The sequence below is a fragment of the Citricoccus sp. NPDC079358 genome (assembly GCF_040702545.1).
In the GTDB taxonomy this organism is placed as follows: domain Bacteria; phylum Actinomycetota; class Actinomycetes; order Actinomycetales; family Micrococcaceae; genus Citricoccus.
The window spans coordinates 1-57,671 of record NZ_JBFBLI010000006.1; the positions used below are offsets into that span (position 1 = coordinate 1).

Genomic DNA, 57,671 nt, shown 5'->3' on the forward strand with positions numbered 1-57,671 from the left:
CCGCTGCCGCCCCGGGTCAGTACTACCCCGTCCTCGCCGACCCTGACCCTTCACACTCCGCGGGTCATCAAATCACTACCGACCCACGCACCTAGGGAGCCGAGCACGTGTTCGATTTCGGTGCCGGCCAGCGGCGGATCCCACGGGGGCGGCACCCACGGCTGATCGTTGGTGGTCCCGTCCGAGGAGTCATCGCTGGAGGTCATGGAGCCAGGCTAGGAACTCCCGACGTCGGCCGGTAGCCTTCAGTGCTCCGGCAGGTCTTGAGGGGAGTCAGGGAGTCAGGACCGAGTCCGCAGTGCCGGCCCAGCGGTTGATGTCCAGGGGCGCCTGGCGGCATGTCTCGTACATCGCCGAGAAGGCCGGGTGGAAGACGGCATTGAGCTCATCAGTCCGGTCCTGCCAGGCCTGGATCTCCGGCAGGTAGCCGTTGAACTCGTCGACGATCTCCTGCTCGTCCAGGGTGGTGAGGGCACCATGGTCCACCACGATCCGGCCGTCCACCATGACGTATTCGAGGGAACTGCCGTTCTCGGAGTAGACCAGCTGGTGATCCAGCTTCTGGCGTGGCGTGAAGTTCAGGGTGTTGAGGTCCCACACCAGGAGGTCGGCACGCTTGCCGACCTCGAGGGATCCGACGGTGCGGTCCAGCATGGCCGACTTTGCGCCATCGAGGGTGCCGGCCCGCAGGGTCTCGTCGACGGAGGGCCACGCCGCCGGATCGGAGTCGCCGATCTTGTGCAGCAGAGACGCCATCTTGATGACCTCGAGCAGCCGCGGGGTGTCCGAGGAGGAGCAGCCGTCCGTGCCCAGCCCCAGGTTCACCCCGGCGTCCCGGTATTTGCGCCAGGGGAGGATCCCGGAGCCGAGCTTCAGGTTGGAGATCGGGTTGTGGGAGACGGATGCGGAGTGGTTGGCCAAGATCTCGATGTCCTGGTCAGTCACCCAGATGCCATGGGCGAAGGTGGTGTTCCGGGAGAGCGCCTGGATGCTCTCGAGGTACTGCGGCAGGGTCATGCCGTAGAACTCCTGGCCGGTGATCGCCTGCGTCTTGGTCTCCAGCATGTGGATGTGGCACTCGATCCCGTGGCGGCCGGCCAGGGCCACGGCACCGGATAGGAGGTCCGGGGTGCAGCGCTGTGGCGCGGACGGGGCGAGCATGTAGTGGAGGCGCCCCTCCCCCCGGCCGTGGTAGCGCCGGATGGCCTGCTCGCTGTAGTCCAGGTACTCCCCGGCGCTGAGCAGGGACTCGTTCCGGACCGCGTGGAGCACTTCGGCCGGCAGGTGGTCTGCGGCGAAGGGGACGGTGTCCACGAAGGGCACATTGATGACGTGACCGGACACATTGGCCCGGATCCCGATCCGCTCGTAGGCATCCACCACGGCCTCGAGCTGGCCGAAGTCCTGTGAGGGGGTCTCCAGGACGTCGTCCACGATGGTCGTGACGCCGGACTTCAGGCTCTCCAGCGCGAACAGCTGGGATCGGACGCGGACGAAGTCAGGCGACCGCGGCGGAGCACCGAGCAGCGGGTAGGTGTAGAGCATCCACAATTCCAGCGGCATGTTGTCATATCGACCCTTGTACACGGTCTCCCACGAGTGGGTGTGGGCGTTGACAAAGCCGGGCGTGACGAGCCGGTCTCGGCCGTCCAGGATCTCGTCACGGGGCTCGGGCTGCAGGTCCGAGCCGATGGCCACGATGTCCTGACCCTCGATCCGCAGGTCGAGGACCTGCGGGCTGCTACTGGTGCCCTCCGCCATGGTGATGACGTGGGCGCTGCGGATGAACAGGGACATTCGGGATCGCTCCTGAGGAAGTGGGAAGTGGGAAGTGGGATGTGGGTTGGGCGCTGGGGGATGAACCCGAGGCGCCTCAGGCGTGTGAGGCGAGGTCCCGGGTCCGGCCGGTCCAGCCCAGGGCGGCGGCGCAGGCCGTGGCGACGATGATGCCCACGATGGCGGGGCTGCCCCAGGACAGCAGGTTGCAGAGTACGGCGACGGCCGCTCCGGCCAGGTAGGACGCCACGCCGGGGACCTTCAGGCGCGGCTGATCCTCCAGGTCGAGGCCTGGGTCGCGCCCCCGCCATGCGGTGAGGAAGGTGCCGATGAGGACTCCGCCCAGTGGCGGGATGACCACTCCGACGAGCACGAGGAAGCCCGTCATGGCGTCTGCCACACCGGTCAGGGCCAGGACGATGCCGATGGCCACGCCGGCGATGATGAACGGGCTCTTGGACTTGCGCTCGAACAGCTCGGCCCCGGCGACGCCGAAGGCATAGGCGGCGTTGTCATTGGTGGTCCAGAGATTGGCCACCAGGAGAAGGACGGCGGCGCCGGCCAGGCCCATGGACATCAGCAGGTTCACGAAGTCCGGCTCGCCGTAGGCGGCCGCGCCGACGCCGCCGAAGAACAGCATGCCGAACTGGACCACGATCACGGCCAGGGCGGTCAGGGTGAACACGCGGGCCGGGGTGCCGCGGTCGAAGCGGCTCCAGTTGCCGATCTGGGTGCCTCCGGAGACGAACGTGCCCACCATGAGCGTGATGGCCAGTCCGGCGCTCATCTCCCCGCTGCCCTCGACGGCCAGGAGCCCGTCCCAGCCTCCGATGTGGTCCAGGGACTGGGCCAGCACGATGCCGCAGAGGAGGAGCATCAGCGGAATGGAGATCCAGGAGATGACCTCGATTCCCTTGAAGCCCAAGTACGCCGTGGTGGCCATCAGGATGCCGCCGACGATGACGACCGGCCAGGCCACCGACCAGCCGAAGGCAGCGGAGACCAGATTGCCGAGGATGCCGACGGTGATGGCGTACCAGCCGATCTCTGGGTCCCGCCCAGGATGATGGACGCCCATTTGCCGCCCCAGCGGCCCAGGACCAAGCGGGAGAGCAGGACAGTGGTCAACCCGGTTCGGGAGCTCGCGACGGCCAGCAACCCGATATAGACGGCCAGGATCGCGGCGGCGGTGACGGCCAGGCCGAGGTAGGGACCGAAGGCGAAGCTCGCGGCCACGCCGCCGCCGGTCACCATGGTCGGGGTGTAGAAGAAGAATCCGGCGATGACGATGACCAGGGAGAGGGTCGGCCGGCGGGCCGACCGTGGAACGCGCGTGGCCGGATAGTCCCGGTCGACTGGTGGGGACCCGTCCGCCCGGGACGCGCCCGTTTCCTGGGCCTGCCGAACGGGCTGGGATGGGGGTGGTGCAAGCGTGGTCATGGCTGCTCCTGAGGGGCGGGTGATGGCGGAGGGGACACCGCCAGACAGTACGGAGCAGGAGGTGGCCCGGGGCGCTGCGGAAACAATCCGGGTGGAAGCCCACACGGTGTGGGGCGAAGAGTGTGCGGATCTACACGTCCCGGCAACGGGAGCGAAATATCGCGGTCCTAGGGTCGAAACATGTCCTCAGGAACCACCGGAAGCCGTTTCGAGCAGGAGGAGGCCTTCTGGCCGACCGTTCATCAGGTGCTCTCCTGGGGTGAACTGAAGCTGAGGTTGCGGGTGGGTGAGGGCCGCCTGGACCGGCCGGTGCGGGTGGCGATGACCACGGAACTGGTGGACAACACCCCGTTCCTGCGCGGCGGCGAACTGCTGTTGACCACCGGCACGGCCTGGCGGCGGACCGAGGATGCTGCCGCCTTTGTCCGCGGGGCATCCAGGACCGGTGCCGCCGCCATCGGGTTCGGGACCGGGCCCTGGAGCGAGGCTGTGCCGGATGCGCTGCTGGCCGCCGCGCGTCGGGCCTCGATGCCGGTGTTGGAGGTGCCGCGGTCCACGCCGTTCGTGGCAGTGACCGAGCGGGTGGGGACCGAGCAGGCCGAGCGGCGAGCCCACCACACGGAAAGGGCGATGGTCGGTGCGCTCATGGACCACGTCCGGCGGGGGCAGGCCGACCCGGTCGTCCTGGAGGATCATGCGCCGTTCCTGTACTCCCGCCATGACTCCGGCACCACGCTGCTGGCGGCCGTCTGTCATGCCGACGGCGGTGTGTTCCCCGAGCCGGCCCGGGGGCGGATCCTGATCGGCCACCGGGAACGCCGGGTTCTGGTGGTGGGGGAGGAGCCGGCGGTGCGCTGGTATGTCCAATCACGGGCGATTCCCCTCTACGGCTGGGGCGAGGCGGCCACGGGGCGTGACCTGCGCCGAATCCTCGGCGAGTCCTGGAGCGCCTTCGATGTGGCGCTCCAGCGCGGCCGGCCGGCCTCGACCCGGGACCTGGCCAGCATCGGCGGGCTGGTGGCCCGGCTGACCTCGGAGCAGCTGGCACCCTTCGCCGATCACGTCCTCGAGCCGATCCGGCGCTACGACGCCATCCACGGGACGGACCTGCTGACCACCGTCGAGGCCTTCGTCCGCGTGCGCGGATCCCTGGCCGAGACGAGTCGGGAGCTGTACCTGCACGTCAACACGGTGCGCAAGCGGATGGCCCGGCTGGCGGCCGTGCTGGGGTTGGACCCGCTGGACCCGGAGGGGTACCTGGTGCTTCACCTGGCCATCCATTCCGCCGGTAGTGACGTGGGCCACGACTAGGGATACCGTGGATGCACCGCCACAGCCAGGAGGTTGCGCCATGACGTCCCCGTCCACGGAATCCACCCGCACTGCAGTAGATGCCACGGATCGTTCCACCGGCACGGTCGATTTCAGCTCGGTGCTGGACGCCCGCCCTGAGATCGACGGGGAGGCCGTGTCCCGCGTCGGCATGACCCAGGCCGCACTGGACCTGATCGGCTCACTCCAGCAGGTCCACGGCCCGCTGATGTTCCACCAGTCCGGCGGCTGCTGTGATGGATCCTCGCCGATGTGCTTCCCCGCCGGTGACTTCAAGACCGGGGGAGCGGACATCCTGCTGGGGACGTTCGTCCTGCCCGAAGGTACGGAGCTGCCGTTCTGGATGAGCCGCGAGCAGTTCGACTACTGGAAGCACACCCACCTGACCCTGGACGTGGTCGACGGCCGTGGCTCGGGCTTCTCGGTGGAGGCGCCAGAAGGCAAGCGCTTCCTCATCCGGTCCCGCCTGATGGACGCGCGGTGACCCTGTCCCTGTCCGGGCACTTGTCCGGTGCGGCCTATCAGCGCGTCGTCGAGCGGGCGCGGGGCGAGCTGGCGGGGCCGGATCACCGCGGGATGCTCGGTCAGATCCGTGCCGAGGTCGCCGAGTCCTGGCGTCGTTCGTTGGTGGTGCACGGTGGCCTCGGAAAGCCCCTGGAGCCTCGTCTGGTCACGGACTCGGATCTGCGGGAGGTGCGCCAGGGCCACCCGCTGGCGCCGGTGCTGCCCATCATCCGCCGGCTCCTCGTGGAGCCCGCCGCGGATGCCAGTCTGATCGTCGCGGTGGGGAACGCGGAGGGGCACCTGCTGTGGGTCGAGGGCGATGACCAGGCCCGCCGGCGCGCCGACGCCATGGGTTTCGTCCCGGGCGCTGATTGGTCTGAGGCCTCCATGGGCACCTCTGCCCCCGGGACGGCGCTCTACTCCGGCCGGCCCGTGCAGGTGAGCCGGGCCGAGCACTTCAATCCCGTGGTGCATCCCTGGAGCTGCTCGGCGGTTCCCCTGCGCGACCCGGCTGACGGCCGCATCGTCGGGGTGATCGACCTGACCGGTGGGGACGAGGCCATCTCCCCGCTGGCCCTGCCCCTGCTGAAGGCCGCCGCCGAGGCGGTGCATTCGGCCTGGCGGGAACACCTTCTCCCGTCGCCCGTGCCGGCCCCGGTCCGCGGGAGCATCCTGCACGTCACCGGTGGCCTTCCGCCGCGGTTGGCGGGCTCGGACGGTGCGTGGCGGGAGATCCCCGGCAAGCACGCCGAGATCCTGACGCTGCTCACCTGGCATGGCGCCGGACTGGACGGCGCAGAGCTGGAAGAACTCGTCTACGGTTACGACGCCGGCACCACCCTCCGTGCCGAGGTGCACCGGCTCCGGCGAGCCCTCGAGGCCGGTGTGCCCGGGGTGGCGCTCCGGGCTCGGCCCTATCGGTTGGAGGGCGCGCTGGCCACGGACGCCGTGCTGGCGCGGGAGGCCCTGCGCCGGGGTGAGGTGAGCGTCGCGTTGGGCCACGCCGCAGGGTCGGTGCTGCCCCGGTCCGAGGCGCCCGGCATCGTCGAGATCCGCCACCACTTGGGGCTCGCCCTGCGCGAGGCGGTTCTGGAGGACGCCGGAATCGAGGACCTGTGGACGTACCTCGCGCGCCCCGAGGCGGTCGGCGACCTCGAGTTGTGGATGACGGCCCTGAAGATGCTGCCGGTGGACTCCCCGCGCCGGGCACTGGCGGTCTCCACCGTGGAACGCCTCGAGGCCGAGGCACACTAGGCGCGAAAGCGCGAGGTCCTGGGGGCGGTTGCAGGGGCATTGGCTGCAGCGGGGTGCGGGTCACTGCGGGGCGATCGGGCCCGGTCACCAGCGGTGCAACGTGGATGCAACATGTCTGTGACTACGATCACAGCATCAGTCCATCCAACCCCGCATTCCAGGAGCTGACATGACCATCTACGCCAACCCGGGAACCGACGGTTCCGCGGTGACCTTCAAGCCCCGCTATGAGCACTACATCGGGGGTGAGTGGGTGGCTCCCGTCAAGGGCCAGTACTTCGAGAACCCCAGCCCGGTCACCGGGCAGGTGTTCACGGAGGTCGGGCGCGGCACGCCGGAGGACATCGAGGCGGCCCTGGATGCTGCCCACGCCGCCGCCCCGGCCTGGGGCAGGACGTCCCCGGCCGAGCGGGCGTTGATCCTCAACAAGATCGCCGACCGTATGGAGCAGAACCTCGAGATGCTCGCGGTCGCCGAGACGTGGGACAACGGCAAGGCCGTGCGGGAGACCCTGAACGCGGACATCCCGCTCGCGATCGACCACTTCCGCTACTTCGCGGGCACCATCCGGGCGCAGGAGGGCTCACTGTCCCAGCTCGACGAGGATACGGTGGCGTACCACTACCACGAGCCCCTCGGCGTGGTGGGCCAGATCATCCCGTGGAACTTCCCCATCCTCATGGCCACGTGGAAGCTCGCCCCGGCCCTGGCGGCCGGCAACGCCGTGGTGCTCAAGCCCGCGGAGCAGACCCCGGCCTCGATCCTGGTGCTGGCCGAACTGATCGGCGACCTGCTGCCGGCCGGCGTGCTGAACATCGTCAACGGCTTCGGGCTCGAGGCCGGCAAGCCGCTGGCGTCCAACAAGCGGATCCGCAAGATCGCCTTCACCGGTGAGACCACCACGGGCCGGCTGATCATGCAGTACGCCTCCGAGAACCTCATCCCGGTGACGCTCGAACTGGGCGGCAAGTCCCCGAACATCTTCTTCGAGGACGTCATGGCCGCGGATGACGCGTACTGGGACAAGGCGCAGGAGGGCTTCACCATGTTCGCCCTGAACCAGGGAGAGGTCTGCACCTGCCCGTCCCGTGCCCTGGTCCAGGAGTCCATCGCGGACCGGTTCCTGGACGCCGTGGTGGAACGCACGCGGGCCATCAAGCAGGGCAACCCGCTGGACACCGAGACCATGATGGGAGCCCAGGCCTCCAACGACCAGCTGGAGAAGATCAAGTCCTACCTGGACATCGGCCGCCAGGAGGGGGCCGAGGTGCTGCTCGGCGGAGAGCAGGCCCACCTCGAGGGCGACCTGGCCGGGGGCTACTACGTGCAGCCGACGATCTTCCGCGGCCACAACTCCATGCGGGTCTTCCAGGAGGAGATCTTCGGTCCGGTGGTCTCCGTGGCCACGTTCTCCGACTTCGATGACGCCATGACGATCGCCAATGACACGCTCTACGGTCTGGGAGCAGGGGTCTGGTCCCGCAACGGCAATACCGCCTACCGTGCCGGCCGCACCATCCAGGCGGGCCGGGTGTGGGTCAACCAGTACCACGCCTACCCGGCGCACTCGGCGTTCGGCGGCTACAAGTCCTCCGGGATCGGGCGGGAGAACCACAAGATGATGCTGGATCACTACCAGCAGACCAAGAACCTGCTGGTCTCCTACTCAGAGGACAAGCAGGGCTTCTTCTAGGCCGTCTTCCGATGCCGGCCCGGACGTGCTGCTCGCGTCCCGGGCCGGTCACAATCACCGCAACTCCGGATCCGCGCGCCCAGAAGCGTGACGGGTCACCGGAGCGGGCAAACGCGCCCTCAAGCCCTTGAGCACGTCCATTCTGATCAACACACCCATGACCAACATGACCAAGGAGTACCCATGTCAACCATGAAGGCAGCAGTCGTTGAGAGCTTCAACCAGGACCTTGCGATCAAGCAGGTCGACATCCCGGAGCCCGGGCCCGGCCAAGCCCTGGTGAAGCTGACATCCTCAGGGGTCTGCCATACGGACCTCCACGCCGCCACCGGGGACTGGCCCGTCAAGCCGTCCCCTCCGTTCGTCCCCGGCCACGAGGGCGTGGGCATCGTCGAGAAGATCGGGGAGGGTGTCACCGAGCTCTCCGAAGGACAGATGGTGGGCAACGCCTGGCTGTGGAGCGCCTGCGGGAGCTGCGAGTACTGCCGTACCGGCTGGGAGACCCTGTGTGAATCACAGCAGAATGGCGGCTACGCGGTGGACGGCTCCTTCGGCGAGTACATGATCGTGGATGCCAAGTACGCCCCGGTACTGCCCGAAGGTTCGGACCCGTACGAGATCGGCCCGGTGCTGTGTGCCGGCGTGACCGTCTACAAGGGCCTGAAGCAGACGGAGGTCCGGCCCGGGCAATGGGTCGTCATCTCCGGCATCGGCGGCCTGGGGCATATCGCCGTCCAGTACGCGGTGGCCATGGGCATGCGAGTGGTGGCTGTGGATGTGGCCGATGACAAGCTGGCCCTGGCCCAGAGGCACGGGGCCGAGATCGTGGTGAACGCCAATGTGGCGGAGCCGTCCGTGGAGATCCAGGAGAAGATCGGCGGTGCCCATGGCGTGCTGGTCACAGCAGTTCACCCGAAAGCCTTCGGTCAGGCGATCTCGATGACCCGCCGTGGAGGGACCATCGTGTTCAACGGCCTGCCCCCGGGAGACTTCCCCGCCCCCATCTTCGACATCGTGCTGAAGGGCCTGACGATCCGCGGTTCGATCGTCGGTACGCGGCAGGACATGGTGGAGGCCTTGGAGTTCTATGCCGCCGGCAAGATCCACCCGACCTACACCAAGCGTCCGATCGAGGACATCAATGCGATCTTCGACGAGATGCAGCACGGCAAGATCGACGGCCGCGTGGTCCTGGACTACTCGGCCAGCCCGGAACGCTGATCTGCCCCGTGCCCACCGCTGGTGGGAACGGGAAGGGACTGCCACAGCGGGCATGACGAGACCCCGGGTGATCCGGCTGCGTGAGGGGGACGCAATCTGCCGGGCCCGGGGCCTCTTCCTGTCATCACTCGCACCTTGATGAGGTGCTTCCCACTGTAGGGAGCCGACCTGTTCATGGACTTGGCCGCCGCTGTGAAGGCGCTGGCAATCCGGCCTCAGGGGTATCGGCCCTAGAGGTACCGGCCGGCCAGGCGTGTGAGGGAGGCACGGATGCCGTTGGCGTTGTCCTGCGGGCGCCGCGTCAGCTCGTAACCGCGGGCCACCACGTGCCGGGTCCAGGAGTAGTCGAAGGTCTCGGTGACCATGGTGCTCCCGTCCCCCTGGTCCTCGAATCGCCACCGCCACCGGTGCCCGCCCGGGTGCTTCCACTCCACGAGTTCGTTCTCGTCCGCCGCGGTGACCACGAGGGTCATGGTGTAGGGCACGCCGAACTTCCTCATCGCCACCGAGAACTCGTCCCCGACCGCCAGGCGATCCGGCCCGGTCTTGGCGTACTGGACGGTGGCGGAGCCGTCCACCTCGTGGTGCCGGTGCGGATTGGCCAGGATCGGGTACAGCTCCGAGGCGGGGGCGTTGACCAGGATCCGGTAGCTCACCTGCAGCGGACCCGTGTCCACCGGCTGGGGCCAGCCGGCCTGCGGGGCCGACGTCGGCAGGCCGGTCTCCGCGTTGACGGTGGCTTCGGCGTCTGGCCGGCTGGTGTTCGGCTGCGGGGTGTTCTGCGGCTGGTTACTCATGTACCCAGTGTAGGAACACCTCCGGGCCGGCGCCGCGGCTACTGTGGAGGCGTCACCCTCGAACACCCGGAGTCTTTGCCATGCCCGACGACGTCCCCGTGCCCCCGCTGTTGCCGCACCATCCCGAGGTGGCCCAGAACCTCGCCCTGGGTCACGGTGGAGCGACCCCCGAGCAGCGCCAATCGGTGTGGCTGACCCTGCGCCGGCCCGGGTGGCTCAAGACCGAGGTGCTCTCCGGGCTCGTGGTGGGACTGGCGCTCATCCCCGAGGCCATCGCGTTCTCGCTGATTGCCGGGGTGGACCCGGCGGTCGGGCTGTTCGCCGCCGCCATCATGGCCATCTCCATCTCCTTCCTCGGGGGCCGGCCGGCCATGATCTCCGCCGCCACCGCCGCCACGGCCCTGGTCATCGCCCCGGTGGTGGCCAGCCATGGTGTGGAGTACCTCTTCGCCACGGTCATCCTCGCCGGCATTCTGCAGGTGGCGATGGGCCTGCTCGGCATCGCCAAGCTGATGCGGTTCATCCCCCGCAGCGTGATGACCGGGTTCGTCAACGCGCTCGCAATCCTCATGTTCATGTCCCAGCTGCCGGACCTGATGGACGTGCCCTGGCTGGTCTACGTCCTGGTGGCCCTCGGCCTGGCCCTCATCTTCCTGTTCCCGCTGCTGACCAAGGCGGTGCCGGCGTCCCTGGTCTCGATCGTGGTGGTGACGGGCCTGGTGATCGTCACCCAGATGGCCGTGCCGACCGTGGGGGACAAGGGCGAGCTGCCGCAGGCCCTGCCGGTGCTGGTGCTGCCGGAGGTGCCGTTCACCCTGGAGACGCTCCAGGTGATCGCGCCCTACGCGTTCGCCATGGCCGTCGTCGGGCTGATGGAGTCCCTCATGACCGCCAAGCTCGTGGACGATGTCACGGACACCGGCTCCTCCAAGACCCGGGAGTCCCTGGGCCAGGGCGGGGCGAACATCATCTCCGGGTTCTTCGGCACCATGGGCGGTTGCGCCATGATCGGCCAGACCATGATCAACACCAAGGCCAACGGGGCCCGCACCCGGCTGTCCACCCTGACAGCCGGCGTCATGCTGCTGGTGCTCTCCGTGCTGCTGGGCGAGCTGGTCGGGATGGTCCCGATGGCCGCCCTGGTGGCCGTGATGATCTACGTCTCCTGGGCCACCTTCGACTGGCACTCGATCCGTCCCTCCACGCTGCGGGCCATGCCGCTGTCCGAGACACTCGTCATGCTGGTCACCGTGGCCGGCACCGTGGCCACCGGGAACCTCGCGGTGGGCGTGGGTCTCGGCGTGCTGGCCGCCATGGTGCTCTTCGCCCGGAGGGTGGCGCACTTCGTGACCGTCCGGCGGACCGTCGGCCCAGAGGGCAACGCGCCCGACGACGGCGGTACCGTCACGTACACCGTGGACGGTGAGCTGTTCTGGGCCTCCTCGAACGACCTCTACACGCAGTTCGACTACCTCGCGGACCCCGATCGCGTGGTCATCGACCTGACCCGGTCCCACCTGTGGGATGCCTCCACCGTGGCCAGCCTGGATGCCATCACGGAGAAGTATGAGCGCTACGGCAAGACGGTCGACGTGGTGGGGCTGAACGAGGCCAGCACGGCCATGCGCGCCCGCCTGCGGGGCAAGCTCGCGCCGGGGGAATGATCCGTCCGGGCGCGCCGGTGCCAGACTGGACGCCATGCAACCCGACGACCTCGACGCGCACCTCGTCCAGCTGCTCACGGATGAGCCGCAACTGCCCGTCCTGGAATGCGCCCGGCGACTGGGCGTGGCCCGAGGCACCGTGACCAGCCGGTTGGCCCGGCTCCATGCGCACGGTGTGGTCTCGGCGATCGTCCCGCAGGTCGACCCCGCCGGTTTCGGGTACGACTTGGTGGCCTTCTGCTTCGTGGACATCATTCAGAACGTGGGGCATGGTCCGGTGACGGAGGCGATCCTCTCTGCCATCCCGGAGGTCACCGACCTCTATACCGTCACCGGGGACCACGATCTGCACCTGCGAGTGGTCGCCCGCAACGGCCAGGACCTGCAGGACGTGCTGGACCGGATCTCCCAGCTGGCTGGCGTGGCCCGCACCTCATCCTCCCTGGCCCTGCGCACCCACATCCAGGGGCGTACGCTGCCCCTGCTCCATGCGGTGGCCGACTCGACTCCCTGAGGTCTCCTCGGCTGGTCGAGGCAGGTCATGGCTGGTCAGACTGTCCGGTTGAATGCTGGTGTAGTGGGTCAGAATGTACAGGGTGTTCAGCTGATCCGCGCTCGATTGCGCAGCGCGAAAGAGCGGGACACACTTCTCGGCAAGACCCTGAAGTCCATCTCGCCGAGGAGTTTCACCGTGACCGTTGCGCCCGCCCCCACTGTCTCGCCCGCCGCCGAGACGGCCGAGCCTGCCGATCTCCCCGTGCCGTCCACCGGTTCCGGCGACTCCGCCGTGCGCGCCACCGTTCCGCAGGCCGTGGCCGGAGTGGTCCGGGAGAGGGCCGAACTGCTCTTCGGCCTGATGGGCAACGGCAACGCCCACCTGATCAGTGAACTGACCAGCACCGGATTCCCGCTGGTGACCGTGCGGCACGAGGCCGGGGCGGTCGCCGCCGCCGATGCCTACTACCGTGCCTCGGGCCGAGTCGGCACCGCGACCGTCACCTACGGTGCCGGCTTCACCAATACCCTCACCGCCCTGGCGGAGGCCTCGCTGGCGCGGATCCCGCTGGTGCTGATCGTGGGCGATGCCCCGACCACGGGGCCGCGCTCTTTCGACATCGACCAGGCCGGCATGGCCACTGCCGCCGGCGTGGACACCATCCGGCTGGATGACCGGAATCCGGCCGCCCAGGTGCGCGACGCCTACGCCCGCGCCGCGTCCGGAAGGCGCCCCGTCGTCGTCGCGATTCCCTACGACCTCGTGGAAGTCCCGGTCTGTTCTTCGTTGGCGAACGCCGGGGGAGTCGAGGTGAGCTCGGCTTCCGCCCTGGCCGGGTCCGGATCGCGCCCGACGCCGGTCGAGCGGCTGCCCGTCGACGGCTCGCCGATCGATGGCGGGCCGGTCGATCGTGGGTCGGCGGACGACGCGCTGGTGGAGGCCGAGTTGGAGCCGCTAACCGCCGCGTTGCGCACGGCGGAGCGGCCGCTGCTCGTCGCCGGGCGGGGCGTGCTGGATTCCCCCGGCGGTCCCGAGGCGCTGCGAGCACTGGCCGACCGGTTGGGGGCCCTGTTGGCGACCTCCGTGATGGCCCGCAATGTGGCCGGTCCCGAGGGCGACCTGGGCATCGCCGGGGGATTCGGCCGGCTGGAGCGGGTGGAGATCATGCGCCAGGCCGATGTGGTGCTGGTGGTCGGTGCCAGCATGAACCCCTTCCAGATGCGCTATGGCACGGTCTTCGGTCCTGCCGCGACCGTGCTGCAGGTCGATGTGGACCCCGCGAGGCGTCATGAGCGCACCGAGCACTTCCTGAGGGCCGACGCCGGCACTGCCCTGCGGGCGCTCGCCGATCGCCTCGGTACCGGCCTGCTCGAGAACGGCGGGGCCGACGGCGGCTGGCGCGCCCGCCAGCCGATTCCGCCGGCTCCGCGCCTGGACTCGGCAGTCGAAGCGGTCGAGGTGGTCGACCAGGGTCAAGGAGACCTGGCAGGCCTGGCGGATCAGGCGGAGCAGGTGACCGGGGCGGAGAAGGTGGGGGCCGGCGTCGTTCCCCGGGGGCTGGCTGCCGACGGTCGACTGGACCCGCGCACCATGGCTCTGGCCCTGGAGGACATCCTGCCCCGAGAGCGGACGTTCGTGCAGGACGGCGGGCACTTCATCGGCTGGATCCCGCTGATGTGCTCCGTCCCGGACGCCCGCTCGCACCTGTTCGTCGGCACCGCCTTCCAGTCGATCGGCCTCGGGTTCCCGTCCGCCGTCGGTGCCGCAGTGGCCCGGCCGGAACGGACCACCGTGCTGGTGACCGGTGACGGGGGCGGCCTGATGGCCCTGGCCGATCTGGAGAGCTTCGTGAAGCAGGCCCGCTCCGGCGTCGTGGTGGTCTTCAACGACGCCGCCTACGGGGCCGAGCTGCACCAGTACGCGGCGCGCGGGCTGGACGAGCAGGCCATGCTCATCGACGAGGTGGACTTCGCCGCCGTGGGCCGGGCCTTCGGAGCGCAGGGGATCAAGGCGCGGAGCCTGCAGGACCTGGACGCCCTGCGGGACTGGGTGAACCGGGGTGCCGAGGGCGTGTTCGTGCTGGACTTGCCGATCTCCCAGTACATCGTGGCTGAGTACATGCAGGAGTCCATGGCAGGTGCCCGGCCGGCACCCCGCCCGTTGCCCGTGGACTGACTCCGACGCGCGCTGAGGGTGCCGCTGCTGGTTGCCTGACCAGGTACTGAGGACGGACTGGCCGGAGGGTGATCAGGACGTCTCGCATCGCAGAAGACAGGGCTGGGGCCGGGACAGGAAGTCCCGGCCCCAGCCCTGTCTTCTGGGACAGAACGCTCCGTCCGGAGTGGCACCCGCCACGCCCGAAAGACTCCGGGGGTGTTCAAGGTCACGTGGGATCGTATACGATCAGGGAGGAACGAGACGGGCGCCACAGTGGGCCCGGAGTCCAGAGGGCCGGTGAGACACCGACGCCACCACTGGACTCGGACGCCGACAGGAGCAGGAGATCATGACCGAGACACCCTCAGCGGATCATCAGGACAGCCAGGCCCCGAGCCCGGTAGATTTCTCCGACCGGCGTCATCGCCCCGGCAAGATCATCGCCCTGCACCTGAACTATCCCTCCCGCATCGCGCAGCGCGGCCGGTCGCCGAAGTTTCCGGGCTACTTCCTCAAGGCGGGCTCCTCCGTGTCCCGCAGCGGCGAGGCGATCGAGCGTCCCGAGGGCACCGAGCTGCTGGCCTATGAGGGCGAGATCGCCCTGGTCCTCGGCGAGACCTGCCGCCGCGTGTCCCCCGAGGAGGGCTGGTCCAAGGTCTCCGGCATCACCGCGGCCAACGACTGGGGTCTCTACGACCTGCGGCATGCGGACAAGGGCTCCAACCTCAAGAACAAGTCCGGTGACGGGTACACGCCGCTCGGTCCGAACGTCATCCCGGCCGCCGGCCTGGATCCCACGCAGCTCCGGGTGCGCACCTGGGTCAACGGCGAGCTGACGCAGGACGACACCACCGAAGGTCTTGCCTTCCCGTTCGGCCAACTGATCGCCGACCTCTCCCAGCTGATGACCCTGGAGGCAGGGGACGTCATCCTGACAGGCACCCCGGCCGGCTCCTCCGTGGCCCAGCCCGGCGACGTCGTCGAAGTCGAGGTGGACGCCCCGCAGGCGCCGGGCACTCCCAGTACCGGCCGCCTCATCACCCCCGTGCGCTCCTCTGGCCGTACCCTGGCCGATTTCGGTGCCCAGCCGCAGGTGGACGACACCCAGCGGGAGGAGGCCTGGGGCTCCCGCGAAGCCGCGGGCCTGGCACCGCAACCGGCCGCCGCCTCCGGTGAGGCGCGTGGTGCGGGCGAGGGGGCCGGCGTCGGGACCTATCGGTACGTGCCGGATGCCCCCGCCGCGGACCGCACCCTGCTCACCGCCGAGCTGCGGGCCAAGATCGAGGAGACCGCGGTCGCCACCCTCACCGCCCAGCTGCGCAAGCGCGGCATCGACAACGCCACCATCGACGGCGTGAGGCCGACCCACCCCGGCCAGCGCATCCTCGGCTACGCCAAGACCCTGCGCTACGTGCCCAACCGCGAGGACCTGTTCAAGCGTTTCGGCGGCGGGTTCAACGCCCAGAAGCGCGCCATGGACACCGTGGAACCGGACGACGTGGTCGTCATGGAGGCCCGCGGCGAGACGGGCACCGGAACCCTCGGGGACGTCCTGGCACTGCGCGCCCAGGTCCGCGGCGCCACGGCCGTGGTGACCGACGGCGGCGTGCGGGATTCCGCGGCCGTCGCCGAGGTCGGCCTGCAGGTCTACTCCAACGGTGTGCACCCGGCGGTGCTCGGCCGCCGCCACATCCCCTGGGAGGTGGGTGGGACGATCGCCTGTGGTGGCACCACCGTCCAGCCCGGGGACATCATCATCGGTGACGACGACGGTGTGGTGGTGGTTCCCCCCGCCCTGCTGGCCGAGGTGGTCGACGCCGCGTGGGAACAGGAGCAGCAGGACGCCTGGGTCTACGAGCAGGTTGAGGCGGGGCATCCGGTCGACGGGTTGTTCCCGCCGAATGCCGAGTGGAAGTCCAAGTATGAGGACTTCCGCGCGAGCCGGGCGGACCGGGGCGAGCGATGACCACGATCACCGCCGACACGGCCGGAGGGCGAGACCCGGTCAACCGCGGGACCACCGGTCAGGAGCCGGAGGCGGCCTCGTCCAAGGCAGATGTGGCCTACCAGCGGATCCTGTCCGGCATCAACGCCGGGCGCTACGCCCCCGGAGCCAGGCTGGTGCTCGCCCAGCTCGCCGCCGAACTCGAGATGTCCGTGGTCCCCGTGCGGGAGGCCATCCGGCGCCTGCAGTCGGAATCGGTCGTGGCCTACACCCGCAACGTCGGGGCGACCGTGATCGGGATCGACCCGGAGATCTACCACGACACCATGGAGACCCTGGCCCTGGTCGAGGGATACTCCACCGCGTTGTGCGCCCCCCTGATCACCGCGGAGGAGATCGAGAGGGCCCGGGCGATCAACGAGCGGATGCGCGGGCTCCTGGCGGACTTCAACGCCGTGGAGTTCACCCGGCTCAACAAGGAATTCCACTCCGTGCTGTTCGAGCACCACCAGAACAGCCACATCCTGGACCTCGTCCACCGGGGCTGGGCCCGCCTGGCGGCGTTGCGCTCCTCGACCTTCGCCTACGTCCCCCACCGTGCCGACCGTTCGGTGGCCGAACACGACCACCTGCTGGACCTGATCGCCGCCGGCGCCGAGTTCGCCGCGGTGGAACAGGCCGCGCGCCACCACCGCCTCAACACCCTGAATGCCTACCTGGACCACGTCGCCGCAAGCAACGGCGACGCCGACTCATCATCTGTCTGACGACCGAGAGGACCATCATGACTGCACAGAGCAACGACTTCGTTCCCGCGAACCTGCCTTCGACAATCCAGCACTACATCGGCGGAAAGCACGTCGACTCGATCGACGGCGATACCTTCGACGTGCTGAACCCGGTCACCAACCGGCCCTACCTGCAGGCCGCCTCCGGCAAGGTCGCGGATATCGACGCCGCCGTGGCCGCCGCGAAGGACGCCTTCGAGAACGGCCCCTGGCCGACCATGCTCCCGCGCGAGCGCTCCCGGGTGCTGCACAAGATCGCGGACATCGTGGAAACCCGCGGCCAGGAGCTGGCCGAGATGGAGTGCTATGACACCGGGCTGCCGATCTCCCAGGCCCTGGGCCAGGCCCGCCGTGCCGCCGAGAACTTCCGCTTCTTCGCCGACCTGATCGTGGCTCAGCACGATGATGCCTTCAAGGTCCCCGGCCGCCAGGCGAACTACGTCAACCGCAAGCCGATCGGGGTGGCCGGGCTCATCACCCCGTGGAACACCCCCTTCATGCTCGAGTCCTGGAAGCTGGGCCCGGCCATCGCCACCGGCAACACCGTGGTGCTCAAGCCGGCGGAGTTCACCCCGCTGTCCGCCTCCCTGTGGCCGGGCATCTTCGAGGAGGCCGGTCTGCCGGCCGGCGTGTTCAACATGGTCCACGGCTACGGCGAGGAGGGCTTCGCCGGGGACTCCCTGGTCAAGCACCCGGATGTGCCGCTGATCTCCTTCACCGGCGAATCCCGCACCGGGCAGATCATCTTCGCCAACGCGGCCCCCTACCTGAAGGGCCTGTCCATGGAACTGGGCGGCAAGTCCCCGGCCGTGGTCTTCGAGGACGCGGATCTGGACGCGGCGATCGACGCCACCGTCTTCGGCGTCTTCTCCCTCAATGGCGAACGCTGCACCGCCGGCTCCCGCATCCTGGTCCAGCGCGGCATCTACGACGAGTTCGTGGAGCGCTACTCGGCCCAGGCGAAGCGCGTGAAGGTCGGCCTGCCGCACGAGGAGTCCACCGAGGTCGGCGCCCTGGTTCACCCGGAGCACTTCGAGAAGGTCATGTCCTACGTGGAGATCGGCAAGTCCGAGGCCCGTTTGACCGCCGGCGGCGGCCGCCCGGAGGAGTTCCCCGAAGGCAACTTCATCCAGCCGACGGTGTTCGCCGACGTCTCCCCGGAGGCCCGGATCTTCCAGGAGGAGATCTTCGGCCCGGTGGTGGCCATCACCCCGTTCGACACGGACGAGGAGGCGCTCGCGCTGGCCAACAACACCAAGTACGGCCTGGCCGCCTACATCTGGACGAACGACCTGAAGCGGTCCCACAACTTCGCCCAGAGCGTCGAGGCCGGCATGGTGTGGCTGAACTCCAACAACGTCCGTGATCTGCGCACGCCCTTCGGCGGCGTGAAGGCCTCCGGCCTGGGGCACGAGGGCGGCTACCGCTCGATCGACTTCTACACCGACCAGCAGGCCGTGCACATCAACCTCGGCGAGGTCCACAACCCGGTCTTCGGCCGGCAGGAGCAGGCCGCCGAGCAGCTCCAGGCGTGACCGGCCCCGGCCGTTCCTGACTCCAGCCGTTGTCTTCCCCGTCTTCCCCCACAGTTAAGGACCATCATGACCCACCTCGATGACCGGACGATGACGTCCTCCGGCTTCTATGTCTCCCAGGAAGCCCCCATCGTCTCCGACAACCCCGTCCCGACCCCGCAGGCCCCGGCCCCGGACATCCTGCGCTGCGCCTACATGGAGCTCGTGGTCACGGACCTGCAGCGCTCCCGCGAGTTCTACGTGGACGTGCTCGGTCTGACTGTGACCGACGAGGACGAGGACACGATCTACCTGCGGTCGCTGGAGGAGTTCATCCACCACAACCTGGTCCTGCGCAAGGGACCGGTGGCCGCAGTCGCCGTCTTCTCCTACCGTGTGCGCAGCCCAGAGGACCTGGACAAGGCCGTGGCCTTCTACGAGGAGCTCGGCTGCCGGGTGGAACGCCGCCAGGACGGATTCACCCGGGGCATCGGCGACTCCGTGCGCGTGGAGGACCCGCTGGGCTTCCCCTACGAGTTCTTCCACGAGGTGGAGCACGTCGAGCGTCTGGCCTGGCGCTACGACCTGTACACCCCGGGGGCGCTGGTCCGCCTGGACCACTTCAACCAGGTCACCCCGGACGTGCCACGGGCCACGAAGTTCATGCAGGACCTGGGCTTCCGCGTCACCGAGGACATCCAGGACGACGAGGGCACGGTGTACGCCGCCTGGATGCGGCGCAAGCCGACCGTCCATGACACGGCCATGACCGGCGGCGACGGTCCGCGCATGCACCACGTCGCCTTTGCGACCCACGAGAAGCACAACATCCTGGCGATCTGCGACAAGATGGGCGCCCTGCGCATCTCGGACCGGATCGAGCGCGGTCCCGGCCGGCACGGGGTCTCCAATGCGTTCTACCTGTACATCCTGGACCCGGACGGCCACCGGATCGAGATCTACACCCAGGACTACTACACCGGCGATCCGGACAACCCCGTCGTCACCTGGGACGTGCATGACAACCAGCGCCGTGACTTCTGGGGAAACCCCGTGGTCCCCTCCTGGTACACCGAGGCCTCGCTGGTGCTGGACCTGGACGGCACGCCGCAAGAGGTCAAGGCCCGCGAGGAGAAGTCCGAGATGGACGTGACCATTGGTGCCGACGGCTTCTCCTACACCCGTGAAGGTGACCAGGACGGCACCTACCAGGGTGAAGCCGCCAAGGGCTTCAAACTCGGACACCAGCTGTAGAGGCAGGGGACACACGGACATGCTTGACCACTCAACGCACGTCGCTATCGCCGACGAGCTGCACCAGGCAGGACAGGACCGGAAGCCGGTTCCCCTGCTCACGGCGCGGTACCCGGACATGGGGATCGAGGACTCCTACGCGGTCCAGCGGATCTGGTCCCAGCGGCAGATCGACGCCGGCCGGAAGAAGGCCGGTCACAAGATCGGCCTGACATCCAAAGCCATGCAGGACGCCACCGGGATCGATGAACCGGACTACGGGGTGATCTTCGACGACATGGTCATGGAGTCCGGTCACGTCTACGAGTGGTCCCGTTACACGCATCCGCGGGTCGAGATGGAGCTGGCCTTCGTGCTGAAGGACACCCTGGCGGGCCCGGGCGTGACGCTGTTCGACGTCCTGCGCGCCACCGAGTATGTGGTGCCGGCGCTGGAGGTGCTGGACTCCCGGATCGAGATGGAAGGGCGCACGATCACCGACACCATCAGTGACAACGCCGCGATGGGTGCCATGGTGTTCGGTGGCCGCCCGGTGGCACCCGACGCCGTGGACCTGCGCTGGGTCGCAGGGATGCTGTCCCGGAACCAGGAGATCATCGAGACGGGCGTGGCCGCCGGGGTGCTCAACCACCCGGGCAACGGGGTGCACTGGCTGGCGAACCGGATCTCCGGGCACGGGGACGTGCTGGAGGCCGGGGAGATCATCCTGGCCGGCTCCTTCACCCGGCCCATGTGGGTCTATGCCGGGGACACCGTCTACGCCGACTACGGGAACCTGGGGACCGTGACATGCCAATTCGCCTAGATCCACAGCCCAGCTTCAAGGACCTATTCAGTGCGCAGGCTCGCGCCGACCGGGACGGCCGGGCGCCGGCCGGGATGTTCGTCAACTCGGCCGACCCCTCCGTCACCGAGATCTGCGCCTCTGCCGGCCTGGACTTCCTCCTGATCGACGGCGAGCACGCGCCTCTGGGGTTGGAGACCATCCAGTCCCAACTTCGGGCCATGGCCGGATACTCCGTGGTCCCCGTGGTCCGGGTGCCCGCCCTGGACCCGGTGCTGGTCAAGCAGTACCTGGACCTGGGTGCACAGTCCCTGGTCATCCCGATGGTGGACAGCGCCGAGGACGCCGAGCGGGCCGTCCGAGCGATGCACTACCCGCCGCGGGGCATGCGCGGGGTCGGTTCGGCCCTGGCGCGGTCGGCGCGCTGGAACCGGATCCCGGACTACCTGGCCCGTGCCGGGGACCTGGTCACCCTGATCGTCCAGATCGAGTCCGCGGCCGCCGTCGCCGCCGCCGGACAGATCGCGGGAGTGGACGGCGTGGACGGGATCTTCATCGGCCCCTCCGACCTGGCCGCCTCCATGGGCCTGCTCGGGCAGCAGAACCACCCGGACGTCGTCGCCGCGGTGAAGACCGTGATCGGGCAGGCCCGGGACGCTGGCACGTTCGTCGGCGTCAACGCCTTCGCCCCGGATCAGGCCCGGGACTACCTGGCGGCCGGCGCCGATTTCGTCAACGTGGGGGCCGACGTCGCCCTCCTGGCCCGCGCCACCGAGGCCCTCGCCGACACCTGGTGTGGCACCGGCACCACCGAATAGAACGCTAGAACACCTGTAGAGGAGACCACATGCTGTTTCACCACAACGGGTACGTGTCCGGGGACCCGCGAGTCCAGCCCGCCGCCGGCGTGGGCGTGGACCGTTCCGCCGAGCTGCCCGAGGCCATGGACGTCCTCGTGGTCGGCGCCGGACCGGCCGGCATGACCGCCACCGCCCAGTTGGCCAGCTTCCCCGAGGTCATGACCTGCCTCGTCGACCGCCGTCCGGAGCGGCTGGGGATCGGCCAGGCCGACGGCATCCAGGCCCGGAGTGTCGAGACGTTCCAGGCCTTCGGGTTCGCCGAGGAGATCGTCGCGGAGGCATACCACCTGACCGAGATGAACTTCTGGAAGCCGGACCCCCAGGAGAGCGGCCACATCATCCGGACCGCACGGGCCGTGGATGACCCGGCCGGGGTCAGTGAGTTCCCGCACCTGATCGTCAACCAGGCCCGGGTGCTGGACTACTTCGCCCGGTTCGCCCGCCATGCACCGTCCCGCACCGAGCCCTACTGGGGCTGGGAGTTCGTGTCCCTCGAGGTGGGCGAGGGCGAGTACCCGGTGACCGTCACGCTGAAGCGCACCGGTGAGACGCCCGACGGCGGCGTGAGGCCGGGCGAGACCCGGACCATCCGCACCAAGTACGTCATCGGCGGGGACGGCGCGCACTCGAAGGTCCGCCGGGACATCGGCGCCCAGCACGTCGGAGCCGTGTCCTACCACGCCTGGGGCGTCATGGACGTCATCGCCGAGTCCGACTTCCCGGATATCCGCACCAAGTGCGCCATTCAGTCCGAGCATGGCTCGATCCTGCATATCCCTCGCGAGGGCGGCTTCCTGTTCCGGATGTACGTGGACCTCGGTGAGGTGGATCAGAACGATGCGGGCGCCGTGCGCAAGACCCCGATCGAGTCGATCATCGCCCAGGCCAACCAGATCGTCTCGCCCTACACGGTGGACGTGAAGGATGTGGCGTGGTGGAGCGTCTACGAGGTGGGTCACCGGGTGACGGACCGGTTCGACGACGTCCTGGCCGAGGACGTCGGTCAGCGCCACCCCCACGTGTTCATCGCCGGCGACGCCTGTCATACGCACTCGGCGAAGGCCGGACAGGGCATGAACGTCTCCATCCAGGACGCGTTCAACCTCGGCTGGAAGCTGGGCCACGTGCTGACCGGGCTCAGCCCGGAATCGCTGCTGTCCACCTACTCGGCCGAGCGGCAGCCGGTGGCCCAGAAGCTCATCGACTTCGACCGTGAGTGGTCCTCGATGATGGCCGCCAAGCCGGAGGAGCTGGAGAGCGCCACCGCACTGGAGGACTACTACCAGAAGACCGCGGAGTTCCCGGCGGGCTTCATGACCGAGTACCCGGCCGGGCTGCTCGTGGCCGAGGCGTCCCACCAGGCGCTGGCCAGCGGATTCCCCCTCGGCAAGCGCTTCAAGGCCCACCCGGCCAAGCGCGTCTCCGACACGACTCCACACCACCTGGGCCACCAGCACACGGCGGACGGACGCTGGCGGATCTACGCCTTCGCCGACGCCGCCGTGTCCTCCGCTTCAGACTCGGCGCTGCGGACCTGGGCCGAGTGGCTGGACTCCGAGACCTCCCCGGTCCGGCGCTTCACCCCCGCGGGCCGGGACCTGGATGCGCTGTTCGACGTCCAGGTGATCTACCAGCAGCCCCACGAGGAGGTGGAGCTGATGAAGGCGCCCTCGATCTTCCGCCCGCAGGTCGGCCGGTTCCAGGTCTCCAACCTGAACAAGGTCTGGGGTGTGGACCCGGAGGACGACATCTTCGAGGCGCGCGGCCTGAGCCGCGACGGCGCGATCGTGGTGGTCCGTCCGGACCAGTACGTCTCCGCCGTGCTCCCGCTGACCGCCACGGACGAGCTGACGGACTTCTTCGAGCCGATCTTCACCCCGTGATCCCGGCGTGATCCGGTATCTACCAGTGGCTACCGGAGCACGCTGATGGCTGCCGGCGTCCGCTGGCCACACCAACTTTCACAGCATCACCCCAACGAGGTACCCATGACTGAAACCCGACACTCCGACCGGGCCAACCAACGCCGCGTCGCTGCCGCCACCCTGGTCGGCACCACCGTGGAGTGGTATGACTTCTTCATCTACGCCACCATGGCCGGCCTGGTCTTCTCCCAGCTGTTCTTCGAGCCGGCGGGGGAGTCGATCGGCCTGCTGCTGTCCTTCGCCTCCGTGGGCATCTCCTTCCTGTTCCGCCCGCTCGGGGCGTTCCTGGCGGGGCACTATGGGGACAAGCTGGGCCGCCGCGTCATCCTGGTGGTCACGCTCATCATGATGGGCGGGGCCACCACCCTGATCGGCCTGTTGCCCACCTACGCGTCGGCCGGGGTCATCGCCCCGATCATGCTGATCCTGCTGCGCGTGCTGCAGGGCGTCTCCGCCGGTGGTGAGTGGGGTGGAGCGGCGCTGATGGCCGTGGAGCACGCCCCGGCGAAGCGCCGCGGACTGGCTGGCTCCATGCCCCAGCTGGGGGTGCCTCTGGGCCTGTTGCTGGCCACCGGGGTGACCGCGCTGATGACCGGCGTGATTTCCCCCGGGGACCAGTTCATCGAGTGGGGCTGGCGGGTTCCCTTCATCGCCTCCGTGGTGCTGATCGGCGTCGGCTACTTCGTCCGGATGGCCGTGGACGAGTCCCCGGTGTTCAAGGAGATGGCGGAGAAGAAGGAGCAGACGAGTGTCCCGATCGTGGAACTGTTCCGCAAGTACTGGCACTTGGTGCTCCTGGCCTCGCTGATCTTCGTTGGCAACAACTCGGTGGGCTACATGTCCACGGGCGGCTTCATCCCCTCCTACGCCACCTCGGACGACATCGGTTTGGACAACACCGACGTGCTGATCGCCATGACGTTCGCCGCCTCGGTGTGGTTGCTCTCCACCCTTGGGGCCGGGATCCTCTCGGACTACATCGGGCGGAAGCGGACGTATCAGTTCGGCTATGTCTGGCTGATCCTGGCGGTCTGGCCCCTGTTCCTACTCATCGATACCGGCAGCCTGGCCAACCTGTACCTGGGCCTGGGGATCATCTGCATCGGCACCGGGCTGACCTATGGACCCCAGGCCGCCCTCTACTCGGAGCTGTTCCCCGCCTCCATCCGGTTCTCCGGGGTGTCCATCTCCTATGCGATCGGCGCCATCCTGGGTGGGGCGTTCGCGCCCATGATCGCCCAGGCCCTCCTGGACGCCACCGGATCCTCCGGGGCCATCGCCGTCTACCTCATCGGGATGTGTGTGGTGGCGCTGATCGCCGTGTCCCTGGTCCGGGACCGCTCCGGGATCGATCTGTCCATCCACAACCAGGCCGAGCAGGAGGTCGGAAGCACGGTGTTCGACCAGCGCCCGGTGCCGGCGGCCCGCGAGATGTCCTCGCATTAAGCTCACCCGGTCGCCGTCTGGTCGCCGTCCGATCGGCGACTGGCCGGCGACCGATGGCCGGTCAGCGTCCGATTATCGCAGTCAGCGCCCGAACCGCGTCAACCGCAGGGAGTTCGCCACCACCAGGACGGAGCTGGCGGCCATCGCCGCACCGGCGAGCATCGGGTTCAGGAGGCCGAGGGCGGCCACCGGGATGCCGAGTGTGTTGTAGGCGAAGGCCCAGAACAGGTTCGACTTGATGATGCCCAGCGTCTTGCGGCTGAGCTGCACGGATTGGACCACCTGGCCCAGCGACGAGCCCATCACCGTGATGTCGGCGGCCTCGCGGGCCACGTCGGTGCCGGACCCCATGGCGATTCCGAGGTCGGCCTGGGCCAGGGCGGGGGCGTCGTTCACGCCGTCACCCACCATGGCCACCACGCGGCCGGCCTCCTGCAGCTCGATCACCTTGGCCACCTTGTCCTCAGGGCGTACCCCGGCGAACACGTCCTGCGCGGAGATCCCGACGGCGGCCGCCACCTGGGCGGCGACCTCGGCATTGTCTCCGGTCAGCAGGATGGGGCGCAGTCCGAGCCGCTTGAACTCGGCGATCGCCGGAGCCGATGAGTCCTTGAGGGTGTCCTGCAGCGAGATGATCCCGGCGATCCGGCCGTCCACGGACACCCAGATCGCGGTGGCACCGGCGGCCTCGGCGTCGGCCAGCTGCTGCTCCTCGGCGGTGGTCAGGGCACCGGAGTCCACCTGGGTGGCGATGTAGCTGGAGCGCCCCGCGGCGACGGCATGCGCATCAGCGGTGACGGGCTCACGCTGGCCGTGAGTCGTGAGTTGCTGTGGTGATTGATGCGCTATCGCCACGGCAACTCCCGAGTCGTTGCGGTGGTTGCGTGGAGTCACGACGGTGCCGTGCACGCCGCCGCCGGCGGCCGAGGTGAAGCGGTCCACGTCGGGGAGAACGGTGCCGGAGGAGGCAGCGGCTGCACGGGCCGCCGTGGTGATCGCGGCGGCGATCGGGTGCTCGGAGTGCGACTCGACGGCCCCGGCCAGGCGCAGGACCTGGTCGGCGTCGTGGCCGTTGAGGGGCGTGATGGAGGTGACGGCGAGGTCCCCGGCCGTCACGGTGCCGGTCTTGTCCAGCACGATCGTGTCCACGGTGCGGGTGTCCTCAAGGACCTCCGGTCCACGGATGAGGATGCCCAGCTGGGAGGCGCGGCCGGTGCCGGCCAGCAGGCCGACGGGAGTGGCGAGACCCAGCGCGCACGGGCAGGCGATGACCAGGACGGCGACGGCGGCGCGGAAGGCGGCTTGCAGGTCGCCCGAGAGGATGAGCCAGAGGGCGAAGGTGACCATGGCGATCACGAGCACGATCGGCACGAAGACCGCGGAGATGCGGTCCGCCAGCCGCGCGATCGGGGCCTTGCCCGTCTGGGCGTCGGAGACGAGCCGGCCCATCTGGGCCAGCGTGGTGTCCGAGCCGGTCCGGGTGGCACGGACCAGGAGCCGCCCGGAGGTGTTGACGGTGGCGCCGGTGACGGTGTCCTCCGGGCCGACCTCCTCGGGGACCGACTCGCCGGTGATCAGCGAGGTGTCCACGGCGGAGTGGCCGGAGACCACGTAGCCGTCCGTGGCGACCTTCTCGCCCGGACGGACCACGAACTCGTCGCCGGGCACCAGCTGGGCGGCCGGAACGGTGACCTCCACGCCGTCGCGCAGCACGGTGGCGGTCTTGGCGCCGAGATCCAGCAGCGATTTCAGGGCATGGCCGGCCCGTTTCTTGGCGCGCGCCTCCAGCCAGCGGCCGATCAGGAGGAACGTGGTGACCACGCCGGCGGTCTCGAAGTACAGCTGGTGATCGGCCATGGAGGCCATGCCTCCGCCGCCCATGGCGGCACCCGCGTGGGCGGTCATGGCCGGGTCCAGCACCAGCTCGGCCGTGGAGAAGCCCCAGGCGGCGAGCACGCCGATCGAGACGAGGGTGTCCATGGTGGAGGAACCGTGGCGGGCGGCCTTGAAGGCGGCGGTGTGGAACGGCCAGGCAGCCCAGAAGGTCACCGGAGTGGCCAGGACGAGGGCCACCCAGCCCCAGTGGGGGAACTGCAGGGCCGGGAACATGGAGATCAGGAAGAGCGGAAGGGTGAGGACGGCGGCACCGATGAGCCGGGGCTTGATCACGTCGCCCGAGGGGCCGTGGTTCAGGTGGTCCTCGGCTCCGGCATGTACGGCGTGATCGTGGTGGTCGCCATGGTCGCCGTCGCTCGGTTCGCCGCCGTCGCCGGGCACAGGGTGACCGGGCCCCGTGACGGCGGCGGTGGCGTTGTGCTCCTGTGGCGCCCGGCGGATCGAGGCGGAGTAACCGGCCCGGTCCACGGCGGCGATGATCTCCTCATCAGTGACGGAGGGCGGGACCATGACGGCCGCGGCCTCCAGGGGCAGGTTGACCGTGGCGGTGACGCCCTCGAGTTTGCCGAGCTTGCGCTCCACTCGTCCGACGCACGAAGCACACGTCATGCCGGTGATCTCCAGATCCACCCGGCGCGTGTTGCTGTCCTCGGCGGTTGCGCTCTTCACAGCGTCGCTCATGGAATTCGTTCCTGTCCGTCTCGTTGTCGCTGCCAGCCGCTACGGATCATGGCTGGCTGGCTGCTTGCCGCTGGCCATGGGCAGGTGTCTCTGCGGCCCGGCCGAGCGGTTCTCGGCGGGTGTCAGTCCGGTGGCCGTCTGATGTGCGTCCGGGGGTCGCCCGGGCGGTGCCTCTGCTGGTTCAGGCCAGGTCGAGCCCGGGGGTGGCCACGGCGTAACCGGCCTCTTCGACGGCGGCCTTCAGGTCCTCGGGGGCCGGGGCGCGTCCCTCGGTGGCGACGGTGGCAAGGGAGGTTCCTCCGGCCACGAGGGTGATGTCGACGCCCGTGACGCCGGGCAGTTCCTGGAGTTCCTCGGTGACGCTCGCGACGCAGTGGTTGCAGGTCATGCCGTTGATCTTGATGTCGGTGGTGGTGGTCATGGTGCTCCTCCGTGGGGTGGTGATGTCGTGTCGTGCGGCGGGCAGTGAGCTGGTCAGCGCATGAGCCGGGCGATGGCGGCGGTGGCCTCGGCGACCTTGGCCTGCACGGCCTGGTCATTGCCGGTGTCCCGGGATTCGCGGGCGGCATCGGCCACGCAGTGGCCCATGTGGTCCTCGAGCAGGCCCAGGCTGACGGCGTGCAGGGCCTTCGTGGCGGCGGCGACCTGGGTCAGGATGTCGATGCAGTACTTGTCCTCATCCACCATCTTGGAGATGCCGCGAACCTGCCCCTCGATGCGGCGCAGCCGCTTCAGGTAGGCGTCTTTGCTCGGGCTGTACCCGTGGTGCGCCCCTTCTGCGGCGTCCAGGCCGGTGGCGCCCTGAGGGTCCGTGATGTCTGTGCTCATGACGCCACGGTATACCCCTCTGGGGTATCGAGTCAACTACCCCCTGGGGGTATGTTCCACCGGTGGACCCGACGTGGGTCAGGAGTGCAGGTGCCCTTCCTGGTTCCGGTGGCCGGGCGGCTCCAGCTGGAAGGTGCTGTGGTCCAGGGGCAGCGCGAAGTGCTCGGCCACGCACTCCTGCAGTGACCTCAGGATCTCCATGCTGTGGCCGTCCGCGAAGCAGCCGTGCTCCACCACCACGTGGGCCGTGAGCACGGGTGTCCCGGTGTCGATCCGGGACACGTGCAGGTCATGGACCTCGAGCACGTGGGGCTGTCCGAGCAGGTGCGTCCGGATCTCGGTGAGGTCCAGTTCCCGCGGAACGGACTCCAGCAGTACGCTGCCCGCCTCCCGGAGGATCACGAACGCGCGCGGGAGGATGAGCGCGGCGATGACCATCCCGGCCACGGCGTCCGCGCGGGTCCAGCCGGTGGTCGCGACGACCACGGCGCTGACGATGACGGCGACCGAGCCGAGGGCGTCATTGACGACCTCCAGGAAGGCGGCCCGCAGGTTCAGCGACCCGTCTCGTCCTCCGGCCAGGACGGCCAGGGCCACCAGGTTGCCGGCCAGGCCGATGATCCCGAAGACCAGCAGCCCGTCGGCGTCCACGTCAGCCGGTTCGGCCAGGCGCCGCAGGCCCTCGATGAGCGCATAGACCCCGACGGCGAGCAACACCGTGGCCTGGGCGCCGGCGGCCAGCACCTCGGTGCGGAGGAGTCCCCAGGTCCGGCGATCCGTGGGCGGGCGCAGCATCAGGTTGGCCGCGATGAGCGCGACCAGGAGCCCGCCGGCGTCGGTGAGCATGTGGCCGGCGTCCACGAGCAGGGCCAGGCTCCCGGTCAGCCAGGCGCCGATAACCTCGGCGACGAGGATGCTGGCGGTGATGCCGAAGGCGATCGCGAGTCGGCTCCGCGAGGCTCCGGCCCCGTGCTGGTGGCCGGGTCCGTGCGTCGAGTCAGTCATGCCGTGATGATAGGCCGCCGGGTCCGCGGACCGCGCCACCGGCCGGTGAGGAGCCTGAGCCAGCGTGTGGTGCGGCGTGCCCACGAGTCTGGGGCGGGGAGGTCAGGCGCTCATCTGCAGGGGTGGATGGTCGCGACGATCGGTCCCCGTTCCAGTGCCGGCCCCAGCTTCCGGCCCGGTCCCAACCCTGGCGGCGGTCTCGGTGCCGACTTCACGCATCAGGCCCAGCACCCGCGCCTCGAGGTCGTCCCGCATGGCCCGGATGTCCTCGAGGGACCGTCCCACGAAGGTGGGGATGTCCCACTCGCGGTAGTCCTTGCCAGGCAGCTGCTCCACCTGGTCCCCGCAGGACAGGGTGATGACGTGCTGGGCGGCGGCGTGGACGTCCCCGGACAGCGGCTTCGGATAGGCCTGGTCCAAGGGGATGCCGATCTCGGCCATGACGGCCACGGCGTCCTCGTAGAGGTGGCCCACCGGCGCCAGGCCGGCGGAGCGGGCCGTCACCCGCCCCTCCGAGTGCCTGAGCATCAATGAGGCGGCCATCTGGGACCGTCCGGCATTGGCGTCGTCAATGAACAGCACGCGGGGCAGGGGCGATTCGATGATGCCCTGGGCGATCCCGAGGGAGCGCAGCTGGCTGTCCGCGAAGTTGCCGGCCAGCAGGGGCAGGAAGGCCTTCACGGTGGCGCGGCGGTCCATCTCCCGGTAGGACTCCTCCAGGATCCGGTCGACCGTGACGCGATCAGCGACCTGGGCGTAGCGCTCGTGCAGGTGGGCCGCCGTCCGTTCCAGGACGTGGCGGTCCAAGGCGGGGATGGCGCCGGGGGCATCGAGTTCACGGTCCTCCGGAGCCGTGCCCATGGGGTTCTGGTGCGTGGTCATGGCTGCTCCTGGGTGGGAGTGGGGGGGGTCAGGCGGCGGCTGTCATCCCGCCGAGCGCCTCGGCGTCGGCAGTGCCGGCCGCTGCGGTGTGGGCGGCGATCTCGCGCAGGCGGGTCTCGGCCTGGTTCAGGGCGAGGGTGGGCAGGTAGGTCTTCAGCCGTGCCGTGCGGTTCAGCTCGCGATAGGCGGCGTGGACCGTGCGGCGGATGAGGCCGCCGTCCAGAACCTGGGCGAACGTCTCCTGCAGGTCGGTGACACCACGGGACAGCACGCGGGCGTGGACGATCTGATTGGCCCCGGTGGGCAATGCGCCGTTCATGCCGTTGCTGGCGGCGGGGGCCATCGCGTGGCGGCCGGCCGTCCGGGCAGTGTGGGTCTCGGCCTCGGTGGCCGGGTTCTCGGTCATGACATGGGTGGTCATGGGCACCTCCTTCTGTGGTCCCGCCAACCCCTCGTCGGCGGGTCCGCCTCCTTCGCTAAGTGAACAAAAGGTAAACGGAGTATGAATCAGCATAGTCCAGTCGGCATCAAAACGGTAGATGGTCGTTCCATGAGTCCGTCCATGAGGCGGCGGGCATTGGGCCCGGGTGAGCAGCGCGTGCCACCATCGACACCGTGACGGACTTCAGCGCAACCCCAGCAACCGCCACCGGTCGGCCGTCGATGACCAGGGTCCCGGAGGGCCATCCCCGCCCGCTCGAAAGGCTCCTGTCGGTCCGCCGGCTCACCAGCCCGGTGGCCCGAGAGTCCCTGGCGATCTGGGTGGCCATCGCCGCCGGGGCCGCGGGAGCCGCCGTCGGGCTGCTGGTGTTCTTCGGGCGCCGCGCGCCCCTGTCCGGCGACTGGTCGGTGGGGACCGCGGCGGCGATCCTGACCGCCGTGGCCGCCGGACTCGCCTGCCTGGTGGGACTGGCGCGCTCCACCCGTACCACCCACCAGTGGATGGCGCAGCGGCACTGGGGCTGGATGGTGGCGGACGCCGTGGGGCTCGTGGTGGTCCACGCGGCGATCGCGGTGATGGCCTGCCTGGCCTTGTTCCGCCTGTTCCAGGAGGCCTTCACCGGTCTGACCGTGGACGGCATCGCGTCCACCGTCATGCTGACGCTCACCGGCACCGTGGCGGGCTACCTCGGTTTCAACTCCTCGGCGCGGATCTCCACCCGGTCCCTGTCCACCCTGCTGGCGCTGTTCATGGCCTCCGGCATGATCGTCTCGATGCTCCTGGCGGAGAACCCGTTCTGGTGGCACGCCTTCTTCTCCGAGCTCGGCACCGGGCAGGCCGGCATCCTGTCCTTCTGGACGTTCAACACCACCCTCACGGTCTCCGGGCTGGTGCTGACCACCCTGTCCTCCTTCATCACCCAGGACCTGTTCACGTGGGCGCGCGCCCGGGCCCGGTTGGGCATCCGCAAGGCCAGGATCGGTGTGCTGCGCTGGTCCCTGTTCATCATCGGGCTGTGCATGATGGGCGCCGGGGTGGTCCCGATCAACTTCTCCGACCCCGTCCACTCCACGTTCATCCGCATCCTCGGCGTGGTGTTCATCGTGCTGCTGGCCAGCATCCAGATCTGGCTCCCCGGCTTCCCGCCCGCCGTCTATGTGGGCACGTATCTCATGCTCGGCCTGGGCATCATCTCCACCCTGCTGTGGTTCCCGCTGCGCTACTACAACCTGACCGGCTTCGAACTGGCCATGGGGGGAGTGATCTATGCCTGGCTCGTGGTGTTCATCCGCAACCTCGACGCCGTGCTCACCGAGGCAGGCATGGGTGACCGGGACCGGGACGCGGCCGTCCAGGAGGCTGTGGATGCTGTGGAGGCGGGTCAGGAGGCTGACGAGGCTGCGCCCTCCGTGCCGGAGCGGTCCGCCACCGCTGCCGTCCCGGTCTCCACCACACCTTTCACGACGCCGGCCCGGCAGACAGGCGGGCGGCCCGCCTACCGCGGGTGGACGGTGGGCCCAGGCGGGCCCGGAGGCCCGCGGTGACCGCACCGGCCAGCACGGAGGACCTGGCGCGGGAGGCCGTGGTGCTGGCCGGCGCCGGGGCGGCGATCCTGCTGCAGGTCTCCCATCCGTCCGTCGGCGCCGGGGTGGCACGGCACTCCGACTTCGCCGCCGATCCGCTCAAGCGTCTGCGCCACACCCTGCAGTTCGTCTACGCCGCCGTGCTCCCGGAGGCGGGCGCCGCCCGCGAGCGGGTCGCGGGCTGGGTGGGGGCCGCGCACGGGCCGGTCCAGGGCACGGATGCCGCGGGGCGCGCCTACTCCGCCGCCGATCCGCAGGCCCAGCTCTGGGTCACGGCCACCCTCTACTGGGCGGCCGAACAGGCGCGGCGGCGGATCTGGGGCGAATGGCCGGCCGTGGACGCGGAAAGCAGTGGAGACACTGCCGGCCCGGCCGACCCGGTCGCGGCGGACGCCGTGGCCGAGGCCGTCTATCGCGACTACGCCGTCCTGGGGACCCTGCTGGGCATGCCCGCTGATCTCTGGCCCGAGGACCGGGCGGCGTTCGCGCGGTACTGGGACGCCGCCGTCGGGAGCCTGGAGGTGACGGATGACGCGCGGGTGATCTGCCGGGATCTGTTCGCCGCCGAGGCGGCGCCGTGGTGGCTCCGGCGGCTGATGCCGTTGGTGCGGTTCGTCTCGGCCGGCATGCTGCCGGTGCGGATCCGTCAGCAGCTCGGCCTCGACTGGGACGGTGCCGATTCCCGGCGTGAAGGCGCCCTGTGGGGCATGGTCAGGGCGGTGTACCCGCGGCTGCCCCTGCGCCTGCGTCAACTGCCCGCGCGGCTGGTGGTGCGCACCCTGGTCTGACCCGACGCTGGCACAATGCTGGGATGACCACTTCACCGGCGTCCGGGCCGTCGAGCCGTCCCTCGGCGGTCTCGTGGATCTACTTGGCGCTCTGCGTGGTCTTCGTGTCCCTCAACCTGCGGACCCTGTTCTCGAGCTTCTCGGCCATCCTCCCGGAGATCGTCGCCGCCACCGGCCTGCCGGCGTGGGGCGCCACCCTGCTGACGACCGTTCCGGCCACCCTGCTCGGCGTCTTCGCACCGCTCGCACCGGTCCTGGCCCGCCGCTTCGGCACGTGGCAGGTCCTGGCCGGTGCCCTGGTGCTGCTGACGCTCGGCCTGGTGCTGCGCTCGGTCCCCGTGCCCGACGGCGGCGCCCTGCTCACCCTGCTCGCCGGCACCGTGGTCTCCGGGGCGGCGATCGCCCTGGCCAACGTGGTGCTGCCCAGCATCGTCAAACAGGACTTCGCCGAACATCAGGGGTTGATGAGCGGGCTGTACACCACCGCGATCTGTGGCTCCGCGGCTTTCGGCGCCGGCCTGACCTTCCCCGTCTACCAGGCGGTGGGGGACTGGAACCTGGCCCTGGGTATCTGGGCTGTGCCCGTGGCGGTGGCCGCGGCGCTGCTCATCCCCGTGCTCCTGCGGCACCGCTCCTCCGCCCGGGTCTCCACCTCGACCACGGGGCGCAGCCCGCTGACCTCGCCGGTCGCGTGGCACATCACCGCCCTGATGGTCTGCCAGGCCATGACCTCCTTCACCTGCTTCGCCTGGCTCGCGCCGATCCTGCGCGAACGCGGGATCGACGGCGGCCCGGCCGGGGGCATCGTGGCCTTCTCCATCGTCCTGCAGATGGCCGGCTCCCTCCTGGGCCCGGTCTGGGCGACGCGGTTGCGCTCGCAGTCGTGGCTCAATGTGGCCGCCGCCGTGCTCACGGGCGGCGGATTCATCCTGGCCATCCACGGCCCGCTGTCCGGGATCTGGTGGTGGACCGGCATCCTCGGCGTGGGTCAGGGGGCGCTGACCGCGTTGGCCCTGACCATGATCACGCTGCGCAGCACCACACCCCATATGGCGATCCGGGTCTCCGGCATGATGCAGGGCCTGGGCTACGGCCTGGGCTCGGCCGGGACGTTCATCACCGGCCAGATCTTCGCGACCACGGGCTCCTTCGGGCCGGCGGCCTGGCTGTTCGCCGCCTCCGGACTGGGCGCCGCGGCCTTCGGCTGGCTGGCGGGCCGGGACCGGACGATCGCGGGCTGAGTTGGCGGGCTGACGAGGCGTGGACCCGCGTTGCGCAGCCTGCTCTGCGGGTCATGGTCGTTATCGTGGTCCGTGACCCACAGGCGATTCCGGCCTGCGGTGCCTGAGCAGGGGTTGGCCTGCGGAGTTCCCGGACTCGTGATGACACGGTCGCCGGGTGAAGGGAAGCCACACCACGTGACCGTTCTTCTGAGTATCGTTCCGCGCGGCACGGTGGACCAGGCCGGCCTCCGCGCCGTCTGCGCCGCCGCCGTCGAGTCCTACACGCCCTTCCTGGGCCCACGCTACGGACAGGAACCGGTGGTCCACCGGCGCCTGACCGCCGGCGCGGTGCTGATCGAATGGCCGGCCACGGCGGCACGCCACACCCGCCGCAAGGTCACCCGGTGGGCTTCCGCAACGTTCCCCGGCGTCGGCGATGAGCTGCTGCGCTCGTCCGGGCTGTTCGGCCACCCGATGGAGATGCGCACGCCCGTGGGTGGCAGCTATATGGCGCTCGCTGGGAATCGGCGGGAGATCTTCGCCTGGAACACGGTTCCGGCTCTCGAAGCCGTCCACTATGGCGAGGACGCCGACTACGTCTACGTCTCCAACCGCCCCCTGGCCATCGCCCTCGCCATGGCCCGAGGCGACGTCGACGCGGTGGAGACCAGCGACGACTACCTGGCCGAGGCGCTCAATTTCGGCTTCTCGATGTCCGGCCAGACCCCGTTCGCGGGGGTGAAGACCATCCCCACGCGCGGCGCGGTGAAGATCTCCGGCGGACGACTGGAGGTGGTGGACGGGCCCGTGCGGCCGCCCGCCACGATCGCCCCGACCGAGGACCCGTTCCAGCCGGGGGTGTCCGAACTCGAGGCGGCGCTGAACAGCTCCACCGATCGACTCCTGGCCGCCCTACCCGAGAAGACCATCCAGTTGCGCCTGAGCGGTGGCAAGGACAGCCGCCTGCTGCTGGGGCTCCTGCGGAACCGGGGCGTGCAGGACCTCCATGCGGTCACCCAGGGCGATGAGACCAGCGAGGAGGTGATGGTCGCGGCGCAGCTGGCTGAGATGGCCGGCATCCGGCACTCCGTGGTGCGGCCGGCCCTGAGCGTTCCCGGCAGCGTCGTCGACTCCTTCACCCAGTCCCTGCGGGACGGCCAGGGGTTCTTCCTGTCCGAGGCCATCGGCGGCCCCTACGCCTTCGCGGACCCCTTCGTGGTGGGGGAGGGCTATGCCTCCGGGCAGTGGCCCACGTTCAAGGGGCTCTACCAGCGCAAGAAGAACATCGTCCAGGCGGATCTGGACCACGAATGGGCCGCGCACAACGCCCAGATCCTGACTCCGGAACTCAACGAGAGCACGGCGCAGACGCTGCGGGACTGGGCGGAGTCCATGCCGGGCAGCACCCCCGCGGAGATCCTCTACGCCTATGGCCGGGACGTCCGCGCGAGCCGGTACATGCAGGCCAGCACGGTGGTGGTGGACGCGTACTCCCAGGTGTTCTTCCCCTTCGCGGACTCCGAGGTCACGGCCGTCTCCGATGCACTGACGCCCTACCTGCGCTTCTCCCACATCGCCATGTTCCTGGTGATGCGCCGGGTGTGGAATGAGTCGCTGGCGGTCCCCTTCGCCCGGGGCGGCCGGTTCCGGTTCGAACGGGACGGGCCCTCCGAGAAGCTCAGCGGTCCGGACTTCGACCAGCGCACGGCCACCCCCGAGCCCCGGCCGGTCACCGTGCTGGGGGCCGACCGGATGGCGGAGGTCCCGGACCGGTCGCTCGTCGAGGAGCCCCTGACGGCCAGTTCCCGCTATCTGCTGGAGTGCGCCGCCTGGCCGCGCCTGGAGCAGATCCTGAACCCCAGCTTCGTGGCGCTGATCCGCAGGCTGGCCGCCATGGAGACGGAACACGAGGCGCTGATGACCTTGCGAACGGCGAAGGGCAGGGTCCATACCCGGGTCAACCTCGCGCGCGCCATCCTGGCCGACCGGTGGCTGTCCCGGGAGTGGCTGCGTCCCTAGAATCTCCCCGGAGTCTCCCGTCCACCGATTGGACACTCGTGGGAGAATGGCGGGGATGGCTGAGACTTCTCGTCCCCGCGGAGGGGACCATGGCACGGACCGCACGGACCGGACCCCGGCGCGCCGGACGGCGCAGCAGGGCCGGCGCACGGCTGTGCCCGCGGCCGACCCCGCGGCCGACCCCGCGGACGCCCACCTGGAACACGCGCGGGACGGCAAGCTCAAGCTGAACCGCCCGAAGCGCGGCCTGATCGACGAGACCGAGGCACAGCAGATCGCCGAGGACCGCGCCCGGCTGCAACAGCAGGGGATCGGCGGGCCGCTGGACGGGCGGATGCTCTCCAACCCCGCCGCGGACGGGGACCGGCCTCAGATCCGGCCCCAGGCCGAGGGCTGGAAGCAGCAGACCACCGACGACGGCCGGCCGCTGCTGCAGTTCAAGCAGCCCCGCGTCGCGCAGCCCAAGACCCACCTGGCGGACCTGACCCTCGCCGAGCGCCAGGCCAAGGTGGCCGAGCTCGGCTTGCCGGCGTTCCGCGCCAAGCAGCTCTCCACCCACTACTTCAGCCACTTCACCTCGGACCCGGACCGGATGACGGACCTGCCGAAGGACGCCCGGGAGAAGCTCGTGGCGGAGATGATGCCGCCGCTGCTGACCGAGGTCCGCCGGCTCACCACGGACAACGGGGACACCATCAAGTTCCTGTGGCGCCTGTTCGACGGCGCCCTCGTGGAGTCGGTGCTCATGCGCTACCCGGGGCGGGTGACCCTGTGCGTGTCCAGCCAGGCCGGCTGCGGCATGAACTGCCCCTTCTGTGCCACGGGCCAGAACGGGCTGACCCGCAACATGTCCACGGCCGAGATCGTGGAGCAGGTGGTCCGCGCCAATGAGGTCATCGCCGAGGGCGCCCTGGGCGGCCTGCGCAAGGACGGCGGCCACAATGCCGAGCGCGTCACCAACATCGTGTTCATGGGGATGGGTGAGCCGCTGGCCAACTACAAGCGGGTCATCGCCTCGGTGCGTCGCATGGTGGACCCGGCCCCCGAGGGACTGGGCATGTCCGCCCGCCACATCACCGTCTCCACGGTGGGCCTGGTCCCGGCGATCAACAGGCTGGCCGAGGAGGGCATCCCGGTCACCTTCGCCCTGTCCCTGCACGCCCCGGATGACGAGCTGCGGGATGAGCTCATCCCCGTGAACTCGCGGTGGAAGGCGGACGAGGCGATCGACGCTGCGTACAACTACTTCGTCCAGACCGGCCGGCGCGTGTCCATCGAATACGCGCTGATCAAGGACATGAACGACCACGCCTGGCGCGCCGACCTGCTGGCGAAGAAGCTCAACGCCCGCGGCCGTGGCTGGGTGCATGTGAACCCGATCCCGCTGAATCCGACGCCGGGCTCGATCTGGACCTCGTCCGAACCGGACGTCACCGACGAGTTCATCAACCGGCTCGAGGCCGCCGGCATCCCCACCACGCTGCGGGACACCCGCGGCAAGGAGATCGACGGCGCCTGCGGCCAGCTGGCAGCCGAGGGGGACGAGGAGACGGACGGAGCCGTGACCGAGGGCGACGGCCCCGCCCGCTCGAAGGCCTCCGCCACAATCGACATCCGCGGCTAGCCCGGACGCCGCCGCAGGCCAGAACGGCCCGCGACATCCCGATGTCTCGGGATGTCGCGGGCCGTAATCGATCGGCAGATCCTGGGGTGGGGCGACGCCGGCCGGAGACGTCCGCTGGACGCCGGCCGGCCGGCGTCGGGCCCGAGGTGTTCTGCTGTGGCCGCCTTAGGCGCGGACCAGCCGCGCCAGGTGCTGGACGGCCAGTTCGTAGCCGTGCACCCCGGCCCCGGCGATGACCGCGTTGGCCACCTTGGAGACATAGGAGTGGTGCCGGAACTCCTCACGCTGGTGGATGTTGGTGACGTGCACCTCCACCAGCGGCACCTCGGCGGCCAGCAGCGCGTCCATGATGGCGATGGACGTGGTGGTGTAGCCGGCGGGGTTCAGGATGATCCCGCTCGCCTCCGCCCGGGCCTCCTGGATCCAGTCCACGAGGGTGCCCTCGTGGTTGGACTGGCGGAAGTCCACCGTCAGGCCCTGCCCGGCGGCGGCCTGCTCGCAGAGGACCTGCACGTCGGCCAGGGTGGTGGTGCCGTACTTGTCCGGCTCGCGTTGGCCCAACAGGTTCAGGTTGGGGCCGTTCAGCACGAAGAGGGGCTTGGTCATGGTCACGACCTTATCGCCCGGAACGCGGATGGGAGCCGTGGTGCAGCCCGGCCTCGATCTCCGCGTCGGACACCGGGTTGCCGAGCTCGCGCAGTGGCGTCTTATAGGTCTCCCGGGTGGTCAGGGCCACGAGGGTCGCCAGGATGGTGGCGCCGGTGACGAGCCAGGCGGCCGGGCCCCAGTTCTCGTAGTTGTCCCCCACCAGGGCGGTGGCGATCATCGGGGTGAAGCCGGAGACCAGGATGCCCACCTGCAGGCCCACGGCGACGCCGGAGTAGCGCACCTTGACGTTGAACAGCTCGGAGAACCAGGCCGGGTAGACGGCGTTGGACATGGCGTAGGTGACGCCCAGGATGATCGTGGAGGTGACGAAGATCAGCGCGATGTTCGCGGTGGCGATCGCGTTGAAGTACACCCAGATCATCACGGCGGTGGTGGCGGTGCCGGCGATGAAGGTCGGCTTACGGCCGATCCGGTCCGAGAGGTAGGCGGCCGCCGGGGTGGTGAAGATGGCCACCACGTTGCCGACGATGGTCACCCACAGCATGGTGGAGGAGTCGATGCCCACGGACGTGGCGTAGGAGAGGCCGAAGGCCTGCATCAGGGTGTTGGTCACGACCTGCAGGGACAGGATGGAGATCTGCACGAACTGCACCGGGTGGGTCTTGAGCATGACCAGGAAGGGGGCCTTCTCCTGCTCCCCGGCGTCCTTGGTCTCCTGGAAGTCCTCGGGCTCGGCGAGCTGCCGGCGCACGAACCAGGCGACGGCGAGCACGAGGATGGATGCCAGGAACGGCAGGCGCCACCCCCAGCTGAGCCGGTCGGCCTCGTCCATGGCGGTGATCGGCAGGAAGGCCAGGGAGGCCAGGACGATGCCGGCGGCGATGCCGGAGATGGAGAAGGACGGGAAGAACCCGCGCAGGCCGACGGGGGCCTCCTCGGTGCTCAGCGCCGACGCGCCGGCGATCTCGGCGCCGGCGGACAGGCCCTGGGCCAGTCGCAGCACCACGAGCAGGATCGGGGCCCAGAGGCCGATCTGCTGGTAGGTGGGCAGCACGCCGATGAGGAAGGTCGCCCCGCCCATGAGCAGCAACGTGGCCAGCAGGATGGACTTCCGGCCGACCCGGTCGCCGAGATGGCCGAAGACGAGGGCGCCGAACGGGCGGGCCACGTAGGCCACGCCCAGGGTGCCGAAGGAGGCCACCATGGTCAGGGCGTCGCTGCCGGTGTCCGGGAAGAAGATGTGCGGGAAGACCAGGGAGGCGGCCGTGGCGTAGACGAAGAAGTCGTAGTACTCCAGGGCGCCGCCGAGGAAGGCAGACCAGCCGGCCCGCTTGGCCCGGGTCATCCGGTACTGCTGCTGTTCCGGCGTCAGGCTCTCCAGCGCGCCGCTGGTGTCCTGCTGGATGGTGGTGCTCATGTGTTCTCCCAGGGGGACGTGGTCGTGGCCAACCTCGGGCCGGAGTCCGCCCTCGCGCGGTCTGCTCACGGGGCGGTCGGATCACCGAAGGGGGTCCAGGTGGCCGGTGACACTCGTTGCTGTGAACGCGGTCACGGTGCTGCAGAGAAGCCTTCCCCGCACGCCCTGACCCTGACAAACCTCAGCCCATTGAATGGGCTAAACTCGCCTCCATGCCCCTGGGGCCGAGGGCGGTCCTCGGCCTGGACCAACCCGAGGAGAGGGCGTGCTCCGTGGCCAATTCGACCTCCGGTGAGTCCGTGGTCTCCCGGGTGGCGCGCCTGCTGCAGTGCTTCGACGCCGACCACGGTGAACTCTCAGCCGCCGAGCTGGCCGAGCGGGCCGGGCTGTCCACCTCGACCACCCATCGGTTGGCCTCAGCCATGGCGGAGGACGGGTTGCTCTTCCGCACGGGCCGGGGCCGCTTCCGGATCGGCCTGGCCCTGTGGGAGGCGGGCCAGCGTGGCACCCGGTTCCAAGCCTTCTCCCAGGTGGCCCTCCCGTTCATGGAGGCCATCCATGTCACGCTGAAGCAGAACGTCAGCCTCTCGATCCTGGATGAGTCGACGGCGGAGATCGTCTACCTGGAGCGGCTCACCCATCGCGGGGCCCAGGAGGACCTGACCAAGGTAGCCCTGCGTCAGCCGGCCCTCTCCGTCTCGGCCGGGCTGGCCATGCTGGCCTTCTCGCCGGAGCCGGTGCAGGAGAGGATCCTGTCCATGCCTTGGGACGCCAGCGCGCTGCAGTCGGGTGTCACCGAGGGGCATATGAGGCGTCGGCTCGCCCAGGCCAGAGTGGACGGATATGTCCATCTGCCCGGGGTGCTGGTGGGATCGCTGGCCGGTCTCGCGGCACCGGTCCTGGACGCACACCGGCAGGTGCTGGGTGCACTCGCCATCGTGCAGACCATGGCGGACGTCAACTTGAAGGTCCAGGTGCCCGTGCTGCTCTCGGCCGCCCGCGGGCTCTCCGGGATGGTCGGCAACCTGCCGCGCGACTGAGATGGCGGCGGGTTCGACGCCGGGGTGCCGGTTTCCGCTCACGGGGTGCGCTCGGCACGAGGCCCGATCTTGTGACCCGCTTCACCACATATCCCGTTCAATAGGACGCGTAGTGGCCTGGAGAGCGTGAAGCGGGTTACATGGCGGGTGGCGCGGATCGCAGGCGATTCCCGCCACCGCACCATCCCTCGCCCTTGAGAAAGTGGGTCACCCCCGATGCCAGCAGCCAACGGTCGCCTGATCGGCCTGGCACCTCTGTCCCTGCTCTCGGTGGCGCCCCCGAACCTCGTGCACCACGCGGCCGAGGCCGGTTTCGACTTCGTGGGCGTCCGGGTACGCCCGGTGACTGCGGCGGAGAAGCCCTACAACCTGCAGCCGGGATCCCCGCTGCTGGCCGAGACGCTGGCGCGGATGGCCGAGACGGGGGTGGGGGTCAAGGACATCGAGTTCCTGCTGCTGGACGGCACGGATCAGCGGGACGCCTGGCTGCGGATGTTCGAGGCCGGTCAGGCGCTCGGTGCCGAGTCGCTGACCGTGGCGTGCGGAGACCCGGACCTCTCCCGCGCCCGGGACACCCTGGCGCAAATGGCGGAGGACGGGCGCGCCTTCGGGATCAGCCCCGCGCTGGAGCCCATCAGCTACCAGACGGTCGCCTCGATACCCCTGGCGGACGAGTTCGCCGTGCACGCCGGCTGCGACATCCTGGTGGACACCCTGCATGTGGGCCGGTTCGGGGGAACCGCGGAGGAGCTCTCCGCCGCCGCCTGCCGGGCGCCGCTCGTGCAGCTCTGTGATGCCCCCGCCGAGCGCCCTGCCGACCGCGAGGGCCTCGTGGAGGAGTCCCGCTCCGCCCGCCTGGTGCCCGGCGAAGGCGGCCTGGAGCTGGCCGGAGTCCTGGCCGCACTGGAGTCCGGGCTGGCGCAGACGCCGCGGGCCGGAACCCAGTTGCCCGTCTCCCTGGAGGTCCCGAACGACGCCGCCGTCGCGCGCCTGGGGGCCCAGGGCTGGGCGGATCACCTGAAGTCCGCCGCCCTTGACCTGCTGGGCGAGCGGGCGAACCGCTGACCGCTCCGGCTGGCCCACCCTCAGCTCCCGCCGTCAGGCCCGCGCCTGGCCCGCCAGCCACCGTCCCGGCCATCCTGTGCCGACCGTCAGAACACCGATGCAAGAGAAGTGAGAATGCTTCCATGACCCAGACCGCAACCCCCTACCTGCTCTCCGAGGACGACGCCCTCGCGCTGGACGTTCCGGTGGAGGACGTCGACGTCCTGGTCGCCGGTTCCGGTGCCGGGGGACTGGCGGCGGCCGTGACGGCGGCCTATCACGGCCTGTCCGTGCTGGTCGCCGAGAAGGCACCGGCCTGCGGCGGCGCCACGAGCTGGTCCGGCGGCTGGGCCTGGACCCCGGGGACCGCCCTGGCCCGGGCCGAGGGCGTCGACGAGGACCGCGAGCAGTTCCGCGCCTACCTGCGGGCCGTGCTCGGCGATCGGTATACCGAGGCCGCCGGGGAGAAGATCGACGCGTTCCTCGAGGCCGTGCCCCACATGGTCGGGTTCTTCCACACCAAGACCTTCATGCGCTTCGTCACCGGTGCCAAGATCAATGACATCTACGGAGACCTCCCCGGCGCGGGCACCGGCAACCGCTCCGTGGGCCCCGCGCCCGTGCACGCCAAGGAGTTCGGGCCGGCGCTGCTGAAGAAGATGCGCCGGCAGTACTACCCCACCTCCTTCTTCGGCATGGGCATCATGGCCGGCCAGGACCTCTCCACCTTCCTCAAGGCCTCCAAACTCAAGCCCGAGGGCTGGATCCACTCGGTCAAGCGGGTGGTCCCGCACGTGCTGGACATGGTCACCCGGGGCCGGTCCATGCACCTGGTCAACGGCACGGCGCTGACCGGCCGCCTGATGAAGTCCGCGGACGACCTCGGGGTGGACATCCAGGTCAATGCCCCGGTCCAGGTCCTCGTGCGGTCCGCGGAGGGCCGCATCACGGGCGCCATCGTCGGTTCTCCCGACGGCGGCCGGTACGTCCGCGCGCAGCGCGGCGTGGTGTTGGCGACCGGAGGATTCCCCCAGGACGTGGGCCGGCGTCGGGACGTGTTTCCCCGGACGCCCACGGGCAATGAGCACTGGACGCTGGCGCCCGAGGAGACCACCGGGGACGGGCTGGACCTGGCACTGGCCGCCGGCGGCGTGTTCGACGCGGACATGGAGGCCCCGGCCGCCTGGTGCCCCGTCTCCCTGGTGCCGTACCCGGGCAACCGGCACGGGGTGTTCCCGCACATCATGGACCGGGCCAAGCCGGGCTCCATCGGCGTGCGCCGGGACGGGCGGCGGTTCGTGAACGAGGCCAACGGCTACTACGACTATGTGGACGGGATGCTCGCGGCCACGCCGGAGGGTGAGCCGGTGGAGTCGTGGCAGATCGCCGACTCCACCGCCATCCGCCGTTACTCGCTGGGCTTCGCCAAGCCGATCCCGATGCCGCTGACCCCTTACCTGAAGACCGGTTACCTCGTGAAGGGGGAGACGATCGAGGAGCTGGCCGAGAAGTGCGGGATCGACCCGGCCGGGCTGACCCGGACGGTGGCCGAGTTCAACGAGAACGCCCGGCGCGGAGAGGACCCGGAGTTCGCCCGCGGTGCCACCGCGTTCAACCGGTACGGCGGGGACCCGGAGGTGGGGCCCAACCCGTCCCTGGCTCCGCTCGAGAAGGGGCCGTTCTACGCGGTCCACGTGCGCCCGGGCTCCTTCGGCACCTTCGCCGGGATCGCGGCGGACACCCAGGCGCGAGTCGTGGATGCCGGCGGTGCGCCGATCCAGGGCCTGTACACGGCGGGCAACGACCACGCCTCGATCATGCGCGGCTTCTACCCGGCCGGTGGCATCAACCTGGGCCCCGCCCTGACCTTCGGGTACCTCGCCGGCCGGGACCTGGCCGGCGCCACGGTGTACGAGGACGACGGTACGCAGGCCCCGGCCTGACGCGGCTACCGTTAAGGGCGGCCACCGGGATTGACCACGAGAATGGAGTACGCATGAGCACCGCCGGGGAATCGTATCTGGTCGGGTTGATCGGGGACGGGATCACGACCTCGCTGACCCCGCCCATGCATGAGCAGGAGGGCCGCGAGCACGGACTCCTCTACCTCTACCGCCCGGTGGACGTGGCGGCCCTGGGCTTCGAGGGCCAGGCGGCGCAGGCCGAGGCCCCGCGGCTACTGGAGTACGGCCGGCGTCTGGGCTTCAACGCGTTCAACATCACCCACCCGTTCAAGCAGACCATCATGGCGCACCTGGACGAGGTGGACGAGGACGCCCGCAACCTCGGTGCGGTGAACACCGTGGTGTTCGAGAACGGCCGGTCCGTGGGCCACAACACCGACTACTCCGGCTATATCACCGGGCTGAAGAACACCCTGGCGGACCCTGACCTGGCCTCGGTAGTCCAGCTCGGCGCCGGTGGGGCCGGCTCGGCCGTGGCCTACGCGCTCCTGCGCGCCGGGGCCGGGCGGCTCACCCTGATCGACCTCGACCTCGAGCGGGCCACGGCCCGGGCGGCCGACCTGCAGGAGCAGTTTCCGGACCAGCAGGTCATGGCCCGTCCGCACGCCGAGCTGCAGGACGCCCTGGCCACCGCCACCGGCTTCGCCCACTGCACACCCGTGGGGATGCACACCCATCCCGGCATCCCGGTGGATGCCGCCTGGCTGCGCCCTGAACTGTGGGTCTCGGACGTGGTGTACCTGCCGGTGGAGACCGAGCTGGTGGTGGCGGCCCGTGCGGCCGGCTGCCAGGTGGTGGACGGCGGGACCATGGCCGTGGGCCAGGCCCTGGACGCCTTCGGCCTGATGACCGGGCTCAACGCCGATCCCGAACGGGTGCGGGCGCACTTCCTGGAGCTCGTCGCCGCGAAGCAGGGTTGAGAACCGACGTAGGGTTAATGGCATGAGCCAGAGTGCCCCCGCCGTCAACGCCGTGAACGTAGAGCCCCTTCGCATGTCCCGCACGTCGATCGCCACCGTCTGCCTGGCGGGCACGTTCGAGGAGAAGATGCGCGCCGCCGCGGAGGCCGGCTTCGATGGGATCGAGGTGTTCGAGCCGGACCTGGTCGCCTCGCCGCTGTCCCCGGAGCAGGTACGCGACCTCGCCGCGGAGCTCGGGCTGACCCTGGACCTCTACCAACCCTTCCGGGACCTGGAGGGGGTGGAGGAGAGCGTCTTCCAGGACAACCTGCGCCGGCTCGAGGGCAAGTTCCAGCTCATGCAACGCCTGGGCGTGGACCTGATCCTGCTGTGCTCCAACGTCGGCACCGCCACGAGCTGGGAGGACGAGGTCGCGGTGGAGCAGCTCCGCCGCGCTGCGGACCTCGCCGCCCGCTACCAGATCCGCATCGCCTACGAGGCCCTGGCCTGGGGCCGGTTCGTGAACACCTACGAGCACGCCTGGTCCCTGGTGGAACAGGCCGACCGGCCCAACCTCGGCGTCTGCCTGGACTCATTCCACATCCTCTCCCGCCGCGGCGATGTCAGCGGTTTCCGGGCCATCCCCGGGGAGAAGGTGTTCTTCGTGCAGATGGCGGATGCGCCGATCATGCTGATGGACGTGCTGTCCTGGTCCCGCCATCACCGCAACTTCCCCGGCGAGGGCGGCTTCGACCTGGTCACCTTCATGCGGGAGCTCTACGCCACCGGCTATACGGGGCCGATCTCCCTGGAGGTCTTCTCGGACGTCTACCGCCAGACGGAGTCCGTGCGGACCGCCCGGGAGGCCATGCGCTCCCTGCAGTGGCTGGACGACGCCCAGGCGGGGGACGCCCCCGCCCACCCCACCGGGTGGGACTTCGCCGAGGTCCGCGCCGCGGAACCCGCGGATCTGGCCGAGGTGCTGACGCAGCTGGGCTTCGCCGACCACGGACGCCACCGCACCAAGGACGTCCACCTCTTCTCGGCCGGCCACGCCCGCGTGGTCACCAACGACCGCACCGAGGCGCCGCTGGAACACGCCGGCGGATCCGTCATCGCCTCGGTCGGCCTGCAGGTGCCGGATCCCCGCACCACCGCGGACCACGCCCGCGCCCTGCACTACCCCCAGGCCTGGCGGGCCAACCGGGCGGACGAGATGGTGCTGCGCGGGGTGCAGGCCCCGGACGGCACCGAGGTGTTCCTCGCCCCCACCTCGGCCGCCGCGCCCCAGTGGGTGGGCGAGTACGGCCGGAACGACGCCGGCCGGGGAGCCGGTGCCGCCGCGTCCGGTGACGCGGGGGCTGGGACGGACGCGGCCGGCGTCGTGGCCGGGGACGGGCTGATCCTCGGGATCGACCACGTCAACCTGGCCCAGCCCTGGCAGTGGTTCGAGGAGGGCGTGCTGTTCTACCGCTCGCTGTTCGGGCTCGAGGCGCAGGTCAGCAATGACGTCGCCTCCCCGCAAGGCCTCGTGCGTTCCGAGGTGATGCGCACCCCGGACGGCGCCGTCCGCGTGCCGCTGAACCTCATCCCGCACGGCCTGGACCCGGGCCGCCGGTCGGCCAGCACCCGCACGGTCTCCGGTCACATCGACCACGACGAACTCCGGCTGAAGGCCGCCTACCCGCAGCATGTGGCGTTCCTGGCCTCGGACGCCGTCGAGGTGGCGCGCCGTTCCCGTGCCCGGGGACTGCGCATGCTGCCCGTCCCCTCGAACTACTACGAGGACCTGGCCGCGCGCTTCGCCCTGGACGAGGCCTTCCTCGCCGAGCTACGGGAGAACGACGTGATGTACGACCGGGACGAGGGCGGTGAGTTCCTGCACTTCTACACCCGCACCGTGGGCACCGTGTTCTTCGAGGTGGTCGAGCGCCGGGACGGCTACGAGGGCTACGGGGCCGGCTCCGCCCCGGTCCGGCTGGCCGCCCAGTACGACCTCGACCGCCAGTAGCCCGTCCCACCCGTCAGTGGACGGGGGTGGTCTCCGGGGCGGGCGCCGGGGAGTGGGCCACGGCGTCCGGCTCCTCGTCCGCCGGAACCGACTTCACGAAGAACGAGCCGGCGAACGCCACCATGGCGATGACCGCGCCCCAGACCATGGCGTTGTGGATGCCGGTCATCTGGGCCTCCACCGGCTCGGCGCCGCTGGCCGCCCCGGCGAACGTCGCCGTCGTCATGACGGTGATGAATACGGCGGTGCCGGCCGCGCCGGCGACCTGCTGGATGGTGGACAGGATCGCCGAGCCGTGCGAGTACAGGCGGCGGGGCAGGGAGCCGAGGGCCGCCGTCATCAGCGGGGAGAACATGAAGGACAGGCCGGCGTTGAGCAGCATGTGCCAGGCGACGATGGTGCCCTGGGTGCTCTCCGCGGTCAGGGTGGTCATGCCCCACAGGGCCACGGCCAGCACAGCGGAGCCGGGGACCACCAGGGGGCGGGCGCCGAAGCGGTCGAACAGCCGGCCGACGATCAGGCCCATCACGCCCATCAGCAGACCGCCCGGCAGCAGCATCAGGCCGGTGTCCTTGGCGGAGAGGTCCAGGACCTGCTGCAGGTAGATCGGCAGCACGATCAGGGTCCCGAACATGCCCATCATGCCGATCGCCATCAGGGACAGGGACAGGGTGAAGGTCGGGGTCTTGAACACGCGCACGTCCAGCAGGGCGTGGTCCCGCAGGGCCAGCTGCCGCCAGGTGAACACGGCCAGGGACAGGATGCCGAGGCCCAAGGGGATCCAGGGCGAGATGAGGGCGTTGCCCTCGGCGGCGGAGCCGATGCTGCTCAGGCCGAAGACGAGGCCGGCGAAGCCCAGGGCGGACAGCACCACGGAGAGCACGTCCAGCGGCAGCTGCCGGGTGTCGGTGACGTTGCGGATCATGGTGGCGCCGAGAATCATGGCCAGCGCGGCGATCGGCAGCATGATCCAGAACATCCACCGCCAGTTGAGGGCGTCGAGGATGACGCCGCCGATGGTCGGGCCCGTGGCGGGGGCCACGGCGATGACGATCGAGATGACGCCCATGGTGCGGCCCCGGCGGTGGGCGGGCACCACATTCAGGACCGTGGTGAACAGCAGCGGCATCATGATGGCGGTGCCGACGGCCTGGATGACGCGGCCGAGGACGAGCACCAGGAACGTCGGCGCCAGCCCGGCCACCAGCGTTCCCAGCAGGAAGCTGGCCATGGCGATCAGGAACACGGTGCGCAGCGGTAACCGGGTCAGCAGGAAGCCGGTGATCGGGATGACCACGGCCATCGTGAGCATGAACGCGGTGGTGATCCACTGGGCGGTGGAGGCTCCGATGACGAACTCGGACATCAGATTCGGCAGGGCCACGGACATGACCGTCTCGTTCAGGATGACCACGAAGGCGGCGACCACCAGCAGCGCGATCACCCGCGTCGCCCCGGCAGGCACGGTGGACGCCGTGGCCTTGTGGGCCGTGACGTCTGGGGTGGCATCGGGCGTTCTGGCGGCCGAAGTCGACACGGCGTTCCTCTCTTGACAAGCACGTGGAGCCGGTGGGCTCCGCGGGTGCAACACTCGTACAGTGTGCCGTTATTCCCGGCGAACTCCCACATCCGTTCGTGCGGAGAAGGGGAGGCGTTGATCACGGTGCGCGCCGTCCTGGTCTCGGCTGGAGCCTGACGCCCGCCGTTGGACGGACACTGGAGGGTGCTACCGTCTGCCGCATGCCTCGGCTTCCTCGCAGAGCGCCACCGCTTGCGGCGGGCCGATGGGACGGATCGCCCCGTGCGCATCAGCCAGGCCAGTCCCGGCGGGATTGTGGTGGTCGCCGACGAGTTCGGGGCCGCCTCCGCCGTGGGCGCCCAGGCCGAGGTGTTCCATCTGCCGTTTCCCGCGCCAGAGGAGTTGCTTCTCCACGGAGGCTGAACCTCCTGTGTGAAGCTGTGTGACGCCGGACACAGCCCCGGAGTGCCGGTGTCCGTTAACGTGGGCGGGTAACCATCCAGAGCGGCCGAGAGACCTGGCTCGTTGACGCCGCAGCAACCCGTGGGGATTCCCCAGCCGGGTGCTACCGCCAGGACCGATGGAGATCCCACGGCTCAAGCGGTTCCCTGAGCGATGCCGCGTCGAATGACCCGGCACGGTCTGGTCCCCGCCACGGGAATCCTTCGGTGAGACCGAAAGGACCACCGAATGACCGCGACACCCCGCACCATCACCGCTGCCCGGCCCGGCGTGAACCTCAGCGACGGCCTGCCCACGGACTACACCGGCCTCAAGAGGCACTTCCAGCCGCTCTTCGAGGACATCGCGGCAGGGTCCCTGAGCAGGGAGCTGAACCGCGAGCTGCCCTTCGACGCCGTCCGAAGCCTGGACGAGGCCGGCTTCGGTACCCTGCGGGTGCCGGTGGCCCACGGTGGTCCGGCGGTCACGCTCGAGGACTTCTTCCACCTGCTGATCGACCTGGCCGAGGCCGACTCCAACGTGGCCCACATCTACCGCTCCCACTACGGCTTCCTCGAGGCCCTGCGCTTCCAGCCGCGGGACATCCAGGATGCGTGGTACCCGCTGGTCCTGGCCGGTGCCACCGTGGGCAACGCCTCCACGGAGAAGGGCGGCAACGCCCTGGGCGGTCTGAACACCACGCTGACCCCGACATCCGACGGCATGGAGCTCAACGGGCAGAAGTTCTACGCGACCGCCTCGATCTTCTCCGACTACACCCGCGTCTCGGCCGCCCGCGTCTCGGCCGCCCGCGCCGACGCCGACGGCGCCCAGCTCGACGGCCGTCAGTTCGCCGTGGTGGCCACCGACGCCGAGGGGGTGGCCCTGGAGGACGACTGGGACGGCTTCGGGCAGAAGCTCACGGGCACCGGCACCGCGACCTTCACCAGGGTCACTGTTCCCGCCCACGGGGTGCTCGACCGGGTGCCGGGCTCCGCCGAGGCCGTCCACGAGGCCGCCTTCTTCCAGCTCGTGCTGCTCGCGGTCCTGGCCGGCATAGCCCGCGCCTCCCGCCGTGACGCGGTGGCGACCATCGCCTCCCGAAAGCGCACCTTCAACACCGGTTCCGGCTTGCCATTCCGTGAGGATCCGTTGATCCAGGAGGCCGCCGGCCGCATCGCCGCGAAGGCGTTCACCGCCGAGGCCACGGTGCTCCACGCCGCCCGTGCCCTGGATGCCGGCATCGCCGCCGCCGAGGCCGCCGGGGCCGACCGTCCGGACTTCACCGGCGAGGTCCCCGCCGAACTCTACGGCTCCGAGCTGGCCATCGAACACGCGACCATCACGGTGCCGGAGCTGGGTATCGGCGCCGCCCAGGACCTGTTCCTGACCGTCGGCGCCTCCGCGACTTCCACCAAGAAGGCCCTGGACCGCCACTGGCGGAACGCCCAGACCGTGGCCACACACAACCCGATTGCCTTCCGGGCCCGGTCCCTGGGCGACTACTGGATCAACGGGACCCTGCCCGAGGGCCTCAACGCCATCGGCGATGCGAAGGGCGGCCAGGCCTGATGAGCTCCACGAACATTCTCTCCGGCAAGAAGCGGGTCCTGGCCTCAGCCTTCGCGGGCACCACCATCGAGTGGTACGACTTCTACCTTTACGGCACCGCTGCGGCGCTGATCTTCAACGTCCAGTTCTTCCCGATGGCGTCCGAGCTCGGCGGGATCGTCGCCTCCTTCGCGACCCTCGCCGTCGGGGTGATCGCCCGGCCGCTGGGCGGGATCATCGCCGGCCACCTGGGGGACCGGATCGGACGCAAGGCTCTGCTGGTCGCGTCCCTGTTGCTGATGGGGGTGGCCTCCACCCTGATCGGGCTGATGCCGACCTTCGAGGTGATCGGCTGGTGGGCCGTCGTCGGGCTGGTGGTCCTGCGGATCCTTCAGGGCCTGTCCGCCGGGGCCGAATGGGGCGGTTCTGCGCTGTTAAGCGTGGAGCATGCGCCGGCCCGGCACCGCGGCTTCTTCGGATCCTTCACCCAGATCGGCTCCTCCGCCGGCATGCTGCTGGCCACCGGGGCGTTCTTCATCATGCAGAACGTGATGAGCGCCGAGCAGTTCGCCGACTTCGGCTGGCGCATCCCGTTCCTGCTCTCCGCCCTGCTGGTGGCCGTCGGCCTGTGGATCCGGCTCGGCGTGGCCGATGCCCCCGAGTTCCTGGAGCATCAGGCCTCGGGCAACGTGGCCAAGGCTCCCCTGAAGGAGCTGCTGGCCCACCACCGGCGGCCGCTGCTGGTCACCATCGGCCTGCGGCTGGCGCAGAACGCCATCTACTACCTCGTCACGGTGTACATGCTGACCTACCTGAGGGACGTGCGCGAGGACAGCGCTTCGGGCGTGACCGCGGTGATGGTGGCCTCGGCCATCGGCCTGTTCTCCACGCCATTCTGGGGCTGGCTGTCCGACCGGATCGGCCGCCGCTTCCTGTCCGCGGCCGCCTATGCCGCCATCGGGGTCTTCGGCTGGGTCCTCTTCGCCTTCCTCGACGCCGGCCCGCTCGCCTTCCTGCCCCTCGTGGTGATCCTGGGCATCAACGTCATCCATGACGCGATCTACGGACCGCAGGCGGCCTGGTTCGCCGAACAGTTCCCCGTCCACGTCCGCTATTCGGGGGTGAGCCTGGGCTACCAGGTCGGCACCGTCCTGGGTGGCGGGCTGATGCCGATGATCGCCGCCCTGTTGTTCGCCGCCGGCGGGGAGGCCCCGTGGCTGATCGCCGGCTACCTGACGGTGCTGTCCGTCATCTCCGTCGCCGCGGCGCTCGCGGCGAAGGATCCGGCCAGTCAGCAACGCGGCACGGAGCTCACGGACCTGCACGCCGTCCCGGTGGTGGGCGGCTTCGAGCAGGCGGCCGAGTCGAGCGCCGTGGCCGACCCTGACCGGCCCACCGAGAGAACCTCTGAAAGGACGTCTGTATGACCCGCCCCCTTCTCCTGAACGCCTTCGACATGATGGTCCCGGTGCACCAGTCCCCGGGCCTGTGGAGGCACCCGGAGTCCGGGGTCGCCGGGTTCGACACTCTGGAGTACTGGACCGGACTGGCCCGCACCCTGGAGCAGGGCGGGTTCGCCTCCCTCTTCCTGGCGGACATCCCCGGCGTGTACGACGTCTACCGGGACTCCACCGATGCCACGCTGCGCGGCGGCGTGCAGGTCCCGCTGCTGGATCCGCTCGTGGTGGTCCCCGCCATGGCCGCCGTGACCGAACGCCTCGGCTTCGGGATCACCGCCTCCGTCACCTACGAGGCGCCGTACCTGCTGGCCCGCACCTTCGCCACCCTGGACCACCTGACCCGCGGGCGCATCGCCTGGAACGTGGTGACCTCCTATCAGGACTCTGCGGCCCGGAACCTCGGCATGGACCAGCAGATCCCGCACGACGAGCGTTACGACCGAGCGGATGAGTACCTGGAGGTGATGTACAAGCTCTTCGAGGGTTCCTTCGAGGAGGGGGCTGTGGTGGCCGACCGGGAACGCGGCGTCTTCGTGGACCCGGAGAAGGTCCACCCCGTGGGCCACCGCGGCCGGTTCTTCTCCGTGCCGGACCAGGCCCTGACCCATCCCGGTCCCCAGGGCACCCCCTTCCTGTTCCAGGCGGGGGCCTCAAAGCGCGGCCAGGACTTCGCCCTGGACCATGCCGAGGCTATCTTCCTGATCGGCAACACCACCTCCCTCGTCCGCCAGTGGGTGGACGGCATCCGCGCCGGGCTGGCCGAGCGCGGGCGCACCCGGGACGCCATCCGGATCTTCACCATGGCCACCGTGGTGGTCGCGGACACGGACGAGGAGGCCCAGGCCCGGCTCGAGGGTTACCGGGAGTTCGTCGACATCGACGGCGCCCTGGCACTGTTCGGCGGGTGGACCGGGGTGGACCTGGACGGCTCGGACCCGGATGCCCCGTTGGAGTACATCCAGACCGAGGCGAACCAGTCGGCGCTCGCGGCCTTCACCAAGCTGTCGCCGGACCGGACCTGGACGGTGCGGGACCTCGCCGAGTTCATCGCCATCGGCGGCCGCGGACCGGTGATCGCCGGCTCGCCGCAGACCGTGGTGGACGAGTTGATCCGCTGGCAGGAGGCCACGGACGTGGACGGCTTCAACATCTCGGCGGCCGTCCGCCCGGCGGACCTCGAACGGTTCACGGACCTGGTGTCTCCCGAGCTGCGGCGGCGGGGGCTGCTGCCAGACGAGCCGGCTGAGGGGGCCGGCGTCGAGACGCTCCGCGAGGTGATCCTGGGCGCCGGCCCGCACCTGGCGGACGACCACCGCGGCGCTGCCTTCCGGCGCTGAGTGACGCCCGGATTCCGCCCGCCGGGTAACCGCGGACGGTGCCGGCGCGAAATGACGTACGGTCGAACTGAATGCGTCATCGACTCCGAAAGAGGACTCCATGTCTACGTCCCCCTCCGTGCGCGGTGGTGCCCGTCCTCCACGCCAGCCCAAGCCGCCGGTCCTGCTCGAGGTGGTCGCCACCGAGCGGATCAGTGCGCACCTGGTGCGCCTGACGCTGGGCGGGCCGGGGTTCGCGGACTACCAGGACAAGGACGCCACGGACAAGTACATCAAGCTGATGTTCGCGGATCCGGCGCTGGGCCTGACGATGCCCTATGACATGGAGCAACTCCGCGAGACCCTGCCCCCGGAGAAGATGCCCGTGCGCCGCACCTACACGGTGCGGTCCGTGGACCACGACGCCGGCACTCTCACCGTTGACTTCGTGGTGCACGGTGACGAGGGCCTCGCCGGCCCCTGGGCGGCCAACGCCCAGGTCGGCGACCCGGTGACCTTCGGCGGGCCCGGCGGAATGTACCTGCCCGACCCGGCGGCCGACTGGCACCTGCTGGCCGGGGATGAGTCCGCCGTCCCGGCCATCGCCTCCGCCCTGGAGGCCATGCCCGCGGACGCCGTCGGCCTGGCGATCATCGAGGTCGCCGGACCGGAGGACGAGGTCGCCCTGAGCGCCCCGGACGGCATCCAGCTGACCTGGCTGCACCGCAGCGGCATCTTCACGCCGGAGTCCACCATGCTGGCCCATGCGGTCATCGAGGCCCCGTGGCGCGAGGGTGACGTCCAGGTCTTCGCGCACGGTGAGCGGGAGATGGTGAAGGACCTGCGCCGGTACCTCTCGGACGTCCGCGGGGTGGACCGCCGGCGGATGTCCTTGTCCGCCTACTGGGCCTACGGCCGTGCCGAGGAGGCCTTCCAGGCCGAGAAGAGCGAGCCGATCGGGCAGATCTTCCCCGAGGCGTAGCGGGTCTCTTTCAATGCCTGCCCGGACGCTCCGTGGTCCGGTGCGCGAAGACCGGCCGACGCGCCTATCTGCTCCTCGGCACAGACCCTAGGCTGAACTGGAGGCACGATGACGTGCCACAGGAAGGACCCATGGGCAGCACAGACGAGAACGTCCCGACGGCAGAGAACCCGGAGACGGCGAGCGCGGCGGCAGGGAATCCAGCGGCACCGAGCGCGGTGGCAGGGAATCCAGCGGCACCGAGCGCGGCGGCGGGCGCGACAGCTGAACGTGGCCAGCCAGCGGGCGAGAGTTCCGAACCGGGCGTCGAGCAGGCGTACGAGCGGTACCGTGCGGCCCGGGAACGCTATGCCGTGGCCAAGTACGAGTACAAGGCGGCGCAGTACACCCTGAAGGCGGCCCGGCTGCGCGAGCAGGTGGCGGCCGGCGGTACGGTGGGCAAGCGTGGGAAGCGGGACAAGTACGGCAAGGACGACCACCACCACCGCCGGCGCCATCGGCATGGCGGGGGCCAGGAGCACAGCGACTACGGCCAGCATGGCCAGTACGGCCACGTGGAGGGCGATCACCAGGAGGGCGTCTCGGGCCGGGGGGCACTGGGGCCGGTGGAGACCCGCGATTCTTCGGACCGTCGCAAGGGCAAGCAGGTCGTCCTGGATGTGGTCTCCACGGAGCGCCTGGGGGAGCACTTCCAACGGCTGACCCTCGGGGGCCCGGGATTCGCCGATTTCCGCGACAACCACTACACGGACAAGTACGTCAAGATCCTCTTCGTGGACCCGGCACTGGGGCTGTCCCCGCCCTACGACGTGCAGACGCTGCGCAAGTCCCTGCCGAGGCATCAGCGGCCCGTCCGGCGGACCTACACGGTGCACTCGGTGGACGCCGAGGCCGGGACCGTGGTGATCGACTTCGTGCTGCACGGGGCCTCCGGGGTGGCCGGACCATGGGCGGCAGCAGCGACGGTGGGGGATCAGGTGGCGTTCGCCGGCCCGGGCGGCAAGTACGCCCCGGACCCGACCGCGGACGCTCACCTGCTGGTGGGGGACGAATCCGCCCTGCCCGCGATCTCCGCCGCGCTCGCCGCGATGCCAGAGGACGCCACGGGGCAGGTCTTCATCGAGGTGGGCGGACCCGCCGACGAGTGGGAACTGACGGTGCCCTCGGGCGTGGAGGTGACGTGGCTGCACCGGGGTGGTGAGTACCGGCTGGGGCGCTCGCAGCTGGCGGCCACCGTGGAGGGGATCGGCCGGGCCGAGTGGCCCACCGGCCGGGTACACGCCTTCGTCCACGGGGAGAAGTCCATGGTCAAGCGGCTGCGCCGGCACCTGACCGAGGAGCGCGGGGTGGACCGGAAGATGCTGTCCCTGTCCTCGTACTGGACCTACGGCAAGGCGGACGACTAAGCCGCCCGCCCCCGTTGAGTCTGGAGCGATTCACACCTTATGCGGCTGATTGCGTGAATCCCTCCAGACCCAACCGTTCAGCGGCGCGTCGCCATGACGTCCGCGATCTGCTCGACGCACGGCTCGTTCTGCAGGGACGTGGTGTCCCCCAGGGCGGTGCCCTCGTAGAGCTGGGTCAGCAGGCGCCGCATGATCTTGCCGGAGCGCGTCTTCGGCACGTCCGGCACGAAGACCACGTCCCGCGGCTTGGCCACCGGCCCGATCACGGTGCCCACGTGCTGGCGCAATTCCTCTGCTGGGCTCCGGTGCGTGCCACCGGCGGAGGTCCCGACGCCGGCCGCACCGGTCCCAGCGTCCGTGGCGGACCCGCGTCCCTCGGCATAGCCCTCGCGGGCCACCACGAACGCGACGGCGGCGTGCCCGGTCTTGGCGTCCGGCACGGGGCAGACGCCGGCCTCCACCACGCCGGGGTGGGAGACCAGGGCCGACTCGATCTCGATGGTGGACAGGCGGTGGCCGGAGATGTTGATGACGTCATCGATGCGGCCCAGGATCCAGATGTCCCCGTCCTCGTCATACTTCGCGCCGTCCCCGGCCAGGAACCAGCCCTGCTCGGCGTAGTCCTTCCAGTACGAGGAGTAGTAGCGGCGCGGGTTGCCCCAGACGGTGCGGGCCATCGCCGGCCCGGTGCGGGTGACCACGGCCTTGCCCTGCAGGCCGGCGGGAACAGGGGCGCCGGAGTCGTCCACCACGGCCACGTCCACGCCCGGCAGCGGACGTGAGCCACAACCGGGCTTGAACCGCTCGTCGTCTTGGCGCGGGGAGAGGATGGTCGCGCCGGTCTCAGACTGCCACCAGGTGTCCACCATGGGCACGCCCACGGAACCGTCGCGCGGGACCCGCGCGCCGGCGTCGCCGGTCTCAGCCTGTGCCTCGCGGTCCAACCTGGCCAGCCGGTCCCGGCCGATCTGGGTGCGCGCCCAGGTCCACGCCTCCGGGTTGACGGCCTCACCGACGGTGCCGACGAGGCGGATGCTGCTCAGGTCATACCCGTCCGGTCCTGCGGGGATGCCCTCCGGGAACCAGCCCATGAGGGAGCGGACCAGGGTGGGTGCGGTGTAGTAGCTGGTGACGCCGTAGCGCTCGATGACCTCGAAGTGGCGTCCCGGATGCGGGGCGTTCGGCACGCCCTCGTAGATGACCTGCGTGACGCCGTTGGAGAGCGGCCCGTAGATTTCATAGGTGTGCGCGGTGACCCAGGCCAGGTCCGCCGTGCACCAGTGGACGTCCTGATCCCGTGCGGAGACGTCCGTGTGGGAGAACAGGTAGTCGTAGGACCAGCTGGCCTGCGTGAGGTAGCCGCCGGAGGTGTGCACCAGGCCCTTGGGCTGACCGGTGGTGCCGGAGGTGTACATGATGAACAGCGGGGTCTCGGCGTCGAAGTACTCTGGGGTGTGGGTCTCCGGCTGGCGGTCCACGATCTCGTGCCACCAGACGTCCCGGCCTTCGACCCAGTTCAGCGTGCCCTCGCTGGTGTCCGTGTGCCCGGTGCGGTTGAGCACCAGTACGTGCTCGATGTTGTTCTCCCCGGAGACGGCCTCATCCGCGTGGGACTTGACCGGGACGGCCTTCCCGCGGCGGAACTGGCCCTCGGAAGTGACCAGGAGCTTGGCGCCGGTGTCCTCCACGCGGAACTTCAGGGCCTCGGCGGAGAAGCCGCCGAACACGAGCGAGTGCACGGCTCCGATCCGGGCACAGGCCAGGGTGATGACGATGGTCTCCACCAGCACGGGCAGGTAGACGACCACGCGGTCGCCCTGGCCGATGCCCAGCTCGATCAGCGCGTTGGCGGCCTGGCTGACCTCCTTCTGCAGCTGCGCGTAGGTCACGGCGCGGCGGTCGCCCGGCTCGCCCTCGAAGTACAGGGCCACTTTCTCCCCGCGGCCGGCGTCCACGTGCCGGTCCACGCAGTTCACCGCGACGTTGAGGGTGCCGCCCTCGAACCAGCGGATCTCCGGGCCGCGCTCGGCCTCCGGGTCCGGGGCCGTCCACGAGTGGGTGGTGTGCCACTCGGTGTCCCAGTCGAGGCGGCGTGCGGCCTGATCCCAGAACGCCAGGCGGTCCGCCTCGTCCACCGGTTGGCCGTCGCCGCGGCCGCCGTGCAGCAGGGGCGCGGGCCGGCCGGGGTGGA

General features: G+C 69.8%; 46 protein-coding genes and 1 riboswitch (1 of these 47 running past the window's edge). Of the genes, 32 read left to right on the plus strand and 14 right to left on the minus strand.

Features of this window, described 5'->3' with window-relative positions; genetic code table 11:
- Positions 1–50 precede the first annotated feature (50 nt).
- From AB0333_RS08975 to AB0333_RS08985, 3 genes are all read right to left on the minus strand, one after another.
- Positions 51–206, minus strand: coding sequence for a hypothetical protein (locus tag AB0333_RS08975; RefSeq protein ID WP_366218356.1), 156 nt, complete (start codon positions 204–206; stop codon positions 51–53).
- A gap of 67 nt (positions 207–273) precedes the next feature.
- Positions 274–1,797: an amidohydrolase family protein gene (locus AB0333_RS08980; RefSeq protein ID WP_159553729.1), complete on the minus strand. Its 1,524-nt coding sequence runs from the start codon at positions 1,795–1,797 to the stop codon at positions 274–276.
- A gap of 76 nt (positions 1,798–1,873) precedes the next feature.
- Complete coding sequence (locus AB0333_RS08985) at positions 1,874–2,854, minus strand: cytosine permease (protein ID WP_366218357.1); 981 nt, start codon at positions 2,852–2,854, stop codon at positions 1,874–1,876.
- Positions 2,855–3,396: 542 nt separating this feature from the next.
- On the opposite strand from AB0333_RS08985, the gene AB0333_RS08990 reads away from it, so the two are divergent.
- The 5 genes from AB0333_RS08990 to adhP all read left to right on the plus strand — a co-directional run bounded on the left by AB0333_RS08990 (position 3,397) and on the right by adhP (position 9,220).
- Positions 3,397–4,527: a PucR family transcriptional regulator gene (locus tag AB0333_RS08990; protein ID WP_159553733.1), complete on the plus strand. Its 1,131-nt coding sequence runs from the start codon at positions 3,397–3,399 to the stop codon at positions 4,525–4,527.
- Between the two features lie 172 nt (positions 4,528–4,699).
- Positions 4,700–5,032: a DUF779 domain-containing protein gene (locus tag AB0333_RS08995; protein WP_236558200.1), complete on the plus strand. Its 333-nt coding sequence runs from the start codon at positions 4,700–4,702 to the stop codon at positions 5,030–5,032.
- On the plus strand, positions 5,029–6,306 hold the full coding sequence (locus AB0333_RS09000) for a GAF domain-containing protein (protein WP_366218358.1): 1,278 nt from the start codon (positions 5,029–5,031) through the stop codon (positions 6,304–6,306). Before AB0333_RS08995 ends, AB0333_RS09000 begins: the two co-directional genes overlap by 4 nt.
- A 169-nt stretch (positions 6,307–6,475) precedes the next feature.
- A complete protein-coding gene (gene adh, locus AB0333_RS09005; protein ID WP_115932344.1) occupies positions 6,476–7,999 on the plus strand; it encodes an aldehyde dehydrogenase in 1,524 nt (507 codons plus the stop codon).
- Positions 8,000–8,182: 183 nt separating this feature from the next.
- Positions 8,183–9,220, plus strand: coding sequence for an alcohol dehydrogenase AdhP (gene adhP / locus AB0333_RS09010; protein WP_366218359.1), 1,038 nt, complete (start codon positions 8,183–8,185; stop codon positions 9,218–9,220).
- Positions 9,221–9,450: 230 nt separating this feature from the next.
- On the opposite strand, the gene AB0333_RS09015 is transcribed toward adhP, so the two are convergent.
- Positions 9,451–10,017, minus strand: coding sequence for an SRPBCC family protein (locus AB0333_RS09015; protein ID WP_366218360.1), 567 nt, complete (start codon positions 10,015–10,017; stop codon positions 9,451–9,453).
- Between the two features lie 80 nt (positions 10,018–10,097).
- On the opposite strand from AB0333_RS09015, the gene AB0333_RS09020 reads away from it, so the two are divergent.
- The 11 genes from AB0333_RS09020 to AB0333_RS09070 all read left to right on the plus strand — a co-directional run bounded on the left by AB0333_RS09020 (position 10,098) and on the right by AB0333_RS09070 (position 24,850).
- Positions 10,098–11,681, plus strand: a complete 1,584-nt coding sequence (locus AB0333_RS09020) for a SulP family inorganic anion transporter (protein ID WP_366218361.1) — start codon at positions 10,098–10,100, stop codon at positions 11,679–11,681.
- Between the two features lie 34 nt (positions 11,682–11,715).
- Entirely contained in the window at positions 11,716–12,195 is a 480-nt protein-coding gene (locus AB0333_RS09025) for an Lrp/AsnC family transcriptional regulator (RefSeq protein ID WP_366218362.1), read from the plus strand.
- Between the two features lie 177 nt (positions 12,196–12,372).
- Complete coding sequence (locus tag AB0333_RS09030) at positions 12,373–14,352, plus strand: thiamine pyrophosphate-binding protein (protein ID WP_366218363.1); 1,980 nt, start codon at positions 12,373–12,375, stop codon at positions 14,350–14,352.
- Between the two features lie 331 nt (positions 14,353–14,683).
- Entirely contained in the window at positions 14,684–16,300 is a 1,617-nt protein-coding gene (locus AB0333_RS09035; protein ID WP_366218364.1) for a fumarylacetoacetate hydrolase family protein, read from the plus strand.
- Positions 16,297–17,046: a GntR family transcriptional regulator gene (locus AB0333_RS09040; protein ID WP_366218365.1), complete on the plus strand. Its 750-nt coding sequence runs from the start codon at positions 16,297–16,299 to the stop codon at positions 17,044–17,046. The genes AB0333_RS09035 and AB0333_RS09040 overlap by 4 nt, the downstream gene beginning before the upstream one ends.
- Positions 17,047–17,063: 17 nt before the next feature.
- Positions 17,064–18,602, plus strand: a complete 1,539-nt coding sequence (gene hpaE, locus AB0333_RS09045) for a 5-carboxymethyl-2-hydroxymuconate semialdehyde dehydrogenase (RefSeq protein ID WP_366218366.1) — start codon at positions 17,064–17,066, stop codon at positions 18,600–18,602.
- 66 nt (positions 18,603–18,668) lie between these two features.
- The gene (hpaD, locus tag AB0333_RS09050; protein WP_366218367.1) at positions 18,669–19,835 is read left to right on the plus strand and encodes a 3,4-dihydroxyphenylacetate 2,3-dioxygenase; all 1,167 of its coding nucleotides are present in this window, start codon (positions 18,669–18,671) and stop codon (positions 19,833–19,835) included.
- 19 nt (positions 19,836–19,854) lie between these two features.
- Positions 19,855–20,640 (plus strand): fumarylacetoacetate hydrolase family protein, encoded by a 786-nt coding sequence (locus AB0333_RS09055; protein ID WP_115932337.1) that lies wholly within the window; start codon positions 19,855–19,857, stop codon positions 20,638–20,640.
- Positions 20,625–21,437: an HpcH/HpaI aldolase/citrate lyase family protein gene (locus AB0333_RS09060; protein WP_366218368.1), complete on the plus strand. Its 813-nt coding sequence runs from the start codon at positions 20,625–20,627 to the stop codon at positions 21,435–21,437. Before AB0333_RS09055 ends, AB0333_RS09060 begins: the two co-directional genes overlap by 16 nt.
- Positions 21,438–21,466: 29 nt before the next feature.
- On the plus strand, positions 21,467–23,362 hold the full coding sequence (locus tag AB0333_RS09065; protein ID WP_115932335.1) for an FAD-dependent monooxygenase: 1,896 nt from the start codon (positions 21,467–21,469) through the stop codon (positions 23,360–23,362).
- Positions 23,363–23,467: 105 nt separating this feature from the next.
- Positions 23,468–24,850, plus strand: coding sequence for an MFS transporter (locus tag AB0333_RS09070; RefSeq protein WP_366218369.1), 1,383 nt, complete (start codon positions 23,468–23,470; stop codon positions 24,848–24,850).
- A gap of 81 nt (positions 24,851–24,931) precedes the next feature.
- Here AB0333_RS09070 and AB0333_RS09075 read toward each other — a convergent pair whose 3' ends face one another.
- The 6 genes from AB0333_RS09075 to AB0333_RS09100 all read right to left on the minus strand — a co-directional run bounded on the left by AB0333_RS09075 (position 24,932) and on the right by AB0333_RS09100 (position 30,563).
- Positions 24,932–27,427 carry a heavy metal translocating P-type ATPase gene (locus AB0333_RS09075; RefSeq protein ID WP_366218370.1) on the minus strand — a complete coding sequence of 832 codons (2,496 nt, stop codon included), beginning with the start codon at positions 27,425–27,427 and terminating at the stop codon, positions 24,932–24,934.
- A 181-nt stretch (positions 27,428–27,608) separates the two neighbouring features.
- Positions 27,609–27,848: a heavy-metal-associated domain-containing protein gene (locus AB0333_RS09080; RefSeq protein WP_366218371.1), complete on the minus strand. Its 240-nt coding sequence runs from the start codon at positions 27,846–27,848 to the stop codon at positions 27,609–27,611.
- A 53-nt stretch (positions 27,849–27,901) separates the two neighbouring features.
- Positions 27,902–28,255, minus strand: a complete 354-nt coding sequence (locus AB0333_RS09085) for a metal-sensitive transcriptional regulator (RefSeq protein ID WP_366218372.1) — start codon at positions 28,253–28,255, stop codon at positions 27,902–27,904.
- 78 nt (positions 28,256–28,333) lie between these two features.
- Positions 28,334–29,260: a cation diffusion facilitator family transporter gene (locus AB0333_RS09090; protein WP_366218373.1), complete on the minus strand. Its 927-nt coding sequence runs from the start codon at positions 29,258–29,260 to the stop codon at positions 28,334–28,336.
- A gap of 102 nt (positions 29,261–29,362) precedes the next feature.
- Positions 29,363–30,142 carry a three-helix bundle dimerization domain-containing protein gene (locus AB0333_RS09095; protein ID WP_366218374.1) on the minus strand — a complete coding sequence of 260 codons (780 nt, stop codon included), beginning with the start codon at positions 30,140–30,142 and terminating at the stop codon, positions 29,363–29,365.
- Between the two features lie 28 nt (positions 30,143–30,170).
- Positions 30,171–30,563: a three-helix bundle dimerization domain-containing protein gene (locus AB0333_RS09100; RefSeq protein WP_366218375.1), complete on the minus strand. Its 393-nt coding sequence runs from the start codon at positions 30,561–30,563 to the stop codon at positions 30,171–30,173.
- Positions 30,564–30,757: 194 nt separating this feature from the next.
- On the opposite strand from AB0333_RS09100, the gene AB0333_RS09105 reads away from it, so the two are divergent.
- The 5 genes from AB0333_RS09105 to rlmN all read left to right on the plus strand — a co-directional run bounded on the left by AB0333_RS09105 (position 30,758) and on the right by rlmN (position 37,821).
- Positions 30,758–32,128: a hypothetical protein gene (locus tag AB0333_RS09105; protein WP_366218376.1), complete on the plus strand. Its 1,371-nt coding sequence runs from the start codon at positions 30,758–30,760 to the stop codon at positions 32,126–32,128.
- Positions 32,125–32,955 (plus strand): oxygenase MpaB family protein, encoded by an 831-nt coding sequence (locus tag AB0333_RS09110; protein WP_366218377.1) that lies wholly within the window; start codon positions 32,125–32,127, stop codon positions 32,953–32,955. Before AB0333_RS09105 ends, AB0333_RS09110 begins: the two co-directional genes overlap by 4 nt.
- A gap of 23 nt (positions 32,956–32,978) precedes the next feature.
- Positions 32,979–34,196, plus strand: a complete 1,218-nt coding sequence (locus AB0333_RS09115) for an MFS transporter (protein ID WP_366218378.1) — start codon at positions 32,979–32,981, stop codon at positions 34,194–34,196.
- A 177-nt stretch (positions 34,197–34,373) separates the two neighbouring features.
- Positions 34,374–36,197, plus strand: coding sequence for a hypothetical protein (locus AB0333_RS09120; protein ID WP_366218379.1), 1,824 nt, complete (start codon positions 34,374–34,376; stop codon positions 36,195–36,197).
- Between the two features lie 334 nt (positions 36,198–36,531).
- The gene (rlmN, locus tag AB0333_RS09125) at positions 36,532–37,821 is read left to right on the plus strand and encodes a 23S rRNA (adenine(2503)-C(2))-methyltransferase RlmN (RefSeq protein ID WP_366218560.1); all 1,290 of its coding nucleotides are present in this window, start codon (positions 36,532–36,534) and stop codon (positions 37,819–37,821) included.
- 165 nt (positions 37,822–37,986) lie between these two features.
- Here rlmN and aroQ read toward each other — a convergent pair whose 3' ends face one another.
- Together aroQ and AB0333_RS09135 are read right to left on the minus strand one after the other, a co-directional pair.
- Positions 37,987–38,427, minus strand: a complete 441-nt coding sequence (gene aroQ, locus AB0333_RS09130; RefSeq protein WP_366218380.1) for a type II 3-dehydroquinate dehydratase — start codon at positions 38,425–38,427, stop codon at positions 37,987–37,989.
- 10 nt (positions 38,428–38,437) lie between these two features.
- Complete coding sequence (locus tag AB0333_RS09135; RefSeq protein WP_366218381.1) at positions 38,438–39,847, minus strand: MFS transporter; 1,410 nt, start codon at positions 39,845–39,847, stop codon at positions 38,438–38,440.
- Positions 39,848–40,059: 212 nt separating this feature from the next.
- Here AB0333_RS09135 and AB0333_RS09140 point away from each other — a divergent pair, with 212 nt between their 5' ends.
- The 5 genes from AB0333_RS09140 (at position 40,060) to AB0333_RS09160 (ending at position 46,805) form a co-directional block, all read left to right on the plus strand.
- Positions 40,060–40,887 (plus strand): helix-turn-helix domain-containing protein, encoded by an 828-nt coding sequence (locus AB0333_RS09140; RefSeq protein WP_366218382.1) that lies wholly within the window; start codon positions 40,060–40,062, stop codon positions 40,885–40,887.
- A 216-nt stretch (positions 40,888–41,103) separates the two neighbouring features.
- Positions 41,104–41,952, plus strand: coding sequence for a TIM barrel protein (locus AB0333_RS09145; protein WP_366218383.1), 849 nt, complete (start codon positions 41,104–41,106; stop codon positions 41,950–41,952).
- A gap of 122 nt (positions 41,953–42,074) precedes the next feature.
- Positions 42,075–43,874 carry an FAD-dependent oxidoreductase gene (locus tag AB0333_RS09150; RefSeq protein WP_366218384.1) on the plus strand — a complete coding sequence of 600 codons (1,800 nt, stop codon included), beginning with the start codon at positions 42,075–42,077 and terminating at the stop codon, positions 43,872–43,874.
- A gap of 53 nt (positions 43,875–43,927) precedes the next feature.
- Positions 43,928–44,815 (plus strand): shikimate dehydrogenase, encoded by an 888-nt coding sequence (locus AB0333_RS09155; protein WP_366218385.1) that lies wholly within the window; start codon positions 43,928–43,930, stop codon positions 44,813–44,815.
- Between the two features lie 22 nt (positions 44,816–44,837).
- A complete protein-coding gene (locus AB0333_RS09160) occupies positions 44,838–46,805 on the plus strand; it encodes a TIM barrel protein (RefSeq protein ID WP_366218386.1) in 1,968 nt (655 codons plus the stop codon).
- 13 nt (positions 46,806–46,818) lie between these two features.
- On the opposite strand, the gene AB0333_RS09165 is transcribed toward AB0333_RS09160, so the two are convergent.
- Positions 46,819–48,342 (minus strand): DHA2 family efflux MFS transporter permease subunit, encoded by a 1,524-nt coding sequence (locus AB0333_RS09165; RefSeq protein WP_366218387.1) that lies wholly within the window; start codon positions 48,340–48,342, stop codon positions 46,819–46,821.
- 264 nt (positions 48,343–48,606) lie between these two features.
- On the opposite strand from AB0333_RS09165, the gene AB0333_RS09170 reads away from it, so the two are divergent.
- The 6 genes from AB0333_RS09170 (at position 48,607) to AB0333_RS09195 (ending at position 55,480) form a co-directional block, all read left to right on the plus strand.
- A complete protein-coding gene (locus tag AB0333_RS09170; RefSeq protein WP_366218388.1) occupies positions 48,607–48,747 on the plus strand; it encodes a hypothetical protein in 141 nt (46 codons plus the stop codon).
- Between the two features lie 69 nt (positions 48,748–48,816).
- Positions 48,817–48,911, plus strand: a riboswitch (SAM riboswitch).
- A 103-nt stretch (positions 48,912–49,014) separates the two neighbouring features.
- The gene (locus AB0333_RS09175; RefSeq protein WP_366218389.1) at positions 49,015–50,337 is read left to right on the plus strand and encodes an acyl-CoA dehydrogenase; all 1,323 of its coding nucleotides are present in this window, start codon (positions 49,015–49,017) and stop codon (positions 50,335–50,337) included.
- Positions 50,337–51,743 carry an MFS transporter gene (locus tag AB0333_RS09180; RefSeq protein WP_366218390.1) on the plus strand — a complete coding sequence of 469 codons (1,407 nt, stop codon included), beginning with the start codon at positions 50,337–50,339 and terminating at the stop codon, positions 51,741–51,743. The genes AB0333_RS09175 and AB0333_RS09180 overlap by 1 nt, the downstream gene beginning before the upstream one ends.
- The gene (locus AB0333_RS09185) at positions 51,740–53,113 is read left to right on the plus strand and encodes an LLM class flavin-dependent oxidoreductase (RefSeq protein ID WP_366218391.1); all 1,374 of its coding nucleotides are present in this window, start codon (positions 51,740–51,742) and stop codon (positions 53,111–53,113) included. The genes AB0333_RS09180 and AB0333_RS09185 overlap by 4 nt, the downstream gene beginning before the upstream one ends.
- A 100-nt stretch (positions 53,114–53,213) precedes the next feature.
- Positions 53,214–54,074: a siderophore-interacting protein gene (locus AB0333_RS09190; protein WP_366218392.1), complete on the plus strand. Its 861-nt coding sequence runs from the start codon at positions 53,214–53,216 to the stop codon at positions 54,072–54,074.
- Positions 54,075–54,205: 131 nt separating this feature from the next.
- Positions 54,206–55,480, plus strand: coding sequence for a siderophore-interacting protein (locus tag AB0333_RS09195; protein ID WP_366218393.1), 1,275 nt, complete (start codon positions 54,206–54,208; stop codon positions 55,478–55,480).
- A gap of 77 nt (positions 55,481–55,557) precedes the next feature.
- Here the strand turns inward: AB0333_RS09195 and AB0333_RS09200 are convergent, their stop codons facing one another.
- Positions 55,558–57,671: the 3' portion of an AMP-binding protein gene (locus AB0333_RS09200; protein WP_366218394.1), read on the minus strand. 100 nt of this gene lie beyond the right edge of the window; the window shows 2,114 of its 2,214 coding nt (coding positions 101–2,214); its start codon lies off the right edge, out of view; the stop codon is at positions 55,558–55,560.

Bases quoted from the DNA above. Each gene is read 5' to 3' on its own strand.
- AB0333_RS08975 (WP_366218356.1), bottom strand. From the start codon at position 206: ATGACCTCCAGCGATGACTCCTCGGACGGGACCACCAACGATCAGCCG.
- AB0333_RS08980 (WP_159553729.1), bottom strand. From the start codon at position 1,797: ATGTCCCTGTTCATCCGCAGCGCCCACGTCATCACCATGGCGGAGGGC.
- AB0333_RS08985 (WP_366218357.1), bottom strand. From the start codon at position 2,854: ATGGGCGTCCATCATCCTGGGCGGGACCCAGAGATCGGCTGGTACGCC.
- AB0333_RS08990 (WP_159553733.1), top strand. From the start codon at position 3,397: ATGTCCTCAGGAACCACCGGAAGCCGTTTCGAGCAGGAGGAGGCCTTC.
- AB0333_RS08995 (WP_236558200.1), top strand. From the start codon at position 4,700: ATGACCCAGGCCGCACTGGACCTGATCGGCTCACTCCAGCAGGTCCAC.
- adh (WP_115932344.1), top strand. From the start codon at position 6,476: ATGACCATCTACGCCAACCCGGGAACCGACGGTTCCGCGGTGACCTTC.
- adhP (WP_366218359.1), top strand. From the start codon at position 8,183: ATGTCAACCATGAAGGCAGCAGTCGTTGAGAGCTTCAACCAGGACCTT.
- AB0333_RS09015 (WP_366218360.1), bottom strand. From the start codon at position 10,017: ATGAGTAACCAGCCGCAGAACACCCCGCAGCCGAACACCAGCCGGCCA.
- AB0333_RS09020 (WP_366218361.1), top strand. From the start codon at position 10,098: ATGCCCGACGACGTCCCCGTGCCCCCGCTGTTGCCGCACCATCCCGAG.
- AB0333_RS09025 (WP_366218362.1), top strand. From the start codon at position 11,716: ATGCAACCCGACGACCTCGACGCGCACCTCGTCCAGCTGCTCACGGAT.
- AB0333_RS09035 (WP_366218364.1), top strand. From the start codon at position 14,684: ATGACCGAGACACCCTCAGCGGATCATCAGGACAGCCAGGCCCCGAGC.
- AB0333_RS09040 (WP_366218365.1), top strand. From the start codon at position 16,297: ATGACCACGATCACCGCCGACACGGCCGGAGGGCGAGACCCGGTCAAC.
- hpaE (WP_366218366.1), top strand. From the start codon at position 17,064: ATGACTGCACAGAGCAACGACTTCGTTCCCGCGAACCTGCCTTCGACA.
- hpaD (WP_366218367.1), top strand. From the start codon at position 18,669: ATGACCCACCTCGATGACCGGACGATGACGTCCTCCGGCTTCTATGTC.
- AB0333_RS09055 (WP_115932337.1), top strand. From the start codon at position 19,855: ATGCTTGACCACTCAACGCACGTCGCTATCGCCGACGAGCTGCACCAG.
- AB0333_RS09060 (WP_366218368.1), top strand. From the start codon at position 20,625: ATGCCAATTCGCCTAGATCCACAGCCCAGCTTCAAGGACCTATTCAGT.
- AB0333_RS09065 (WP_115932335.1), top strand. From the start codon at position 21,467: ATGCTGTTTCACCACAACGGGTACGTGTCCGGGGACCCGCGAGTCCAG.
- AB0333_RS09070 (WP_366218369.1), top strand. From the start codon at position 23,468: ATGACTGAAACCCGACACTCCGACCGGGCCAACCAACGCCGCGTCGCT.
- AB0333_RS09075 (WP_366218370.1), bottom strand. From the start codon at position 27,427: ATGAGCGACGCTGTGAAGAGCGCAACCGCCGAGGACAGCAACACGCGC.
- AB0333_RS09080 (WP_366218371.1), bottom strand. From the start codon at position 27,848: ATGACCACCACCACCGACATCAAGATCAACGGCATGACCTGCAACCAC.
- AB0333_RS09085 (WP_366218372.1), bottom strand. From the start codon at position 28,255: ATGAGCACAGACATCACGGACCCTCAGGGCGCCACCGGCCTGGACGCC.
- AB0333_RS09090 (WP_366218373.1), bottom strand. From the start codon at position 29,260: ATGACTGACTCGACGCACGGACCCGGCCACCAGCACGGGGCCGGAGCC.
- AB0333_RS09095 (WP_366218374.1), bottom strand. From the start codon at position 30,142: ATGACCACGCACCAGAACCCCATGGGCACGGCTCCGGAGGACCGTGAA.
- AB0333_RS09100 (WP_366218375.1), bottom strand. From the start codon at position 30,563: ATGACCACCCATGTCATGACCGAGAACCCGGCCACCGAGGCCGAGACC.
- AB0333_RS09115 (WP_366218378.1), top strand. From the start codon at position 32,979: ATGACCACTTCACCGGCGTCCGGGCCGTCGAGCCGTCCCTCGGCGGTC.
- rlmN (WP_366218560.1), top strand. From the start codon at position 36,532: ATGCTCTCCAACCCCGCCGCGGACGGGGACCGGCCTCAGATCCGGCCC.
- aroQ (WP_366218380.1), bottom strand. From the start codon at position 38,427: ATGACCAAGCCCCTCTTCGTGCTGAACGGCCCCAACCTGAACCTGTTG.
- AB0333_RS09135 (WP_366218381.1), bottom strand. From the start codon at position 39,847: ATGAGCACCACCATCCAGCAGGACACCAGCGGCGCGCTGGAGAGCCTG.
- AB0333_RS09140 (WP_366218382.1), top strand. From the start codon at position 40,060: ATGCCCCTGGGGCCGAGGGCGGTCCTCGGCCTGGACCAACCCGAGGAG.
- AB0333_RS09145 (WP_366218383.1), top strand. From the start codon at position 41,104: ATGCCAGCAGCCAACGGTCGCCTGATCGGCCTGGCACCTCTGTCCCTG.
- AB0333_RS09150 (WP_366218384.1), top strand. From the start codon at position 42,075: ATGACCCAGACCGCAACCCCCTACCTGCTCTCCGAGGACGACGCCCTC.
- AB0333_RS09155 (WP_366218385.1), top strand. From the start codon at position 43,928: ATGAGCACCGCCGGGGAATCGTATCTGGTCGGGTTGATCGGGGACGGG.
- AB0333_RS09160 (WP_366218386.1), top strand. From the start codon at position 44,838: ATGAGCCAGAGTGCCCCCGCCGTCAACGCCGTGAACGTAGAGCCCCTT.
- AB0333_RS09175 (WP_366218389.1), top strand. From the start codon at position 49,015: ATGACCGCGACACCCCGCACCATCACCGCTGCCCGGCCCGGCGTGAAC.
- AB0333_RS09180 (WP_366218390.1), top strand. From the start codon at position 50,337: ATGAGCTCCACGAACATTCTCTCCGGCAAGAAGCGGGTCCTGGCCTCA.
- AB0333_RS09185 (WP_366218391.1), top strand. From the start codon at position 51,740: ATGACCCGCCCCCTTCTCCTGAACGCCTTCGACATGATGGTCCCGGTG.
- AB0333_RS09190 (WP_366218392.1), top strand. From the start codon at position 53,214: ATGTCTACGTCCCCCTCCGTGCGCGGTGGTGCCCGTCCTCCACGCCAG.
- AB0333_RS09195 (WP_366218393.1), top strand. From the start codon at position 54,206: ATGGGCAGCACAGACGAGAACGTCCCGACGGCAGAGAACCCGGAGACG.